Genomic DNA, 57,534 nt, shown 5'->3' with positions numbered 1-57,534 from the left:
CAGTAGCGCGGCGGCCTGAGCCGGGTGTCGGGGTCCACATCCTGCGCGGTCTCGGAGAAGCGCCGGTAGAAGTTGCGCCGATGCGCGTCTCGCTGGGCACTCCAGATGTCCGTCGTTTCGATCCGCGTTTCCCACGCCGCCACGGCGGCCTCGTCGAGCTGGAGGTAGATGCCCTCGCCGCGATCCTCCGTTGCCACCGTCCACGCCGGGTACGGCGTTCTGGTCAGCGGGGCCAGGCGTTGGGGTAGGTCACCGACCCGGTCCATGTCGTCGATGCGGGTGAAGCCGACGAGCGCGTTGACCTTGCGCAGCCGTTCGACGGCCAGCACCCTGGTGATCTCCGGTCGCAGCTCGGGACCACGATCCCGCCGGGACAGCGTCAGCCCGCTTACCTCGTCCTCGTGCCGGAGCCCGAGCGGGTCCTTGAGCAGGTACTGCCATTCCGGGACGAGCAGGTCCACGGGATCCCAGTGCTTGGCCCAAGCGTCCAGTTCCTCGGCCGACTCCGGCGGCAGGAGAGCAGTCGCGACAGCCTGGGCAAGTTTGTCCGATCTGATCGAGGGGGCTGCGGCGTGAGCGTGGGCACCCCGGAGCCGTCGCGGGGGCGCAAGCGCGCCAATGGTGAGGGGCATATCCGACAGCGCAGGGATGGGCGCTACGAGGCCCAGGTGTTCGTGTCCACGGCGGACGGCGGGCGGAAGCGGGTCAGCGTCTACGGCAAGTCCTGGGACGACTGCCACGATGAGCTGATCAAGCTGCAAGACCAGGAGCGGCGGGGCATCCCTGCGGTGACCACCACGATGACCGTCGGTGAGTACATGACGTACTGGCTGCGCGAGATCGCCGAACCCGGCATCCGCCGCACCACGTACACCACGTACGAGGGCGCGGTGCGCCTGCACATCGTGCCCGGCATCGGCAGGCGCAAGCTGAAGGCGCTTCAGGCCGCCCACATCCGCACCTGGCTGAACGGCCTCGGGAAGGTGTGCCAGTGCTGCGCCCAGGGCAAGGACGAGGCGCGGAAGGTGCCCCGCTGCTGCGCCAAGCCTCGCCCCGCGTGCTGCCGGGACCACCTATCCTCCCCCTCGATCCGGCACCTGCTGCGCGTCCTGAGGGCCGCGCTCCAGGCCGCCGTGGATGAGGACCTGCTGACCCGCAACGCCGCCCGGCAGGTACGCCTGCGCGGCTCGGACAAGCGCAAGGAACGGGCCTTCACCGCTGCGGAGGCTCGCCAGCTCCTGGGCGCCGCACGGGAACACCGGCTCTACGCGCTGTGGGCGGTGGCGCTCGCGGTGGGCCTGCGGCGGGGTGAAGCTCTCGGGCTGCGGTGGGCGGACGTGGACCTGGCGGGGCGACGGCTGACGGTCCGGCAGGCCCTGCACCGGGTGGACGGCGCGCTGCGCCTGGAGGACGTGAAGACCGACGCCTCGGCTGCGACCATTCCGCTGCCTCGGCCGCTGGTGGCCGTGCTGACCGAGCACCGGACCCGCCAACTCGAAGAGCGCTCCGAGGCGGGCAAGGACTGGCAGGACACTGGCCTGGTCTTCACGACCAAGCTCGGCGGGCCGATCGAACCGCGCAACGTCAACCGCATGTTCGCCACGCTGTGCGAGCGGGCCAAGGTGCGGCCGGTCCGAGTGCACGACTTGCGGCACTCGTGCGCCACTCTGCTGTTCACGATGGGAGTGGACGCGGCGACCGTTCAGCGCGTCTTGCGGCACAGCTCGTTGGCGGTCACGACGGGGACCTACCTTGAGGTGATCGAGCGGGTGCAGCGCGACGCGGTAGACAAGATGGACGCCTTCTTCCCCGCCGATGACGACAGCGAGGAGGCGTAGGCGTTGCGGTACCCGTTGCGGTCAAAAGGCCGCCTCCCATGATCGGGAGGCGGCCTTTTCGCTGGTGGAGCTGAGGGGAATCGAACCCCTGACCCTCACACTGCCAGTGTGATGCGCTACCAACTGCGCTACAGCCCCGTCACTCCGGAAGATCGCTCCCCGGCGTGCTGCGCATACGCTACACGACCCTCCCGCAGGGGTGAAATCCGGGGGTCGGGGACTTCCGGACCAGCCTGCCCAGGTGCTAGACCAAGTGACCGTGACCACTCAGTTCACCGATGTGCCAATGCTGTTCCCCGACATCGAGGGCATGGACCGGCAGGCCCGGCGGGAGCTTCAGGACCGGCGTCTGCGCGACCTCGTCGACCGCCTTCTCGCCGCGGGCGGCCTCCAGGCGGCCCGGCTGCGGGACTGCGGGGTGCGCTCGGGGTCGGACGTGGGCATCGATGAGCTGCACCGCCTGCCGATGGTCCGCAAGCGGGACCTGTGGGAGCACTACCCGCACGGCCTGCGGGCGGTCGATCCCGAGGACGTCGTCTGCGTCCACGGGTCCTCCGGCACCGGGGGCAGGCCGACGCTGGTGCCCTACACCGCCAACGACGTCGACGTGTGGGCCGAGGTGATGGCGCGGGCGCTCGGGGCGGCCGGGGTGACGCGGGCGAGTGTGGTGCACAACGCCTACGGGTACGGGCTTTTCACCGGCGGCATCGGGGTGCACCACGGCGCCATGCGGTTGGGCGCGACGGTGGTGCCGCTGTCCGGCGGGATGACCGAGCGCCAGGTGCGGCTGTTGGCGGATCTGCGGCCCGACGTGCTGACCTGCACCCCCTCTTACGCCGTGCACCTGGGCGAGGCGTGCGCCGCCGCCGGGGTGGAGCCGAGCAGCCTCAAGGTGGGGGTGCACGGGGCCGAGCCGTGGACGCCGGAGATGCGGGCGCAGGTGGAGCGGCTGCTGGGCATCAGGGCGTTCGACATCTACGGGCTCTCGGAGGTCATCGGGCCGGGTGTGGCGTGCGAGTCGGTCGATTCCGGGGGGATGCTGTCGGTCGCGGAGGACCACTTCCTTCCCGAGGTCGTCGACGCGGACGGCAATCCGGTGCCGGACGGCACGCCCGGGGAGCTGGTGTTCACCACGCTCACCAAGACCGGCATGCCGCTGCTGCGCTACCGCACCGGTGACGTGGCGACCCTGGCCGATCCGGTGCCCGGCTCGCCGAGGACGCTGCGGCGGATGTCGAAGCTGCTGGGCCGCACCGACGACATGCTGGTGGTCCGCGGGGTCAACGTCTACCCGACGGAGATCGAGGCGGTGGTCCTCGCCGACGCGCGGGTGAGCCCGCACTACCTGGTCGTGGAGGACCGGCGGACGGCGCGCACGGAGCTGCGCGTGGCCGTCGAGCCGCGCGCCGACGCCGCGGGGGAGCTGGCCGGGGAACTCGCCGGGGCGCTGCGGGAGCGGCTGGGGGTGTCGGTGGACGTGCTGGTGCTGCCCGCCGGGTCGGTGCCGCGCGCGGAGACCGGCAAGGCCAAGCGGCTCGTGCGCTGGTCGGAGGGGCCCGCCCCGCTACCGGGCCTCTAGGAGCTTGCTCAGCCAGTCGCTCGCGGCGGTGTCGACCAGCGCGCCGCCGCTGGTGACCGTCGGAGTGGCGAAGGCGCGCTGGCCGTCGCGCTCGCGCAGCAGGGAGTCGGAGGTGCGGGCGCGCTCGAACTCGGCGGAGACGACCTCGCCCAGCGAGCCGGAGCGGACACCGTCGGCGAAGCCGGGATCGGTGACGCCGAGCGCCGCGCCGAGGGCGATCAGCTGCTCGCGGTCCCAGCCGCGGGCGTCCTCGGAAGGCTGGGCGGCGAAGAGGCTCTTGTGGAACGACGGGAACGCCGGGCCCGAGAGCAGCGCGGCGGTGGCGGCGTCGGTGGAGTAGCCGGCCGGGTCGGAGGCCTCGGCGAGCATGTTGAGCAGGTGGTAGTTGACGCGCAGGTCGCCCGCGGCGACGGCGCGCTCGATGTCGTCGCCGTACTCCTCCTCGAAGGCGCGGCAGGCCGGGCAGAGGAAGTCCTCGTAGACGTCGATGGTCACGCGGGCGTCGGGACGCCCGACGGTCATCACCGCGCCGTCGCGGCTGACGGGCACGTCGAGCGCGACCTCGCGCACGGTGATCGAGCCGCCTTCGGTGGCGTTCTTCACGCTGTTGCCGTAGACGAATCCCGCGATGATCGCGCCGAGCGCCACCACGACGGCGACCGCGATGAGCACCCGCTTGCGGTCGATCACCGGCCTCGACCGCGTGGCCTGCTTGACCGGCGCGGCCGGGGCCGCCCGCTCCGCCTGCTTGCGCTTGCGCTGACTCCGCTCGGCTCCGCCCACGTCTTTCCCTTTCGTCCGCTTCGAGGCTACCGGCCCCCACCTGAGAGGCTTGGCGGCATGTCCGAGCTGCCCGTCGCCGCCGCGCTGCCGAGCATCGTCGCCGCGCTGGCCGAGCACGGCACCGCGGTGCTGGTGGCCCCGCCCGGCACCGGCAAGACGACGCTGGTGCCGCCCGCGCTGCCGGGGCGGGTCGTGGTCGCCGAGCCGCGGCGGGTGGCCGCGCGGGCCGCGGCGGCGCGGATGGCGGCGCTGGCCGGTGAGCCGGTCGGGCGGTCGGTGGGGTACGCGGTGCGCGGCGACCGGAAGGTCTCGGCCGAGACCCGCGTCGAGGTGGTCACCTCCGGCCTGCTGGTGCGCAGGCTCCAGTCCGACCCCGAGTTGTCCGGTGTGGACACAGTCCTGCTCGACGAGTGCCATGAGCGCCACCTCGACGCCGACCTGCTGCTGGCCCTGCTCATGGACGCCCGCGACGGCCTGCGCCCCGACCTGCGCGTGCTGGCCACGAGCGCCACCGTGGCCGCCGAGCGCCTCGCGGCCCTGCTGGGCGACGCCCCGGTGATCCGCGTCGCTGGCGTCGCCCACCCCGTCACGACGGGCTACGTCCCCCCTGTCCGCGGCGAACGCCTCACCGCGACGGTCGTCAGGGCGATCCGAAAAGCACAGTCCGACGGCGACGGAGATGTCCTGGTCTTCCTACCGGGCGCCAAGGAGATCCGTCAGGTCTCGGCCCAGCTCGACGGGGACGTCGCGATCCTGCACGGCAGGCTGGCCGCGGGCGAGCAGGACGCCGCGCTGCGCCCCGGCGCGCGGCGGCGGGTGGTGCTGGCGACGGCGGTGGCCGAGTCGAGCCTGACGGTGCCCGGGGTGCGCGCGGTGGTCGACGCTGGCCAGGCGCGCGTGCCGAGGGTCGACCACGGCCGCGGCCTGTCGGGCCTGGTCACCGTCCGCGTCTCGGCCGCCGTCGCCGACCAGCGCGCGGGCCGCGCAGGCCGCGAGGCCCCCGGCCGGGTCTACCGCTGCTGGCCAGAGCACGAGCAGGCGACCCTGCCCCGCTACCCCGACCCGGAGATCCGCACCGCCGACCTGACCCGCCTGGCCCTGGAACTGGCCTGCTGGGGCACCCCCGACGGCAGCGCGCTGCGCTGGTGGGACGCCCCGCCCCCCGGGCCCCTCGCCGCCGCCCGCGACACCCTGTCGGCCCTCGGCGCGCTGGCCGACGGCGAGGTGACCCCCCGCGGCCGGTCCATGGCCCGCCTCGGCCTGCACCCGCGCCTCGCCCGCGCCCTGGTCGACCACCCGGCGGGCGCCGAGGTCGTCGCCGTGCTGGACGACGACACCCTCGCCGCGGGCGTCGACCTGGAGGCCGCGCTCCGGGCGTTGCGCCGGGGGTCACCGGCGTCGGAGCGCTGGCGCCGCGAGGTCAAGCGCTTGCGCCGCGGCGGGCAGGAAACCGCCGGGTCGGCGGACGCCGCGCTGGTGACCGGGCTCGCGTTCCCCGAGCGGCTGGCCAGGCGCCGGGCGCCCGGGTCGCGCTCCTACCTGATGGCGGGCGGCACGGCGGTGGACCTGCCCGTCGACTCCGGCCTCGGCGACCCGGAGTGGCTGGCCGTCGCCGCCGCCGACTGGACCGGCGGCGCGGGCCGCGTGCGCCTGGCCGCCCGCACCGACGAGGCCACCGCCCTGCGCGCCGCCCCGGCCCTGCTGACCGAGTCCGACGAGGTCACCTGGTCCGGCGGCGACGTCCTCGCCCACCGCGTGCGCAGGCTCGGCGCGATCGTCCTGCGCTCCCGCCCGCTGGCCGACCCGCCCCCGGCCGCCGTGCGCGCGGCGGTCCTGGCGGGCCTGGCCCGCCACGGCCTGTCCCTCGTCCGCTTCGACCAGGCCGCCACCGCCCTGCGCACCCGCATCGCCTTCCTGCACCGCACCCTCGGCGACCCGTGGCCCGCCGTCGATGACGACGCCCTCATCGCCACCGCCGACACCTGGGCGGGCTCGGCCCGCAACGCCACCGACCTGCGCGCCCTGAGGATGTCCGACGCCCTGCGCGCCCTGCTCCCCTGGCAGGCCGCCGCCCGCCTGGACGAACTGGCCCCCGAGCGGATCACCGTCCCCTCCGGCTCCCGCCTGCGCGTGGACTACTCCGCCGACCCGCCCGCCCTCCCGGTCAAGATCCAGGAAGTGTTCGGCTGGACCACCACCCCGACCCTCGCCGACGGCCGAGTCCCCCTGGTCCTGCACCTGCTCTCCCCAGCGGGCCGCCCCACCGCCGTCACCGGCGACCTGGCGAGCTTCTGGTCCACCGGCTACCCCCAGGTCCGCTCCGAACTGCGCGGCCGCTACCCCAAACACCGCTGGCCCGAAGACCCCACCACCGCCACCCCATCACAGCGCACCACCCAGCCGAAGAAGTAGTCACCGCCTGGACACCGCACCCCCGCCCGCTGATCCGGGAGCCGACCGGAGCCTGGAGACGGCGCAACGCCCTCTGTCGGTGCAGCGAGATCAACGGGGCTCTTCAGGCCGAACCACCCAGTACGGCGGCATCAACCAGCTCAAACAACACCGAGCCGTCGCTACCCGCTTCGACAAACTCGCCGTCCGCCCAGGTCGTTTGCATCGCGAACCATCTGCGCGTTGGATCGGGGGCATGCGCATCAGGGAAGGCGGCGTCGCGGACGCGCCGATCGTGCTGGGGCTGCTGGACGAGGCCGTCGAGTGGATGGTCGCCCGGGGGCAGACCGAGCAGTGGGGGACGGAGCCGTGGTCGGCGCAGCCGAAGCGGGTCGCGCGGATCGAGGGGTTGGCGGCCGAGGGGCTGTGGGTCGGCGAGGTCGACGGGGAGGCCGTGGGGGCGCTGGTGCTCGGCGGGCCGCCGCCGACGTGGATTCCCCCGGTGGACGAGCCCGAGGTCTACCTCCAGCTGCTCGTCACCTCCCGCCGCCACCAGGGCACCCGGGTCGGCGCGCGGATGCTGGAGTTCGCGCGGGAGCAGGCCTGGGAGTCCGGGGTGTCGCTGCTGCGGGTGGACTGCTGGGCCGGGGGCGGCGGCAGGCTGGTCGACTACTACACCGGCCAGGGCTTCACCCCGACCGAGACGTTCTCGGTCAACGGATGGCCCGGCCAGGTCCTGGAAATGCGACGATAGGCCATGCGCCTGGTCCTGCTCCGCCACGCCAAGTCCGCCTGGCCGCCCGACGTCCCCGACACCGAGCGCCCGCTCAACGACCGGGGCAGGCGGGACGCGCCCGCGGTCGGGCGGTGGCTGGCCGGGCAGCCCGGCTTCGACCTCGCGCTGGTCTCCCCCGCCACCCGGGCCCGCCAGACGTGGGCGCTGGTCTCCGCCGAACTGGCCGAGCCGCCCGAGCACCGCATCGAGCCCGCGCTCTACTTCTCCGGCCCGCGCGAGATCATCGCCGCCGCCAGGGAAACCGGACTGGACGACGTGCTGGTGGTCGCGCACAACCCGGACCTCGAAGACGTCGTCGCCGAGCTGACCGGCGAGCGCGTGACGCTCAAGACGTCCGCGCTCGCCGTCGTCGACACCGACGCGGGCGCGCTGCGGGACGTGCGCACCCTGCGCGGCGCCGCTCAGTAACCGATCAACAACTGAAACGCGCCGGCCGCTCGGGGCGACGCGACCATCAAAGACCCGATCACGACAACGACCAACACCAACCGGGTGAGCAACATGGCCACCTCCGGGACAGATAAGTGGGCACACAGTAGTGACGCACCAGCCCCTTTTCAACCATTTGGGTGTACTTCGCTCAGCCGAACACCAGGACCCGCGACCTTTCGTACACCTGACCGCTTTTTCACAGACACCAAAGCCACCTAGGCTGCGGCGGTTCTCGTGAAGCCGTTGGAGGCATGACCCATGCGCATGAGCAGAAGCGCCCGGATGTCGGCGGGAGTGGCCACCATCGCCACCTTCGCCGCTTTCGGTGTCGTCCCGGCGTTAGCCGACCCGTCCGGACCGACACTCAGTGAGATCCACTACGACAACGCAGGCACCGACACCGGCGAGGCCGTCGAGATCGACGGCCCCGAGGGCTTCGACCTCACCGGCTGGCGCGTCGTCCTCTACAACGGCAGCGGCGGGGCCTCCTACGACACCCGCACCCTGAGCGGCGCGATCCCCGCCGCGGGCGTCGTGGTCGAGACCTACCCGGCCAACGGCATCCAGAACGGCAGCCCCGACGGCATCGCCCTGGTCCGCCCGGACGGCACGGTCGCGGAGTTCCTCTCCTACGAGGGCGCCATGACCGCCACCAACGGCCCGGCGTCCGGCCAGACCAGCGTGGACATCGGCGTCTCCCAGTCGGGCTCGGAGCCCGCGGGCCAGTCGCTGCAGAAGATCGACGGCACCTGGCGCGCCTCGGCCCCGCACACCTTCGGCGCCCGCAACGGCGGCGGCAGCCCCGACCCCGATCCCGACCCGGACCCGGTCGGCTGCGACTTCCCGGTCACCCACACCATTGCCCAGGTCCAAGGCACCGGCGCCGCCTCCCCGCTGGTCGGCCAGACCGCCACCGTCGAGGGCGTCGTCACCGCGAACCACCTCACGGGCGGCTACAACGGCTTCTACATCCAGACCGAGGGCTCCGGCGACCGCCCGCCCGCGGCCGGGACCGCCTCCGACGGCCTGTTCGTCTTCGCCACCAGCACCGCCGCCAACCACCCCGCGATCGCCCTCGGCGACAAGGTGCGGGTGCGCGGCGCGGTCAGCGAGTACTTCGGCCTCACCCAGATCACCAGCTCGGCCAAGGCCAACACGCAGGTCTGCGCGCACGACGCGCCGCTGCCCGCCGCGGTCCCGCTGACCCTGCCGCTGGACGCCGCGGGCCGCGAGTCCGCCGAGTCGATGCTGGTCGCCCCCCTCGGCGCCTACACCGTCTCCGAGGTCTACGACACCAACCGCTTCGGCGAGGTCGTGCTGGCCGCGGGCGACAAGGCCGCGCGCATCCCCACCGACCTGCACCGCCCCGGCTCGCCCGAGGCGCTGGCGCTCAAGGCGGAGAACGCCACCAAGCGCCTGCTGGTCGACGACGGCTCCAGCCAGAACCTGGCCAACGCGGGCAAGCTGCCCCCGTACGTCTACCCGGACGCGCCGCTGCGCGTCGGCGACGCCGTCGAGGCGTTCGGCCCGTCGGTGCTGTCCTACGGCTTCGACCAGTGGCGGCTTCAGCCGACCACCCCGGTCGACGCCACCACCCCCGCCATCGGGCGCACCACGTTCAAGTCGGCCAACCCCCGCACCCCGGGGCCGGAGGCCGTCGGCGGCGACATCCAGGTCGCGGCCTTCAACGTGCTGAACTACTTCGTCCACTTCGGCGGCGAGGCCCGCGGCGCGGCGGACGAGGCCGCGCTGCTCAAGCAGGAGGCGAAGATCGTCAAGGCGATCAACGCCCTCGGCGCCGAGGTCGTCGCGCTGCAGGAGATCGAGAACTCGGTGCGCTTCGACACCGCCGACCCGCAGAAGGCGCTCAAGCGGCTCGTCGCCGCCCTCAACGCCGACGCGGGCGCGGGCACCTGGGACTACGTCCGCAGCCCCGCTGAGCTGCCGGGCGCGGCGCAGCAGGACGTCATCAGCTCGGCGATCATCTTCAAGCCCGGCGCGGTCACCCCGGAAGGACCGTCCAAGTCGGTCAACGACGAGTCGGTGTGGTTCAACGCGCGTGAGCCGATCGCCCAGGCGTTCACCTCCGGCGCGCTGACCTTCACCGTGGTCGGCAACCACTTCAAGTCCAAGAGCGCCTCCGGCGCGACGGGCGACAACGTGGACACCGGCGACGGCCAGGGCGCCTACAACGGCGACCGCACCCGCCAGGCCACCGCCCTGGTCGAGTTCGTCTCGACGCTGGAGAACCCGCTGCTGCTGGGAGACTTCAACTCCTACGGCGCGGAAGACCCCATGCAGGTCTTCTACGAGGCCGGCTACGCCGACCTGAACGACTCCGGCAAGACCAGCTACGTCTTCGGCGGCGAGTCCGGCTCGCTGGACCACGCCCTGGCCCAGGGCCCGCTGCGCGAGCGGGTCACCGGCGTGGACGTGTGGCAGTCCAACTCCCACGAGTCCTACGCCTTCCAGTACGACGGCATCGCGAGCTTCTACGCGGGCGACCCGTTCCGGGCCAGCGACCACAACCCGATCGTCCTGGGCCTGGACACCGCGGGCACCGTGGAGATCCAGCTGCTGTCGATCAACGACTTCCACGGCAGGCTGGAGTCCCCGGCCACCGCGCCGGACGGCCGCAAGATCGGCGGCGCCGCCCAGCTCGCCGGCCTGATCGACCAGCTGCGCGGGCAGAACCCGAACACGCTGTTCCTCTCCGCGGGCGACAACATCGGCGCCTCGACGTTCGTCTCCGCGATCGACAACGACAACCCGACGATCGACGCCCTCAACCTGATGGGCCTCGACGCCTCCGCGGTCGGCAACCACGAGTTCGACAAGGGCATGGCCGACCTGACCGGCCGCGTCATCCCGCGCTCGGACTTCCCGACCCTGGGCGCGAACGTCTACCGCGGCGATGAGCGCGCGCTGCCCGCCTACCACGTGCAGAACGTCGGCGGCGTGGACGTGGGCGTCATCGGCGTCGTGACCGAGCAGACCGCGTCGCTGGTCGCCCCGGACGGCATCCAGGGCATCACCTTCCGCGACCCGGTCGCCGAGGCGGCCCTGGTCGCCGGGCAGCTCAAGGACGGCGACACCGCCAACGGCGAGGCCGACGTCGTGGTGCTGATGGCCCACGAGGGCGCGGCCACGGAGAACATCGGCTCGATCGATGAGCTGAAGTCCGACGAGGTGTTCGGCGACTTCATGCTGCTGGACGGCAACGTGGACGCGATCTTCTCCGGCCACACCCACCAGCCGTACGCGTTCGTCGACGGGCAGCGCCCCGTCGTGCAGGCGGGCGACTACGGCAAGCTCGTCGGCCGGGCCACCCTGACCGTCGACGTCGCGTCGAAGGAGATCGTCGGCGCGGGCTCGAACCTGGTCGACGTCGTGGGCGCCCCGGAGCACCCGGGCGTCGCGCAGCTGGTCGCCGACGCCAAGGTGCGCGCCGACGAGCTGGGCAGGCAGCCGCTGGGCTCGATCACCGCCGACATCCGCCGCGCCTACACGCCCACGGGCAACGAGGACCGCGGCAAGGAGTCGGTGCTGGGCAACTTCATCGCCGACGTCCAGCTGGCGGGCACCGCGGCCGCGGGCCGCGGCGGCGCGCAGATCGCGTTCATGAACCCGGGCGGCCTGCGCGCGGACATCGCGTTCGCGCCGGACGGGGTCGTCACCTATGCCGAGGCGTTCGCGGTGCAGCCCTTCGCCAACGACGTGGTGACCAAGACCTACACCGGCGCTGAGATCAAGCAGGTGCTGGAGCAGCAGTGGCAGCCCGCGGGCGCGTCGCGGCCGGTGCTGTGGCTGGGCGTGTCGGAGGGCTTCCGGTACATGTACGTGCCGGAGAACGCCCAGGGCTCGCGCATCACCGGCATCTGGCTCAACGACCAGCCCATCAACCCGACCGGCACCTACCGGGTCACCGTGAACTCGTTCCTCGCCTCCGGCGGCGACAACTTCACGACCCTGGCGGGCGGGACCGACCGGGCCACCACCGGCAACAACGACCTGACGATGCTGGTGGACTACTTCGCCGCCAACTCGCCGATCACCGCCGACACCGCGCCGCGCTCGTCGGTGGGCACCCCCGGCCCGGTCTGCGACAAGACGATCACCGGCCGCCACGTCGGCCCGATCGTGGTCGCCTCCGGCCTGACCTGCCTGGAGAACGCCACCGTCACCGGCCCGATCGTGGTCAAGGCGGGCGCATCGCTACAGGCCGAGGGCGGCAAGATCACCGGCCCGATCGCCGCGGACCGGCCGAAGTCGGTCAGCCTGACCGGCGTGAACCTGACCGGCACCCTGTCGGTGGCGAAGGCGACCGGCGAGGTCGTCGTCGACGGCGGCACGATCACCGGCCTGGTCTCGCTGGTGGGCAACACGGGCGGCGTGACCGTCGCGGGCAACCGCGTGCTGGGCATCCTGTCCTGCACCGGCAACACGCCCGCGCCGACCAACGACAACCGTCCCAACCGGCTCCTCGGCCTAGCCTCCGGGCAGTGCCGCGGGCTCTGATGAACCAGTTGTAGGCCGCCAGTAGGCGGTAGTGAGGCCCGCTCGGTTATAACAACCGAGCGGGCCTCACCCGTTTGGTGGATAACACGACCGGGCGTCACCCGATTGACCGGACGTGCTTGAGAACTCAACGGCCGGTCTGTACATGCTGGACCCCGCCCGCGACGTCACCGTGACCCGCGAGGAGGACCACCAGCACGTCCTCGCCCGCTATCCCGTCACCCAGCGCACCCCACGCCGCGTCGCGGTCGAGCTGACCTGGTGCACCGTCGCCTCCGGCAAGCACAAGGGCACCCGGGCGATCGAGGTCCGCCTGGACGGCCACCGCACCGGCGAACTGACCCGCGCCATGAGCGACCGCTACACCCCCTTCGTGGAAGCGGTCACCACCGCGGGCCTGCGCCCCGGCTGCGAGGCCACCATCTCCTCCGGCGACCGCGGCCTCCAGATCCAGCTCCACCTGCCTCCCGGCGACGCCCCTCTCCCCAACCCCCGCCCCCTGCGCCCGACCCCCGCGCAGTCCGCATCGGCCTGGACCTCGCCCCCGCCCCGCCCCACGCCCTCCCCCGCGGGCACAGCCCGCTTCCCCACCCCCGCCCCGTACGCCGCGCCGACCCCCGGCTACCGCCCGCACATCCCGGGCTACCCGGTCACCGCGCCCACCACGCTGCCCACGGCCCCGGCACCCCGCAAGAAGTCCAAGAAGGTCCCCGTGGCCTTCGCGGGCACCGTCATCGGCATGGTCGGCCTCATCACCGGAATCACCACCAGCGGCGACGACACCCCCGAGATGAACCCCGTCGCCCTGGCCACCTCCACCACCGCCGCCCCCACGACCACCCTCCCGCCCCGCCCCACCACAACACCCCCCAGACCCACCACCCCCAAGCCCACCCCCCGACCCACCACCACGACCGAGCCGAAGCCGACCACCACCCCCCCCCCCCCCCCCCCCCCCCCCCCCAAACCCCGGCCCACCCCCGAACAGGACTGCAACCCCAACTACACCCCGTGCGTCCCCAACGACCCGGTGGACGTCGACTGCGCGGGCGGCAGCGGCAACGGCCCGTCCTATGTGGAAGGCCCGGTCGAGGTCATCGGCCAGGACGTCTACGACCTGGACCGCGACAACGACGGCGAGGGCTGCGAGTAGCTGAGCACCACCACCAGCAAGGCGGCCAGCGCGCCGCCCGCCGCGACGATCGGGATGCCGCCGGTGCCGACCAGCACCCCGCCCACGGCGCCACCGACCGCGGCGCCGAGGTAGACCGTGCTGCTGGTGACCGCCATCGCCGTGGCCGCGTGCGCCGGGCCGACCCGCGCGAGCATCAGCGACTGGATGACCGGCGGCACCGCCCACGCCGCCGCCGACCAGCACGCGAGCAGGCACACCACCACCCACACCGGCACCGGCCGAGCCGCCCAGCCCACGGCGAAGGCCGCCATGGCAGCGGCGAACACCGCCACGACGACGGCGAAGGCGCTCCGCGCCCCGAGCCGGTCGACGCACCAGCCCGCGCCCTGCGCGCCCGCGATCCCCGTCAGGCCCGCGATCACCAGCAGCACGCCGAGCAGGCCCGGGGTGACGCCCGCGAGGTCGGTGAGGAACGGCGCGAGGTAGGTCTGGAAGGCAAGGTTGCCCGCCACGGCCAGCACGGTCGCGGCGAGGACGCCGAACACCGGCCGGGACGCGAGCGCGCGCACCACCTCAGCGAGCGCGGGCCGCTCCGGCGCGCCCGTCCCGGACGGCACGGTCATCACGACGGCCACGAGCGCGGCCGCGCCGAGCAGCCCGCCGAGGACGAAGGTGGCCTGCCAGCCGAACAACGCCCCCACCCAGGTGCCCGCGGGCACGCCGACGACCACCGCGCCGGTGAGCCCAACCATCACCGTGGCCAGGTAGCGCCCGCGGAACTCCGGCGGCGCGAGGCTGGTCGCCAGGCCCAGCGCGGCGGGCAGCACGGTCGCCCCGCACAGCGCCGCGACCACGCGCAGCGCCATGAGCACCGCGTAGTCGTCCACGAGGGGCACGACACCGTTCGCGGCACAGAACAGCAGGAGGGCCCCGACCAGCAGCGGCCGCCGTCCGACGCGGGCGAACACGTGCGCCGACACAGGCGCGGCGAGGGCGTAGACGAGGGTGAACACCGTGACGAGCTGACCGGCGGCGCCATCGGACACGCCCAGTCCGCCTGCCACGGCGGGCAGCACCCCGATGATCACGAAATCGTCGGTTTGCACGGCGAAGGCGGCGAGCGCGACGGCGAACAGCCACCATGGTCGAGTCGTCATGCAATTACGGTAACAGTCGTTACCCTTATCCGACGAGGGGTGCCCACGATGGCGCGCACGGCCGACCCCGCACGCCGCGTCGAGCTGATCGACGCGATCATCGACGAGCTGGCGCGCACGGGGATCGCGAGTTTCTCCCTGCGCACTCTCGCCGCCGCCCTGGGCCGTTCGACCCGGGTGCTGACCCACCACTTCGCCGACAAGGACGCGCTGCTGGCGGCGGTGCTGGCTCGCTTGGACGAGCAACAGCACGCCGCCCTCGCCGCGACCCCCGGCTGGTCCGACCCGGCCGTCGGCATCGGCGCGATCGTCGCCGACGCCTGGCGCAGGCACCTGTCCGAGGCCGAACTCCCGCGCACCCGGCTGGTCCAGGAGATCGAGGGCCTCGCCGCCGCGGGCAGGCTGACCGGCCACGTCCCCGCCTTCGTCAGCGGCCGAGCCGAGTTCGTCGCCCACGCCCTACAACTGCGCGGCCTCTCCCCGTTCGACGCCTTGGCCAAGGCCACCCTGCTCAACAACGCCTACGCGGGCCTGCAGTCCGACTACCTCACCACCGCCGACACAACCCGCACCGAAGCCGCCCTGACCCACCTCTGCACCCTCGCCGACTCCTGGACCCGCTAACACCCCCACACGCCCCCAACCAACACTCGGCCCCTCGGCAAACTGCCGCACCGTCGGCGACACCACCGACGCCTACACCCCCGACCCTCACACCAGGTCAAGACATCCCGCACCGCCGGCGAACCACCCGATACCTACACCCCCGACCCTCACACCAGGTCAAGACATCCCGCACCGCCGGCGAACCACCCGACGCCTGCACCCCCGACCCTCACGCCGGGTCGAGAGATGCCGCACCGTGGGGGTCCGGGGGGTCGCCCCCCGGAAATGATGACGGGCGACGTGGTCCGCGCTTTCCGCGGACACACGTCGCCCGAGACCGTGGAGGTGCCGGGAATCGAACCCGGGTCCTCTGCCGCGTCATCAAGACTTCTCCGTGCGCAGTTCGCGTTGTCTCTGCTTGGCCCTACCGATCACGCGAACAAGTCGGTATGACGGGCCCAGTCACTGTGAGTTTCCCTGACCAGACCCCGTGACCGGGTCTGGCGGTAAGCCCTCTAGCTGATGCCGGCGAGCCAGGTCGAGGGCGAACCTGGGCCGACAGACACGAACCGCTACTTAGGCAGCGAGTTCGTAGTCAGCGCGACTGTTAGTCTTGGCGCTTATTGGTTTGCGTTCGACGCTTGAGGTGGTCGTACGCCTTCACCTGCACGCTTCCCTTGACTCAACGTCCAGAGTCGAAACCGTTCACCCCCTTGTTGGGTACCTGTCGCCGAGTCTAACGCCTCCGGGCCCGCGGATCATCCCGGTTACCCGAAGCGGGGTAGGGGCAGCCCCACCACGGGCCCGGTGGCTTCCCTGATGTCCCCTCGCCCCGCTCGGGGGGATGCTGGTCCCATCACGTCGGAGGGGACTGCGATGACGACCGCTATCCAGCCTGAGCAGGGCTTCAGCCACGACGGCACCGTGCCGAGGCCACCGGTGGCCGGGGCGCTGGTGTACCTGGTGATGAACCTCGGGGTGGGGATCGCCGGGTTCGTGGCGCTGGTGACGCTGTTCGCCGTGGGGGCGGGGACGGCTCTGGTGTGGGTGGGGCTGCCGGTGCTGGCGCTGGCGGTGCTGCTGTGCCGGGGCGGGGCCCAGGTGGAGCGGGCGCGGGTGTACGCGCTGCTGGACACCTACATCGCGGTGCCGCACGCGCCGCTGCCGGAGAAGGGGCGGTGGAAGGCCCGGGTGCGGGACGGGGCGACGTGGCGTTCGTGTGCCTACTTCATCCTGCTGCTGCCGATCGGGATCGTGGAGTTCACGGCGATGGTGGTGCTGTGGGCGTCGGCGCTGGGGCTGCTGTTCCTGCCGGTCTACTTCCGCTGGCTGCCCGATGGCAGCTACCGGCTGTGGGACTGGGACCGCCCGACCTACGTGGTCGACTCCACGCTGGAGGCGCTGCCGTTCGCGGCGGCGGGAGTGCTGGTCCTCGCGGTGGCGCTGGTGGTGACCCGGTGGATGGGGCGCGCGCACGCCCGCTTCGCCCGCGGACTGCTCGGGCCGGTCGGGGCGCTGCGGTGAACCGGCAGTACCCGAACCCGGCGAAGGCGATCCTGTACCTGATCGGCGGCTTCCCGCTTGCCTTGGTGACCTTCGTGCTGGTGGTCGTCGGCACCGTGGTGGGCATCAGCACGGTGGTCGTGTGGGTGGGCGTGCTGATCCTGGTGGGGGCGCTGGTGGCGACCAGGGCGTTCGGCAACGCGCACCTGGCGTGGACGCGGCTGGTGTGCCCGGAGGCGCCGCGCAGGCCGGTGCTCGCCGCGCCGCAGGACAGCGCGCTGAAGCAGTGGCGGGCGCTGTTCACCGACCGCCGGTCGTGGCGGGACCTGGCGTTCATCGTGCTGAACTTCCCGCTGTCGATCCTCGGGTTCGCGCTCGGGATCGTGAGCATCCCGCTGGTGCCGCTGGCGCTGTGGGTGGCCCCGCGCTACGCCTGGCTGCAGGCGCAGCTGGCGATGGCGATGCTGGGCCACGACCGCGCCGCCGAGCTGACCGAGCGCGCCGAGCGGCTGCAGGCCTCGCGGGCCAGGGGCGTCGACGCCGCCGAGGCCGAGCGCCGCCGCATCGAGCGCGACCTGCACGACGGCGCCCAGCAGCGCCTGGTCGCGGTGGCGATGGGGCTGGGCCGGGCCAAGTCGAAGCTGGACGCCGACCCGGTCGCGGCGAAAGCGCTGCTGGACGAGGCGCACGCCGACGCCAAGCTGGCCGTCGCCGAGCTGCGCGACCTGGCCCGCGGCATCTACCCGGCGGTGCTGGGCGACCGCGGCCTGGACGCGGCGCTGTCGTCGCTGGCGGCGCGCTGCCCGGTGCAGGTCGAGGTGCACGTCGACGTGGAGCCGCGTCCGCCCGCCGCGGTGGAGAGCACCGCGTACTTCCTGGTCAGCGAGACCCTGACGAACGTCGCCAAGCACTCGCAGGCGAACAACGTCCTCATCAGGGTGTGGCGCGACGACGACCGCGTGGTCGTGGAGGTCACCGACGACGGCGTGGGCGGGGCGCGGGTGCACCCCGGGGGTGGGCTGTCGGGGCTGGCCGACCGGGCTGCGACGATCGACGGCGTGATGACCGTGGTGAGCCCGCTCGGCGGGCCAACCGTGATCAGGGCGGACCTGCCGTGCGAGTGGTGATCGCCGAGGACTCGGTGCTGCTGCGCATGGGGGTGCTGCGCCTGCTGGCCGACGAGGGGATCGAGACCGCGGCGGCGGTGGAGAACGGCGACGACCTGCTGGGCGCGGTCACCGAGCACCAGCCCGACCTGGCGATAGTCGATGTCCGCATGCCTCCGACCTTCACCGACGAGGGGCTGCGCGCCGCGCTGGCCGCCCGCGAGGCCATCCCCGGGCTGCCGGTGCTGGTGCTCTCCCAGTACGTCGAGGAGCAGTACGCCGTCGAGCTGCTGGCGGGCGGCGCGGGCGGGGTCGGCTACCTGCTGAAGGAGCGGGTCGCCGATGTCGCCGAGTTCGTCGACGCCGTGCACCGGGTGGCCGGCGGCGGCACGTGCATCGATCAGGAGGTGATCGCGCAGCTCATGGCCCGCAAGCGCAGGAACCCGGTGGACGCCCTCACCCCGCGCGAGCGTGAGGTGCTCGGCCTGATGGCCCAGGGCCTGTCCAACGTCGCCATCGCCCGCGGTCTCGTGGTCTCCGACGGCGCCGTGGAGAAGCACATCGGCAACATCTTCACCAAGCTCGGCTTGGAGCCGACCGGCGAGGAGCACCGCCGGGTGCGCGCCGTGCTGGCCTACCTGGAGCGCTGAGGCCCCGCCGACCAGGACGGGACCTCAGCGCTCCACAGTGGACTCACGCAGCGGCGGCGACCTCCTCGGGCGCCAGCGCGAGGTCGAGCACGTCGCGGACGTCGCCGACCAGGTGCACGGTCAGTGCCGAGCGCACCGACTCGGGCACGTCGTCGAGGTCGGGCCCGTTGCGGCTGGGCAGCAGCACCGTGGTGATGCCCGCGCGGTGCGCGGCCAGCAGCTTCTGCTTGACCCCGCCGATGGGCAACACCCGCCCGGTCAGCGACACCTCGCCGGTCATCGCCACGTCCGGGCGCACCGGCCTGCCGGTCAGCAGCGAGGCCAGCGCCGTCGTCATGGTGATACCCGCGCTCGGCCCGTCCTTGGGCACCGCGCCCGCCGGAACGTGCACGTGCACGCCGCGCTCGCCGAGCGAGCCGACCGGGAAGCCCAGCGCCGGGCCGTGCGCGCGCAGGTAGGACAGCGCGATCCGCGCCGACTCCTTCATCACCTCGCCCAGCTGCCCGGTCAGCGTGACCCCGGTGGAGCCGGTCTCCTTGTCGGCCAGCGAGGCCTCCACGAACAGCACGTCGCCGCCCGCGCCGGTGACCGCGAGGCCGGTGGCCACCCCCGGCGCGGAGGTGCGCTCGGCCGACTCCGGGGTGTGCCGGGGCCTGCCGAGGTAGCCGCGCAGCTCGGCCGCGCCCACCCGGACCGGCAGCTCGGCCTCGCCCAGCGCCGCCTTGGCCGTCACCTTGCGCAGCACGCGCGCGATCGAGCGCTCCAGCTCGCGCACGCCCGCCTCGCGGGTGTACTCCCCGGCCAGCGCCCGCAGCGCGTCCTCGCCGAAGGCGGCCTCATCGCCCGCCAGTCCCGCGCGGTCGAGCTGGCGGGGCAGCAGGTGGTCGCGGGCGATGACGACCTTCTCGTCCTCGGTGTAGCCGTCCAGGCGCACCAGCTCCATGCGGTCCAGCAGCGGGCCGGGGATCGCCTCGACCACGTTGGCGGTGGCCAGGAACACCACGTCGGAGAGGTCCAGCTCGACCTCGAGGTAGTGGTCGCGGAAGGTGTGGTTCTGCGCCGGGTCGAGCACTTCCAGCAGCGCCGCGGTCGGGTCGCCGCGGTGGTCGGCGCCGACCTTGTCGATCTCGTCCAGCAGCACGACCGGGTTCATCGTCCCGGCGTCCTTGATCGCGCGCACGATCCGGCCGGGCAGCGCGCCGACGTAGGTGCGGCGGTGGCCGCGGATCTCGGCCTCGTCGCGCACGCCGCCCAGGGCGACCCGCACGAACTTGCGGCCCATCGCCCGCGCGACCGACTCCCCCAGCGACGTCTTGCCGACGCCGGGCGGACCCGTCAGGGCCAGGACCGCGCCGCTGCGCCTGCCCTCCACGACGCCGAGGCCGCGCTCGGCGCGGCGCTTGCGCACCGCCAGGTACTCCACGATGCGGTCCTTGACCTCGTCGAGCCCCGCGTGGTCGGCGTCGAGGACGGCGCGGGCGCCGGCGATGTCGTAGGCGTCCTCGGTGCGCTCGGACCAGGGCATCTCCAGGACGGTGTCCAGCCAGGTCCTGATCCAGCCGCCCTCGGGCGAGGCGTCGCTGGAGCGCTCCAGCTTGTCCACTTCGGCCAGTGCGGCCGCGCGTACCTTCTCCGGCAGGTCGGCGGTGGAGACGCGCTCGCGGTAGTCCTGCTCCTCGGATGCGGGTTTGCCGTCGATCTCGGCCAGCTCCTTGCGGATCGCGGCGAGCTGCTTGCGCAGCAGGAACTCCCGCTGCTGCTTCTCCACACCCTCCTGGACGTCCTTGCGGATGGTCTCGGCGACGTCCAGTTCGGCCAGGTGCTCGCGAGCCCACTCGACCAGCTTGGCCAGACGCGCGGCGACGTCGGTGGTCTCCAGCAGCCAGACCTTGCGCTCGTCGGAGAGGTACGGCGCGTAGCCGGCGAGGTCGGCCAGCGCCGACGGGTCCTCAAGTGCGCTCACCGCGTCGACGGTCTGCCACGCCCCGCGCTGCTGCAGGATGCTGATGACCAGCTGCCGGTACTCCCGCGCCAGCTCGGCGGCGGGCTCGGGCGCGGTCTCGTCCAGGACCTCGACGCGCACCCACAGCGCCGCGCCCGGCCCGGTCGTCCCGGCGCCGAGGCGCACGCGCCCGGTGCCGCGCACCACCGCGGCCAGCTCGCCGCCGGGCAGCCGCCCGACCTGCTCGACCACGGCGACGACGCCGACCGCGGCGTACTTGCCGTCCAGGCGCGGCACGATCGCCACGCGCTGCTCGCCGCCCGCGGCCTTCGCCGCGTCCACGGCGGCCCTGGCCTCCGCGGTCAGCGCGACCGGGACGACCATGCCGGGCAGCAGGACCGTGTCGTCCAGCGGCAGCACCGGCAGTGTTCGCACCGGCGGCGTCAGAGCCTCCGACATGGGATCACCCCTCGTAAAGTTGAGTCTGACTAGCTCAACCTCCCTGAGCCGCCCGGTGTTCCCCTCGGGCGTTCACTCAGAGCGAAGGCAGCCGCAGCAGCCGCGCGGGGGTGTCGTGGAGCACCGCGCGCAGGAAATCCGGGCCCAGGCGGGGGTCCTCGGCCCAGGCGGCGATCGCCGACAGCTGCTCGGCGTACGGGTACGGGATGGACGGGAAGTCCGTGCCGAGGGCGACCCGGTCGGGGTGGGCGGCGAGCCGGTCGAGCCAGTCCGCGGGCAGCGGGGCCATCCGCAGCGAGAAGCCCACCCCGACCATCGTGGTGTCGATGTGCACGTTCGGGTAGGCCGCGACCAGGTCCAGCGCGGCGGAGATCTCCGGCATGCCCGCGTGCGCCAGCACCGCCGTCAGCCTGGGATGACGCGCCAGCACCTCGGCGAACACGTCGAGACCGGTGTGGTCGCCGCGCAGCGGGCCGTGGCCACAATGGACCACCACCGGCACGCCCGCGTCGGCCAGCATCCCCCACGCGGGCTCCAGCAGCGGCGAGCGCGGGTCGTAGGCGCCCACCTGCACGTGCGCCTTCACGCAGCGCACGCCCGCGCGCAGCCCGGCGTCCAGGTACGACACCACCGACGGCTCGGGGTAGACGGTCGCCGTCGGCACCGCGCCCGGGGTCCGCTCGGCGAAGTCGCGGACCCAGTCGCCCAGCCACTCGGCCATGCCCGGCTTGTGCGGGTACACCAGCGGCGCGAAGGCGACCACGCCCAGCGACCGCAGGACCTCGACGCGCTCGGCCTCGGGCAGCCGGTACTGGATGGGCCACTCGGTGCCGTAGTTCAGCGCCGCCTTGTCGAAGTACGCCCAGACCTTGCGCTGGACCTCATCGGGCAGGAAGTGCACGTGCAGGTCCACCAGGCCGGGCAGCCCCAGCCCGCGGACCCAGGCGGCGACGTCAGCGTCGCGCACCCGTGCCCCGCTTGGCGGCGCGGCCCATGACCTTCTGGATCTCCCGGTCGGCGTCGCGCTTGGCGATGGCCTGGCGCTTGTCGTGGGCCTTGCGGCCGCGCGCCAGGGCCAGCTCGACCTTGACCTTGCCGTCCTTGAAGTACATCGACAACGGGACCAGCGAGGTGCCGGACTCCTTGGTCTTGCCGATCAGCCGCAGGATCTCCTTCTTGTGGAGCAGCAGCTTGCGGGTCCGGCGCGGCTCGTGGTTGGTCCAGGTGCCGTGGGTGTACTCCGGGATGTGCAGCCCGCGCAGCCAGATCTCGCCGTCGTCGACGGTGGCGAAGGAGTCCACCAGGGACGCCCGACCGGCCCGCAGGCTCTTCACCTCGGTGCCCACCAGCACGACTCCGGCCTCATAGGTGTCCAGGATCGTGTAGTCGTGCCGCGCCTTGCGGTTCGACGCGATGACCTTCTGGCCGCTTTCCTTCGCCATGAGAACCAACTCTACGTAGGCCGACAAGCAGGTTACGTGCGCACGTAGAGCCGCAGGGTGACGTAGCCGGTGATGCCGGAGATGACGAGCGCGGTGAGCAGCAGGATCGGGGCCACGACCAGGATGTCCACCCCGTCGACGGAGCTGACCACCCCCGTCTGGATCGACCCGCCGAGCACGTCGTCGATGAAGGTCACCTTGAGCAGCACCAGCAGTCCGATGGCGACGAGCGCACCGACAATGCCGGTGACCACCGCCTCCAGGAGGAACGGCAGCTGGGTATACCAGCGCGTCGCGCCGACCAGGCGCATGATGCCGACTTCCACGCGCCGGGTGAACGCCGAGAGCTGCACGGTGTTCGAGATCAGCAGCAGGGCCGCGATGGCCATGATCAGCGCGATGAGGAACGTGCCGTTGCGCAGGCTGTTGAGCACGCCGAAGAAGCGGTCGAGGAACTCGCCCTGGTCGGCGATGGAGTCGATGCCCGGCCGCCCGCCGTAGGTCTGCTCGATCACCTCGGGGCGCTCGGGGTCGACCAGCTTGACCCGGAACGAGGAGGGCAGCGCCTCCGGCCTGGCCAGCTTCACCAGCTCCGGCTGGGCCTCGAAGATCCGCTTGAACCGCTCGTAGGCCTCGGCGCGGCTTTCGTGGTCGACCTGCTCGACGGCCGGGTCGGACTCCAGCGCGGTGCGCAGGCCGACGCACGGCTCTGCGGCGCAGTCCGGGTCGACCTCGGAGACGTCGTTGGTCAGGTAGACGCTGACCTCGACCTTGTCCTGGTAGAGCGCCTGCGTCTTGTCGATCATCCGCACGACCAGCAGACCGCCGCCGAGCAGGGCCAGCGAGATGGCGGTAGTGATGATCATGGCGATGGTCATCGTGATGTTCCGGCGCAGGCCGGTGACGACCTCGCTGAACACGAAACTGGCGCGCATCGTTCCTCTGGCTCTTTCCGGGGTGGGCGGCGGACCGGTCGGCTAGCGTCCGACGCCGTAGACGCCGCGGGCGTCGTCGCGGACCACGCGGCCGAGGTCGAGTTCGACGACCCTGCGGCGCATGGAGTCCACGATGGAATGGTCGTGGGTGGCCATCAGCACCGTCGTGCCGGTGCGGTTGATCCGCTCCAGCAGCAGCATGATGTCCTGGCTGGTGTCCGGGTCCAGGTTTCCGGTCGGCTCGTCGGCCAGCAGCATCAGCGGCCGGTTGACGAACGCGCGCGCGATCGCCACGCGCTGCTGCTCGCCGCCGGAGAGCTCGTTGGGCATGCGCTCGGCCTTGCCCTCCAGGCCGACCAGCTCCAGCACCTCGGGCACCACCTTGCGGATGGTGTGGCGGGGCTTGCCGATCACCTCGAGGGCGAACGCGACGTTCTCGGCCACCGTCTTGTTGTTCAGCAGGCGGAAGTCCTGGAACACGCAGCCGATCGACTGGCGCAGCCGGGGCACCCGGCGCCGGGCCATCCTGGCCACGTCGAAGTTGGCCACGTAGACGCGGCCCTTCGTGGGCACTTCCTCGCGCAGCAGCAGCCGCAGGAAGGTCGACTTCCCGGAGCCGGACGCCCCGATCAGGAAGACGAACTCGCCCTTGTCCACCTCGACGGAGACGTTCTCCAGCGCGGGTCGCGTGGAGGTCTTGTAGACCTTGGAAACCTGCTCTAGCCGGATCACGGTGCGCGAGTCTACCCCCGGGCGTTATCGACCCGTTGCCAAGCCCGGCCATCCGGTTTTCCCAGCTCACCGACGGTGCGCCCCCGACTACCGTCGGGGCCCGGATCGAGGCGCGTGATCGGCCAGGGGATCAGCCCGGGGATCAGCCCGGGGATCAGGACGTGCGCCGCCAGCGGATGCCCGCCTCGAGGAACCCGTCGATGTCGCCGTCGAGCACGGCGCTGGGCGTGCCCACCTCGTGCTCGGTGCGCAGGTCCTTGACCATCTGGTAGGGGTGCAGCACGTAGGAGCGCATCTGGTTGCCCCAGGAGCCCGACGAGGAGTCCTTGAGCGCGTCCATCAGCGCCTGCTCCTCCTGCCTGCGCCGCTCCAGCAGCTTGGACTGCAGCACGGCCATCGCGGTGGCCTTGTTCTGCAGCTGCGAGCGCTCGTTCTGACAGGAGGTGACGATGCCGGTCGGCAGGTGGGTGATGCGGACCGCGGAGTCGGTGGTGTTGACTCCCTGGCCGCCGGGGCCCGAGGAGCGGTACACGTCGACGCGCAGGTCCTTCTCATCGATGTCGACGTGGTCGGTCTGCTCGGTCACCGGCACGACCTCGACCGCGGCGAAGGAGGTCTGCCTGCGGCCCTGGTTGTCGAAGGGCGAGATGCGCACCAGGCGGTGCGTGCCCTGCTCGACCGAGAGGGTGCCGTAGGCGTAGGGGGCCTCCACCTTGAAGGTCGCGGACTTGATGCCCGCCTCCTCGGCGTAGGAGGTGTCGTAGACCTGCGTGGGGTAGCCGTGGCGCTCGGCCCAGCGCAGGTACATGCGCATCAGCATCTCGGCGAAGTCGGCGGCGTCGACGCCGCCGGCCTCGGCGCGGATGGTGACCAGCGCCTCGCGGGCGTCGTACTCGCCGGAGAGCAGGGTGCGGACCTCCATCGCGGCGATGTCGGCGCCCAGCTTCTCCCGCTCGGCGTCGGCCTCGGCGCGGGCGTCGTCGTCCTCGCCCTCCTCGGCGAGCTCGTAGAGCACGCCCAGGTCGTCCACCCGGGACCGCAGCGACTCGACCCTGCGCAGCTCGCCCTGGCGATAGGCCAGCTGGCTGGTGACCTTCTGCGCCTGCTCCGGGTCGTCCCACAGGTCCGGCCGGGCGGCCTGCTCCTCCAGGGCCGCGACCTGGTTGCGCAGGGTGTCGAGGTCCATCACCGCCTCGACGCTGGCCAGCGTGGCGGACAGGTCCTTGAGGTCGGTGACGACGTCCGGGTTCACGTCTAGCAAGGTTACGCGCCTGCCGGACACCGCGGCTTGCGGGTCCGCGGGCCGGGTCAGCGCACGGAGGCGGCCCGGTTCACGGGTGCGGTGTGAACCGGGCCGGCGGACGGGTGCGGTGTCAGGCCTTCGGGATGGCGTCCAGGAGCTTGAGGACGGCCTTGGCGCGGGCGACGCCGAACTCGGCGATCGCCTTCGCGTAGGGGTCCTCGGCGGACTTGACCGCGGCGCGCATGGCGTCGTGCTCGCCGGAGTAGGCCGCCTTGGCCTGGTCGATCAGGGTGGTGCGCTGCTTGGCGGTCAGGGTGTCCGCGTGCACCAGGCGCAGGATGAGCGGGCTGCGCAGGTGGTCGGGACCTGGCTCACCCGCCAGCCACGCCTTGAAGGCCTTCTTGCCCGCCGCGGTCAGGACGTACTGCTGGCTGGAGCGGGGCCCCTGCTTGCCGAGGCGGACGAGCCCGCCGTCGGCCAGCGCGGGCAGCTCCCGGTACACCTGGCTGCGCGTGACACTGAAGAACGAGCCGAAGCGCTCGCGGGCCGCCGCCACGAGCTGCCCGCCGGTCTGCGGACCGTCGTGCAGCAAGCCGAGCAGTGCCGCTGCGGTTGCATTCAAATCAGACACGTCCACCACGGTGCCATCTTTTCCACAAGCTGTCCACAATGGCCGGCCTAACCTGTCCACAGTGGCTGATCACAGCCCGGCGCGTCCGCCCCGTTCGGACGCGACCGAACAGACCAAGGCGTCGCGCCCGTCCGGCGCAAACCGGGACGGTCCCCTTGGGACCGGATCGCCCCAGCTCACCCAATGGAGTGGATCACTGGGATGCCCGCTACCCGTTCGGCCCAGTGCCGCACCCCGGCGCGTTGTCACCCGAATGGCGCTTCGACCTGCACGGATATGTGGCCTGGGTCACCCGCTTCGGGCACCCGTCCGGCGCGGACCGCCGCCGACGCCGAGCTGTAACCGGATTCCCTACTAAAGTAGGTTCCTCGCCAGGTCCCCACAGCTTGAGTATCCCTTCCTCGTGACAGTCGCGTGCAGGCCCCGACCGGGCCGTACCGGAAGGCCGTTTCTGACGTGATCGGATTCCTCGTCCGACGCCTGGCGAACTACATCGTGTTGTGCCTGGTGGCGACGTTCCTCGCCTTCGCCCTGGCCTCGCTGACGTTCGACCCCATCGGCATCCTCATGCAGCGCAACCCGCCGCCGCCGGAGGCCGTCATCCAGGCCAAGCGGGTCGACCTGATGCTCGACCAGCCCATCCCCCAGCGCTTCCTCAGCTGGCTCGGCGGCGTGGTCACCGGCGACTTCGGCCAGACCGTCGCCGGGCGCCCGATCACCGAGGAGCTGGGCAGACGCGTCGGCGTCAGCCTCCGGCTGTTCCTGCTCGGCGTGACCATCGGCGTGATCTGCGGCGTCGTGCTCGGCGTCGTCAGCGCCATCCGCCAGTACAAGCTGACCGACCACGTGGCGACCTTCTTCTCGTTCATCGTGCTGTCCACTCCGGTCTTCGTGCTCGGCACGCTGCTCAAGCAGCCCGCGCAGGCGTTCAACGACCTCATCGGGACGAACTACCTGCAAACCCTCGGCGAGGCCACACCCGGATTCCAGGGCACCTGGCTGGAGTCCCTCGGGGACAGGCTGCGCTACCTGATCGTGCCGACGCTGGCGATCGCCCTCGGCCAGATCGCCTTCTACAGCCGCTACCAGCGCAGCGCGATGCTCGACGTCCTCGGCAGCGACTTCCTGCGCACCGCCCAGGCCAAGGGACTGACCCGCCGTCGCGCGCTGTTCAAGCACGGCCTGCGCACCGCGCTCATCCCGATGGCGACCCTGTTCGCCTTCGGGTTCGGCCTGCTCATCACCGGTGGCACGTTCACCGAGCGGATCTTCGGCTGGTACGGCATGGGCGACTGGCTCATCGGCGGCGTGACCGCCCAGGACACCAACATCGTCGCCACGGTGACCCTGTTCGTCGCCGTGCTGGTGCTGGTGTCCGGCTGGCTGTCCGATGTGCTCTACGCCGCGCTCGACCCGCGAGTCCGGGTCTAGGAGGGGGATCGATGGTCACCGTCACCGACGACAAGTCGACCCCGGGCGCGAGCCCGGTCGAGCCGCCGCCGATCGCCGACAAGGCCCCCACCCGCGGGCGGATGGTGCTGCGCCGGTTCCTGCGCCGCAAGGCCGCGGTGTTCGGCCTCGCCGTGGTCGTGCTGCTCTACCTGATGGCCTTCCTCGGCCCGCTGATCTCCCCGTGGGGCTACGCCGAGCCGGACTACACCGCGTTCCTGCAGCCGCCGAGCGCCGAGCACTGGTTCGGCACCACCAAGATCGGCGAGGACGTGTTCGCGCAGGTCATGCGCGGTCTGCAGAAATCACTCACCATCGGCCTGCTGGTCGGTGTGGTCTCCACCGGCGTCGCCGCCCTCGTCGGCGCGCTGGCGGGCTACTTCGGCGGCTGGATCGACCGGTCGCTGATGTGGGTCGTGGACCTGCTGCTCGTGCTGCCGTCGTTCCTGATCATCGCGGTGCTCAGCCCGGCGTTCAAGGGCGAGAGCTGGCTGCTGTTCGTGGTCCTGCTGGCCGGGTTCAGCTGGATGATCACCGCGCGCATCGTGCGCGGCATGACGCTGACGCTGCGCGAGCGCGAGTACGTCAAGGCGGCCCGCTTCATGGGCCAGTCGCCGCTGCGCATCATCTTCAAGCACATCGTGCCCAACATGGCCTCGCTGCTGATCATCGACGCCACCATCACCATCGGCGCGGCCGTGCTGTCGGAGACCGGCCTGAGCTTCTTCGGCTTCGGCGTGCAGCCCCCGGACGTCTCGCTCGGCACGCTCATCGCCAGCGGCACCGAGTCGGCGCTGACCTACCCCTGGCTGTTCTACATCCCCGCGGGCTTCCTGGTGCTCTTCGTCCTCGCGGTGAACCTGTTCGGCGACGGCCTGCGCGACGCCCTGGACCCCAGCTCCACCCGCGCCCGCAAGCGCGACAAGGACGACTCCGAGGAGGACGAGCGGTGACGGCCGCCGACACGCTGTTCGACGGGCCCACCCCGGCCACCGATGGACCCGTGCTCAAGGTCGACGGTCTGAAGGTGTCCTTCCCCAGTGAGAGCGGTCGCGTGCGCGCCGTGCGCGGCCTGAGCTACGAGGTCGCCCCCGGCGAGGTGCTGGGCATCGTGGGCGAGTCCGGCTCGGGCAAGTCGGTGTCCTCGCTGGCGGTGATGGGCCTGCTGCCCGCCCAGGCGCGGGTGTCCGGGTCCATCCGGTTCCGCGGCAAGGAGCTGCTGGGCCTCGGCGACGACGAGCTCTCCCGCATCCGCGGCAAGAAGATCTCGATGGTCTTCCAGGACCCGCTCTCGGCGCTCACCCCCGTCTACACCGTGGGCGACCAGATCGCCGAGGCGCTGCTGACCCACGGCAAGGGCAGGGTCTCCAAGCAGCAGGCCGCCAACCGGGCCGTCGAGCTGCTGGACCTGGTCGGCATCCCGAACGCCGCCCAGCGGGCCAAGGCGTTCCCGCACGAGTTCTCCGGCGGCATGCGCCAGCGCGCGGTCATCGCCATCGCCATCGCCAACGATCCCGACCTGATCATCGCCGACGAGCCCACCACCGCCCTGGACGTCACCGTGCAGGCGCAGGTGCTGGAGGTCCTCAAGACCGCCCAGGAGGTGACCGGCGCGGGCATCGTGATCATCACCCACGACCTCGGCGTGGTCGCCGGGTTCGCCGACCGGCTGATGGTCATGTACGCCGGGCGCGCGGTGGAGACCGGCTCGGTCGACGAGGTCTACCCGCACCCGCGCATGCCCTACACCCTCGGCCTGCTCGGCTCGATCCCGCGGCTGGACTCCGCCGAGAAGCAGCCGCTGGTGCCCATCGACGGCCAGCCGCCGTCGCTGGTGGAGCTGCCGCCGGGCTGCCCGTTCGCCCCGCGCTGCCCGATGGCCGTCGAGGCCTGCACCGACGCCGAGCCGCCCCTGGCCGAGGTGGCGCCCGGCCACCACGCCGCCTGCATCCGCAGCGCCGACATCGCAGGCACCGACGCCGACGCCGCCGAGGTCTACGGCGTCGACGCGGTGGCCGACGGCGAGCTGGCCGAGGTCCCGCGCGAGCAGCGCGAGACCGTCCTGGAGATCGATGGCCTGGTCAAGGCGTTCCCGCTGACCAAGGGCTCGGTGTTCAAGCGCTCCATCGGCAGCGTCCGCGCCGTCGACGGGATCAGCTTCGACATCCGGGCGGGCGAGACGCTCGGCCTGGTCGGCGAGTCCGGCTGCGGCAAGACGACCACACTGATGGAGATCCTCGGCCTGGAGAAGCTCCAGTCGGGCCGCATCGCCGTGCTCGGCAAGGAGACCACCGCGCTGGACCGCGTCGCGCGCAAGGCGATCCGGCGGGACATGCAGGTCGTCTTCCAGGACCCGATGGCCGCGCTGGACCCGAGGATGCCGATCCACGACATCCTCGCCGAGCCCATGCAGGTGCACGGCTACTCCAAGGAGCAGATCGGCAAGCGCGTGCCGGAGCTGCTCGACCTGGTCGGCCTGCGCCGCGAGCATGGCAACCGCTACCCGGCGGAGTTCTCCGGCGGGCAGCGCCAGCGCATCGGCATCGCCCGCGCGCTGGCCCTGGAGCCCCGGCTGATCGTCCTGGACGAGCCGGTGTCCGCATTGGACGTCTCGATCCAGGCCGGTGTGATCAACCTGCTGGACGAGCTGAAGGCCAAGCTGGGCCTGTCCTACCTGTTCGTCGCGCACGACCTGTCGGTGGTGCGCCACATCGCCGACCGGGTCGCCGTCATGTACCTGGGCAAGATCATCGAGATCGGCGCGGTGGACAAGGTGTTCAGCGCGCCCGAGCACCCATACACCCAGGCGCTGCTCTCGGCGATCCCCATCCCGGACCCCGTCACCGAACGGCGCCGGGAGCGGATCATCCTCACCGGGGACCTGCCCAGCCCGGCGAACCCGCCGCGCGGGTGCCGGTTCCACACCCGCTGCTTCAAGTACGCCGCGCTGCCGGAGTCCCGGCGGGCGCTGTGCGTCGATGAGGAGCCGGTGCTCGACGGCGCGGGGGACCACCGCGCCGCCTGCCATTACGCCGAGTCCCGCGCAGTCGTGTAGCGGGGCCGTGAAGGAGGGTTACCAGTGAATCGCAGAAGGTGGACCGGCATCGCCGCGTCCGTCACGGCGGGCGCGTTGCTGCTGTCCGCGTGCGGTGGCGACACCGACGGTCCGGGCGACGGCGGTCTGCAAGGGACCGACCAGGCGTCCCAGGGCTCGTGGGCCATCAACGAGAAGCCCTACGCCGAGGTCAAGCAGGGCGGCGAGCTCAAGTGGCCGCTGGACGCGCTGCCGGACAACTGGAACTACAACCAGCTCAACGGCCCGCTCGTCGACCACGACTACATCCTCTCGTCGATCATCCCCAAGCTGCACAAGGCCGACAAGGCCGGGAAGATCGTCATCAACAAGGACTACCTGGAGTCCGCCGAGCTGACCTCGCCGGACCCGCAGGTCGTCACCTACAAGCTGAACCCGGCCGCCAAGTGGAGCGACGGCACCGCGTTCAGCTGGGAGGACTTCGACGCCCAGTTCAAGGCGCTGAACGGGACCAACAAGGAGTACTCGGTCTCCGGCACCACCGGCTACGAGGACATCGAGAAGGTCGAGAAGGGCGCGGCCGACAACGAGGTCGTCGTCACCTTCAAGAACAAGTTCGCCGAGTGGACCTCGCTGTTCAGCCCGCTCTACCCGAAGTCGCTGAACTCCGACGTCAAGAACTTCAACGAGGGCTGGGCCACCGAGCCCAAGGTCACCGCCGGTCCGTTCAAGATCGAGACCATCGACCAGACCGCCAAGCTCGTCAGCGTCGTGCCCGACGCCAACTGGTGGGGCCAGAAGCCCAAGCTGGACAAGATCACCTTCCGGGTGGTCGAGCGCGCGGCGCTGGCCGACTCGCTGGCCTCCGGCGCGATCGACTGGTACACCATCGGCTCCAGCGTGGACAACTTCCAGCGCGCCAAGGGGATGCCGGGCATCGAGGTCCGCGAGGCCCCCGGCAAGTCCTACAACCACCTGACCTTCAACGGCGCGCCGTCGTCCATCCTGGCCGACCAGAAGCTGCGCGTCGCGGTCACCAAGGCCCTGGACCCGGCGGTCTACGCCAAGGGCATCCTCGGCCCGATCGTGGCTGACGCCAAGCCGCTGGGCAACCACTTCTTCCTGCAGGGCACCGCCGCCTACGTCGACAACTCCGCGCCGGTCAAGGCCGACAAGGAGGCCGCGAAGACCGAGCTGGACGGCCTCGGCTGGAAGCTGGAGGGCGAGTTCCGCAAGAAGGACGGCAAGCAGCTGGACATCCGCCTGGTCTCCACCGCGGGCAACCCGATCTCCGAGCAGATCGGCAAGCTCACCCAGGCGCAGCTCAAGGAGGTCGGCGTCAACGTCGTCATCGACGCGCAGCCCTCGGCGACCTTCTTCAGCGACTTCGTCAACACCGGCAACTTCGACATGGTCGGCTTCGGCTGGTCGCAGACGCCTTGGCCGATCAGCTCGTCCAAGGGCATCTACTACCTGAACCCCGACAGCGTGAACCAGAACTTCGGCCGCATCGGCTCCGACGAGATCAACAAGCTTCTCGACGAGGCCAACGCCGAGCTGGACGACGCCAAGCGCACCGAGCTGACCAACCAGGCCGACAAGCTGATCTGGGAGGCGGGCCACCACCTGCCGCTGTACCAGGTCCCGGGTGCCCGCGCGACGCGCGCCACCCTGGTCAACTTCGGCGCCTTCGGCGTCGCTGACCCGGACTACACCGCGATGGGCTTCGCCGGCTGACCGTGGCTGACTCCCAGGGCCGCGCGCACCCCCTGCGGGTGCGCGCGGCTCGTCACATCGCGGCCACGTCCGCGCTGGTCCTGGCCGTCTGCGCGGCGATCGGCGCGGTGTCGCTGTCGTCCTACCGCGACACCGACGCCTCGCTGGCCGGCCTGACCGAGGTCGTGCAGGGCACCGTCACCCCGCTGGGCGGGGCTCTGGTCCGCGCGGACTGGACGGACCCGGCAGGCGCTCGGCTGTCGGCGGAGATCGCCCTCGCGGTGTCCCCGCCCGAGACCGAGGTCCCCGCCGCGATCGCCTACGACCCCAGCGACCCGCGCCGCGCGGTCGTCCCGGGCGCGCAGGTCTTCGCCGACGCCGACCGAGCCTTCGGCGGGATGGTCTTCACCGGCCTGATCGCCGCCCTGGTCCTGCTGACCGCCCTCTGGCTCGCTGTCACCCGCTCGTTGCCGCTGCGCCGTCCCACGGCCTCGCTGGCCGTGCGCCGCGTCCGCTTCCAGCGCGGCCTGCTGACCCGCTCGTACCTGGAGACGGAGTCGACCCCGCGCCGCTGGATACCCGTCCACTTCGACCCGGCGCTGCACACCCTCCCCAGCCCCACCACGGTCCAGGTCCACGGCGACCCCCGCCGCTCCCGCCTGGTCGCCGTCACCCTGCCGGGCACGGTCCTGTACCCGTCGGGCCCGGTCCGCATGAGCGAACCCCCGGGCCGCCGCACCGACAACGCCGCCGAACCGGACGCCCCCGAGTCGACCCCCGGCCTGGCCCGCCAGGTCCGCGTGGACGCCCCCGCGACCCTCACGGCCCCCTTGGTGGGGCTGTTCTGGTCCTTCATCGACAACAGCGGCTTCACCGGCTGGCTGGCCGCGACGGGCGTCACGGCGTCACTGGCCCTGTGGCTGTGGTCGATCCGCGGCTCCGACCCGTCCTGAGTCCCGGGCGTCCCGGTCAGCCGGCCTCGGTGTACCCGCCGGAGCGCCAGTACTCCCCGCCCTCACGGCTGAGCAGGTCGGCGTCCACGAGGTAGCGCCGCACCGTGACGAAGTCCACTCCCCCACCCTCACACCATGCCCGCAGCACCACGTCGACCTCCTTCTCCGGGTAGCGCACCCCCGGCTCGAAGGACTGCACCACGTGCTCCAGCACCAGCCGCCGCTTCGCGTCCTGCGCGGGCATCCCCACCAACACCCCACCCTTGACGAAGGTCCGCACGACGCTCTCCACCCGCTGGTCGGCGTACCCGAACTCCTCCACGGCTTCGCTCTCCCCCCGAGCCGCGGCCTTGATGACCTCCCCGCGCACTTCCAGCCCGTCGACAAGCCCGGCTTCCCGAAGCTTCAACAACGCCTTGCCGACCTCCCGCGCCGACAGCCCGGTCGCCCGCCCCACCGCCTCCACGTCCCCGACGCCCAGCACCAGCGCCGCGAACACCCGCAGCCGCTCCTCCTCGGCCAACAGCCCAACCACCGCCCGAGCCGACACCGCACCCATCCTCAGAACTCCTCAAGAAAGCGAATGGCCCGATCCAGTTCGGATCGGGCCATTCACGTTGTAGCGGGGACAGGATTTGAACCTGCGACCTCTGGGTTATGAGCCCAGCGAGCTACCGAGCTGCTCCACCCCGCGTCGGTAATGTGAACTATACACACCCCTGTCGAACGGGTTTACCCACCCCCCCTCTGTCAGATCCGCCTTGGTTACTTCAGCCGATCTGACCTGGCAGGAACACACGTTGGACGGTCATGATCCGATGGCACCCTGCGTCGAGTGGGCGGCAGAGAGCCGAAGTCGTGCGGTCAGGCAGGCCGGGTCAGAAGATCCCGCACCGTGGCGACACCACCGATACCTACGCCTGTGGACCCCCACGCCGGTTCGAGAGATCCCGCACCACGGGCGACACCACCGATACCTACGCCCGTAGGCCCCCACACTGGTTCGAGAGATCCCGCACCACGGGCGACACCACCGATACCTACGCCCGTAGTCCCCCACGCCGGTTCGAGAGATCCCGCACCACGGGCGACACCACCGATACCTACGCCCGTAGTCCCCCACACTGATTCGAGAGGTCCCGCACCGTGGGGGTCCGGGGGCTCGGCCCCCGGGGTGCAACACGAAAGAGCCCTATCCGCGCTTTCCGCGGATAGGGCTCTTTCAACTCTGTAGCGGGGACAGGATTTGAACCTGCGACCTCTGGGTTATGAGCCCAGCGAGCTACCGAGCTGCTCCACCCCGCGTCGGTAAACAGAACTATACGGGAATGGTTGTGGGGCTGCAAATCGGGGGGTGGGCCGCCTCTTTGATCAGGGGCGGCCCACCCCCAGTGATCAGCCGCCGCCGTTGGGGGCGGGGGTGGGGGACGGCGACGGGGTGGTGGGCTGGCCGCCTTCCTCCTGCTTGGCCTTGGCGGCGTTGTAGCGGTCGGCGGCTGCTTCGAGTTCGGCCAGGGCTTGGCCCTGGGCGGCGAAGTCGCCGGACTGCTGGGCGGTCTTCAGCTTGGCCAGGGCGCCGTCGAGGGCCTTGACGGCGGCGTCGAGTTCGGCGGCGGCGTCGCCCGCGGGTGGGGGTGTGGTGGGCGGGGTGGTACCCGGCGGGGTGGTGGTGGGCGGCGGGTCCTCACCCTCGGGTGGGGTCGCCGGGCCGCCGGTGCCGGCGCCGATGGCTTCTTCCAGCGCCTCGGAGACGGTGGGGGCGAAGCCGACGCGGTTGTTGAAGGAGACCAGGACGCGGGCCAGCTGGGGGAACGCGTCGGTGTCCTTGCGCTGGATGTAGATCGGTTCGACGAACAGCAGGCCCTCGGCCAGGGGCAGGGTCAGCAGATTGCCGAACTTCACGTCGACGGTCGGGTTCTGGATGAGTGTTCGGTTCTCGGTGACTTCCGGTGTCGTCAGGAACCGGTTCTGCACCTGCCCGGGGCCTTCGATCTGCGAGGTGCCCGCGTCGGGCAGTCTCAGCACCGTGATCTTGCCGTAGTCGGCCGGGTCGGAGGAGACCGAGACCCAGGACGCCAGGAACGCTCGACTCAGGAAGGTCAGCGCGCTGGTGATCTGGAAGGTCTCCCGGTCTTGGCCGGGCGCTTGGGCGAGCACGTAGTACGGCGGCTGCTTGGCTCCGGTGTCACCGGTGTTGGTGCCGCCGCCTTCCGTCGGGTCGACCGGGACGTTCCAGAAGCTCTTCTGGGAGAAGAACTCGATGGCGTCCTGGACGTGGTACTTCGACAGGAGTTCGCGCTGGACCTTGAACAGGTCCTCCGGGTAGCGGAAGTGCGAGCGCAGCTCGTCGGAGATGGCGCTGGCGGGCTCCACGGTGCCGGGGAAGACACCCTGCCACGCCTTGAGGACCGGGTCCTGCTCGTCAATGGCGTAGAGCTTCACCGTGCCGTCGAAGGCGTCGACGGTGGCCTTCACCGAGTTGCGGATGTAGCTGATGGTGCGGTTGTCCTGCCGGACGACGCCGGTGAGCGAGTCGCTGGTGGCCTCGCCGAGCGGGGTGCGCTGGGAGTACGGGTAGTTCTCCAGGGTGGTGTAGCCGTCGACGATCCACTGGATGCGGCCGTCGATCACCGCGGGGTACGGGTCGCCGTCGAGGGTCAGCCACGGGGCGACCTTGGCCACCCGCTCACGCGGGTTGCGGTTGTACATGATCTTCGTGCCGTCCACGATCTGGCTGGAGAACAGGATGTTGCGCTCGCCGTAGTGCAGCGTGAACGCCAGCTTGTTCAGCAGTCCGTCGATCGGGACGCCGCCGCGGCCCTCGTAGGAGTAGGTCTGCGAGGCGGTGTCGTACTCCATCGGCTGGCCGTTGTTGCGGCCGCCGACGATGGCGTAGGTGTCGGTGGACAGCTCGCCGTAGTAGATCCGCGGCTGCTTGAGGCCGAACGGGCCCTCGCGGGTGAGGTCGCTGATCTGGAAGACGGGGAAGCCGCCCTCGCCGCCCGCGTCCTGCAGCGCCGAGTTGATCGTGTTGGCGGGCGCGGCGACGAAGCCGTTGCCGTGGGTGTAGATCATCGTGCGGTTGATCCAGGTGGCCTGGGTCTCGGTGAGACCGGCGGTGCGGATCTCGCGCGCGGCGACGATGTAGTCCTGCTGCTTGCCGTCGACGGTGTAGCGGTCGACGTCGAGCTTGGTCGGGAAGCCGTAGAAGTTCTCCGCGCCCGCGCGCTGGGTGAACGTCGGGGCCAGGATGTTCGGGTCGAGCAGCCGGATGTTGGAGATGGTCTTGGTCGCGGCCTCCTCGCCGCGGATCTCCGCCGGGGTCGCGGTGCTGATGCCCGGGTAGTTGGTGGTGGTCACCTTGTCGTCGGTGATGCCGAAGCCCTGCTTGGTCGCGGCGATGTTGCGCTGGATCGACTCGGCTTCCTTGGCGTTCTCGTTCGGGCGCACCGAGAACTGCTGGACCAGCTGCGGGTAGGCGACGCCGATCAGGATGCCGGAGAGCACCAGCAGCGCCGTCGCGATCGCGGGCAGCTGCAGGTTGCGCAGGAACGCGCCCGCGAAGAACGCCACGGCGCAGAACGCCGCGATGAACATCAGGATGAGCTTGGCGGGCAGCACCGCGTTGAGGTCGGTGTAGGTCGCGCCGCTGAAGAGCGGGTTGCGGGTGGAGAACAGCAGCTCGTAGCGCTCGAAGAAGTAGTCGACCGCGTACACCAGCACGAACGCGCCCGCGGTGACCGACAGCTGCACGCGCGCGGCGACGGCGAGTTGGCCGCCCTTGCCCGCGAGCCGGATGCCGCCGAAGATGTAGTGCATGATCAGCGCGCCGAAGAAGGCGATCGCGATGGCCACGAACAGCCAGCTGATGATCCAGGTGATGAACGGCAGCTCGAAGGCGTAGAACCCGATGTCGATGTTGTACTCGGGGTCGGTGATGCCGAACGGGGTCGAGTTGAACGCCAGCTGCACGCGCTGCCAGTCGCCCTGGGCGGCCGAGCCCGCGATCAGCCCGACGACCACCGGGACGCCGATGCCGAACAGGCGCACCCGCTGCACGATCGTGGAGCGGTAGCGGGCCAGCGGGTCGTCGGCGCTGCCGACCGGCACGAACACCGGCCTGTTGCGGTAGGCGATCCACAGGCTCAGGGCCAGCAGGCCGCCGACGAGCGCCCCTACGGAGAAGAACAGCACGATCCGGGTCACCACCATGGTGGTGAACACGGTGCGGAAGTCCACTTCGCCGTACCACAGCCAATCGACGTACGTGCCCAGCAGCCGGGACCCCAGTAGCAGGATCAGCAGGAGGGCCGCGCCGAGGATGAGCAGTATGCGGCTTCGCCGGGACAGCTTCGGCAGGCCGATCGGGGGCCGTGTGGCCACTGGACACGCTCCAGGGTCGCTTGCTTTTGTCGTCTGGCGGGCCCGGTCGTGCCCGGCCCTGACCTTTCAACTCTACGAGGGCGCGTTCAGGTTCCCACGCCGGTGTCCGTTTGATGTGGATATCCCGCTGACCGGGGGCGGGTGCGAGGATGCACCCGTGATCGAGTCGTCCGCCGCCCTGCCCGCGACCGCCCGCGAGATCGAGGAGTTCACCTCCTCCGGCGGGTGGGACCAGCCGCCGCGGCTGTTCGCCATCGTCGCCACCGAGCACCTGCTGCGCGAGCAGCCGGACCTGGCCGCCCAGGTCGACCCGGCCGCCCCGCTGACGCCGATCGCCCAGGACGAGCTGCCCGCGGGCGACCTGGGCGCGGCGCTGGCCGGGATCATGTGGCCCGATGCCGTGCTCGGCTGCGCGCTGGTCCAGGAGATCGTCACGCTGCCCCCGGAGGCCGAGGCCGACCTGCCGGAGGAGTCCGACGACGCGATGGCCAGGGTGGCCGCCTCGCACCCCAGCGCGCGCGAGGCCCGGCTGGTGGCCGCGGTGCTGCGCGACGGGACGGCGGCCTGCGTCATCCGGGTCCGCGACCTCGACGAGCTGGTCGAGCACCCGAAGCTCGCGCCGAACCTGACCGACGCGCTGCTGAGCACGTTCGAGTAGATCCGAGCAGGTCCGAGCAGGTCCGAGCAGGTCTCAGCCCGCCGGGGTCAGCCCGCCGTGCAGAGCGGGGCCTCGCGCCCGGCCTTGAGGTCTTCCAGCGCCGCGACCGCGCCGTCGAGGGTCTCCACCCGGATCAGCCGCAGGCCCTCGGGCGCGTTCTCGACGGCCTCCCGGCAGTTCTCGGCCGGGACGAGGAAGGACGTCGCGCCCGCCTCGGCGGCGGCGGTCATCTTGAACGAGATGCCGCCGATGCGCCCCACCACGCCCTGTGTGGTGATCTCCCCGGTCCCGGCGACGACCTGCCCGCCCACGAGGTCGCCCTCGGTGAGCCGGTCGACGATGGCCAGGGCGAACATCAGCCCGGCCGACGGCCCGCCGACGTCCTCCAGGGTGATGGTGGTGGTGAAGTCCACCTCGGGCTGGTCGATCGGGCCGAGCCCGATGAAGCCCTCGTCGCGGGAGTCCACGCCGAACGCGGCGGCGTCGCCGAGGGTGAGCTCGGCGGTCTTGGCCGCGCCGTCGCGCACGTAGGACAGCGAGATCACCGCACCCGGCTTGGTGCCCGCGAGCGCGGCGCGCACGTCGTCGGCCTGCTTGATCGGCTTGCCGTTGACCTCGGTGATCTCGTCGCCGGGGGCGAGCACCTTGTCGGCGGGGGCGCCGGTGGTGATCTGCTGGGCGATCACCTTCGTCGGGTACTTGAGGTGGCGCAGCGCGGCGGTCTCGGCGTTGCCCTGGGAGTCCTGGAACAGCTTGGTGTTCTGCTCCTGGATCTGCTCCTCGGTCTCCCCCGGCCGGAAGTACTCCTCGCGCGGGGCCAGCGCGTAGCGGCCGCTGACCCAGAGGGCGAGCGCGCCGAAGAGGGTGATGTCGTCGTTGACCGACACGGTGGTCATGCGCAGCTGGCCGGTGGTCGGGAAGGTGGGCTCGCCGTCGACCTGCACGATGGCGACGCCCTTGACGTCGCCGAGGGTGTCGTAGGTCGGACCGGGGCCGAGGGAGACGTAGGGCACCGGGACGGTCGCGCCGAGCACGCCGAGCACCAGCACGACGGCGAAGCCGACCAGCACTGTCCAGGCGCGACGGGTCAGCCGTCGCGGCGGCGCTGGCGGGGCCGGTACCGGTTCCTGCGCTGTGGTGCTCACGGAGGAACAGCGTACGTGCGTTCGCGCTCGGCGGATCACCGGACGTACCGGGCACGCCCGACCCGCGTACCGTGGGCATATGAGCGAGTTCAAGTTCGGCTTCAGCGCGCCGGACCCCGACGACGGCCGCGGCAAGGACGACAAGAGCGGTGCGGGCGACCCGAACCAGCAGCCGAACCCGTTCGACGCCTTCGGCCAGCTCGGGCAGATGCTCAGCCAGCTCGGCCAGATGATGAGCCAGGCTGGCTCCTCGACCGGGCCGGTCAACTACGACCTCGCCAAGCAGATCGCCGTGCAGAAGCTGGGCGGCGTCGGCTTCGCCGCCGACCAGGGCAAGGCTGTCGCCGACGCGGTGCACCTGGCCGAGATGTGGCTGGACCCGGCGACGACGCTGCCCGCGGGCGCCACGACGACCACGGCCTGGACGGCGCGGGACTGGGTGGACGCCACGCTGCCGACCTGGCGGCGGCTGTGCGACCCGGTCGCCCAGCGGATGTCCGGGGCCTGGGTGGAGGCGCTGCCCGCCGAGGCCAAGCAGCAGGCCGGTCCGCTGCTGGCGATGGTCGGCCAGATGGGCGGCATGGCGTTCGGCTCGCAGCTGGGCCAGGCGCTGGCGCAGCTGGCGGGCGAGGTGCAGACCTCCTCCGACATCGGGCTGCCGCTGGGCCCGGAGGGGGTGGCCGCGCTGCTGCCCGCCAACGTCGAGGAGTTCACCAAGGGCCTGGAGCGGCCCTCCAGCGAGGTGCTGGTCTACCTGGCCGCGCGCGAGGCCGCCCACCAGCGGCTGTACGCGCACGTGCCGTGGCTGCGCCAGCGGATGCTGGGCTCGGTGGAGGAGTTCGCGGGCGGCATCAAGATCGACACCGCGGCACTGGAGCAGCTGGCGGGCCAGTTCGACCCGACCAACCCCGAGTCGCTTGAGCAGGCGATGCAGTCGGGCATGCTCGAACCGCAGACCACCCCCGAGCAGCAGGCCGCGCTGACCCGCCTGGAGACGCTGCTGGCGCTGGTGGAGGGCTGGGTGGACGTCGTCGTGGCCGACGCCGTCGGCGACCGCCTGCCAGGCGCCGAAGCGCTGCGGGAGACGCTGCGCAGGCGGCGCGCCTCCGGCGGCCCCGCCGAGCAGACCTTCGCCACCCTGGTGGGCCTGGAGCTGCGCCCGCGCAGGCTGCGCGCGGCCGCGGCGCTGTGGCGGCTGGTCACCGACCAGCACGGCATGGACGTCCGCGACGGCCTGTGGGCCCACCCGGACCTGCTGCCGACCACCGAGGACCTCGACGACCCGATGGAGTTCGCCGAGCGCCTCGGCGCCGCCGACGTCGACCCGATCGCCGAGCTGCGCAAGACCGAGCCCCAGGCGGAGCCCAAGCCCGAGGGCGGCGACGAGGGCACCTCGGGGTGAGGCCCCGGCTGGACCAGGTCGTCGTGGACTGCCTGGAGCCCGCCCGGCTCGTCCGGTTCTGGGCCGCGCTGCTGGGCGGCGACGCGGTCGAGCGGGCCGGGGGCTGGGCGCACGTCGAGCCGCCGGGCTTCCCGAGGCTGTCCTTCCAGCCGGTGCCGGAGCCGAAGGCGGGCAAGAACCGGCTGCACCTGGACATCGCCGTGGACGACGTCCCCGCCGCGGCCGAGACCGCGGCTCGCCTCGGCGCGCGGCGGGTCGGCGAGGTCGTCGTGGACGCCCAGGGCGCCTTCCAGGTCATGCGCGACCCGGAAGGCAACGAGTTCTGCTTCACCCGGCCCGCGTGAGGCGGGCCGTCAGTCCTCGGTGAGGCCCCATCCGGCGGCCGCGGACAGGCCCTCCAGGAAGCCGACCGCCCTGTCCGTCTTCGGGTACTGGCGCACCAGCGCCCAGAACGCCGGGCCGTGGCCGGGTTCGAGCAGGTGCGCCAGCTCGTGCACCAGCACGTAGTCCAACACCCAGGTCGGCACGTCCCGCAGCCGCTCGCTGATGCGGATCGTGCGGTCGACGGGCGTGCACGACGCCCACCGGGTGCGCATGGGCGGGACCCAGCGCACGGAGGCGGGCTCGCAGCGCCCGCCGAAGTACTTGTCGGACAGCTCGACGCACCGGGCCAGCAGCGCCGTGTCGGAGCGGCGCGCCGGCGGGCGCGGCGGCGCCTCCGCGCGCAGCAGCCTGCGCTGCATCTCGGCGACCCAGTGGGCCTCCTCTTTCTTCGAGAGCCTTGCGGGGATCTGGACTATCAAGGTGTCACCGTCTCGATACGCCGTGACGGTGCGGGTGCGTCGCTTGCTCCTGCGCACCTCGACGCGGGGTTCGGCCACGGGACAACGGTAAGGCTCGCCACCGACATCCCGGGAGCGGCAATTTCCGCGCGTCCCGGTGGTACTCGACTGTTCGGCGCAACTGTGACCGAGGACACTGGCCGGCATGTTCCTGCCGTCACGTGCGACCTCACGCCGACGACGTGCAGGTAGTGGTCGGTGTCCGGGGTATCACGTGCCAAAACGCTGCGTGCGGGCACCCGAACGGGGGAGAATCGGACTGTGACCGAGATGCCACGCAAGACCGTCGCGCGCACGGCTCGGCTCGCCAGCATCCCGCTGGGAGTCGCGGGCCGCGCCGTCGGCGGCTGGGGTAAGCGGCTCGCGGGCCAGAGCGCCGACAAGGTCAGCGCCGAGCTGTCGGCCAAGACGGCCGAGCAGCTGTTCGCGGTGCTCGGTCAGCTCAAGGGCGGCGCGATGAAGTTCGGGCAGGCGCTGTCGGTCTTCGAGGCCGCTGTGCCCGACGAGCTGGCCGAGCCCTACCGCGACGCGCTGACCCGGCTGCAGTCGGCGGCCCCGCCGATGACGGCGCCGACCATGCACCGCGTGCTCGCCCAGCAGCTGGGCAGCGGCTGGCGCAAGCGCTTCGCCGAGTTCGACGACCAGCCCGCGGCGGCCGCCAGCATCGGCCAGGTGCACCGTGCGATCTGGCACGACGGCCGCGAGGTCGCGGTCAAGGTCCAGTACCCGGGCGCGGACGAGGCCCTGATGTCGGACCTGCGCCAGCTGCAGCGCTTCGCCAAGCTGTTCCAGCCGCTGGCCCCCGGTCTGGAGATCAAGCCGCTGCTCAAGGAGCTCGCCGACCGCATGGTCGAGGAGCTCGACTACCGCGCCGAGGCCGAGAACCAGCGCACGTTCGCCCGCGCGTTCGCAGGCGACGAGCGCGTCTTGGTCCCCAAGGTGGTGGCCAGCGCCCCCAAGGTCACCATCACCGAGTGGGTGACCGGCAAGCCGCTGTCGGCGATCATCCGCGAGGGCGACCGCCCCGAGCGCGACCACGCGGGCGAGCTGCTGTGCGAGTTCCACTTCTCCTCGCCCGCCAGGGCGGGCCTGCTGCACTCCGACCCGCACCCCGGCAACTTCATGGTCACCGCCGACGGCAGGCTCTGCGTGATCGACTTCGGCGCCGTCGCGCGGCTGCCCGAGGGCCTGCCCCGGCCGCTCGGGGTGATGACCAGGCTCTCCATCGAGGGCGGCTCGGCCGACCTGCTCAGGCTGATGCGCGCCGAGGGCTTCGTCCGCGAGGACATGGAGCTCGACGCCTGTGACGTGCTCGCCTACCTGGCGCCGTTCGCCGAGCCCACCGCGGTCGAGACGTTTCACTTCAGCCGCCGGTGGATGCAGGGCCAGGCCGAGCGGGTCGGCGCGGGCCAGGACTTCAAGACCGGCCGCTCGCTCAACCTGCCGCCGCAGTACCTGCTGATCCAGCGGGTGACGGCGGGCGCGGTGGGCATCCTCTGCCAGCTCGACGCCCACGTCGCGATGCGCGCGATCATCTCGCACTGGCAGCCGGGGTTCGCCGACGAAGCTGCTTAGCCGAGGTCCGGGCTCACCACCACTCGTCCTTGAGCTTGGCCTCGATCCCGCGGATGTTCTCCCGGGCGCAGCGGGGGCAGTACTGGCGGCTGCCGCGCTCGTCCACGTCGGTGACCCAGCTCATCGCGGTGAGCGCGTCGTCGTCGGCCCGCGAGCGCCCGCACCGAGCGCAGGCCACCTCGGTCACCGGGTGCCCAGGTGCGCCGTCGACGCGGCGAGGACGAAGACGTCGTCGCGGTGGCCAACCCAGTGGTCGCCGTCCTCGTCCAGCAGGGCGGCGACGGTCTCGCGGTCATCGGCCGACAGGAACTCCCCGGTCACACCCGCGAACCAGGCCAGCCAGTCCGCCACGAACCGCCGCACCGGCTCGGCGCCGGGGGCGGGCAGGTCGACCAGGTAGCTGAACGCCCGGACATCGGTGAGCCCGGCGTCGGCGAGCAGCCGGTTCCAGCCGACGCCCGCGCGCACCACACCCGCCATGCCCTGGCGCATCCGGGTGAACCACTCCGCGCGCGCCGCGTGCAGCCGGTCCTCCAGGCCCGGCCTGCCGATGCCGAGGTCCCACGGCAGGCACCGCTTGCTCAGCCCGCCCTCGACCAGCGCGAGCGTGCCGCCCGGGCGGACCAGCCCGGCCAGCCGCGCCACCCCGGCCCGCTCGTCGGGCAGGTGGTGCACCACCCGCGAGGCCCACACCAGGTCGGCGGCGGGCACCGCGTCGGCCAGCCCGTCGTCGGCGGCGTCGAACTCGACCAGCTCGACCTCGACGCCGCCGGTCCGCGCCGCCTCCGCCGCCGCGTGCAGCAGCTCCCGCGTGGCGTCCACCAGCACCAGCCGTCCGCCGCCGCGCGCGGCGAGCGCCGAGGCGAAGGCCGCGGCCATGCCACCGGAGCCGGACCCGACGTCGACCACCACGGCGCCGTCCGGGAGCCCGGCCACCAGCTTCTCCGCGACCCACCCGTTGACCTCGGCCTCCAGGGCGTCGGTGCGCCGCATCTCCGCGATCCGCTCGGTCCAGTCGAGGCCGTCATGCGTGTGCGCCATGCCAGCAACCTAATGTCTCAGAGCCTGCGCAATCCGATCAGCACGCGGTTCATCACCGCCAGATCGGGCGCGCCGCCCGCGACCCCGTGCACCCGCACCGCGCCCTCGGCGGCCAGGTCGGCGATCAGCACCCTGGCCACGCCGAGCGGCACCGCCATGAGCGCGGCGACCTCGGCGACCGACTTCGGCCGCACGCACAGCTCGGTGATCGCGCGCAGCTCCCACGACGGCCGCGCGCAGCCGCGCTCGGTGTGCACCAGCGCCTCGACCGCCAGGTCGCCGTCCGCCCTCGTGCGCCCCCCTGTCCAGGCGTAGGGACGGACCAGCGCGTGCGACTCGGGACGGGTGAGCCAGTCGGAGTACTCCTCGGACCAGTGGTCGTCGTCCGGGTCGACGGGGGTGTCGGCGTCCCACCACTGGGCGGCGGACTCCGTCCTGGCGACGGGCACCGCGACGGGTGCGGGGGCGGATTCGGTGGTGGGCTCGGCGGATTCGGTGGGCCGGGGAGCCTTGGCGCGCCTGCGCTTGCGGGCCGCCCCGCCGAAGCGGGCGCCGGTCAGCCCGATCGGGGAGTCGTCGGCGGGCGCGTCCGGTTCCGGCTCGTCCCCGGCGGGCTCGATGCGCCAGCGCCCCGGCGGCCCGAACCGGGCTCCGGTCCGTCCGACTTCGGGGGTCTCCCGCGCCCGGCGGGTGTTGCGGGCGCCCACGGTCTTCTGCACCAACGCCAGCCCCAAGGCTTCCGTCTGACAGGAGTCCTCACCGTATTGCTTCGCCACCGTGGCCCGGTTTCCAGCATGTTTCCATCACCGATGACCACCCGTTCGGTGGACACACGGCGAGGGCCCCGCCGTCAGCGACGGCGGGGCCCTCGTGGTCGTGTCCCTTGGCCGGGCTTACGCCGGGAGCTGGGCGACTCGCGCGCGCTGGGCGGCCCAGGTCGAGACCCGCTCCCAGCGCCTGGTTCGGAGGAGGCCGCGGACCAGGCGGTGCTTGCGCGCCGCCTGTTCCGCCTCCCGCATTCGGGATCTGGCGAGATGTTCGTACATCAGCATTTGCGTGCTTCCCTGTGGGGTGAAGTCGTCGGATTTCGGGGCGAGAACGGTGTGCGTGGTCATGCCGCGACCTCCCGAGCAGCGCGCTCGGCGGCGTCGCGGGCGGCGTCCTCCTTGCGCGGGCGGCCGCGGGGCCGCTTGCGGGGGATCACCACACCGCGCTCGAAGATCTCGCCGCCCCAGACGCCCCACGGCTCGTGCCGGGACATCGCCGCGGCCAGGCAGGCCGCGCGGACCGGGCAGTCCTCGCAGAGGGTCTTGGCGCGCTCGAGCTCGGCGGGCGCGTCGGCGAACCACAGGTCGGGGTTGTCGGAAGACCGGCAGGGCAGGTCGAGACCGGCGTGCGGAGCCGCGTCGAGCAGCTCGCTCACCCCGGTGCTGGACAGTTCCAGCAGGTCGGGAAGTGCTCCGTCGTGTCGAGGAGCTGTGGCGGTAGACATCTGGTGTCGCTCCAGGAAGAAAGTGGGCAAAGAAAAAGGCCGCGGATTCCGGTTATCGGAGTCCGCGGCCTCGGGTGGCTCGGGTGAGTTGACTCAGCGTCAAGTCACCCGTCCCGAGGTTGCGGACGGGATGGCGGTCGAATCAATGCGCGCTTCGCGCTGCCAAACAGCGCCGAAGACGGCGACGTGCGCGTAGCCGCGCTCGCGAACACCGGCCTTCGGGCACACCCCAGCCCCAGACATGGCTCCGCCCTTGGGCAGCGCGAGGTAGCCTGGGGTCATGGTGATCGTGTTGCTCACCATTGCGGCCACCTCCTCACTGACTCGTCGGTCGAAGTCCCCGGGCAGTTCGATCCCGGTGACTGCAGGTTATTGGTGCCCGCGAGGGGCGTGCAACCTATTTTCCACTTCTGGACGTGACGCGCGTCACACCCGTTCGGCCGAGTCGTTCCCGGCGACCAAGGTGAGCACCTCGGCCCCGAACTTCTCCAGCTTCTGCGCCCCGATGCCGGAGATCGCCACGAGTCCGGCGCGGTCGACCGGACGTTGTTCGGCGATCGCCACCAGCGTGGCGTCGGTGAGGATGACGTAGGCGGGCACCTTCAGCGCCCGGGAGCGCTCGTGCCGCCACTCCCTGAGCCGCTCCAGCAGCGACTGGTCGACCTCGGCCGGGCAGTCCTCGCAGCGGCCGAGCTTGATCGCCAGCGCGCCCGTCAGCCGCGACTCGCACACCCGGCAGTACCGCTCGGTGAACCGCGACCGGACCGGACCGGCGTCCCGTTTCGCGGGTGGGCGCGCCGCCGGATGGCTGTCCGGGATCAGCCCGTACAGGAAGCGGCTGCGCCTGCGGTAGCGCCCGCCGCCCGCGGTGCGCGCCAGCGACCACGACAGGGACAGGTGCTCGCGCGCCCTGGTCACCCCGACGTAGAGCAGCCGCCGCTCCTCCTCGATGGCGGCGTTGTCCCCGTCGGCGTGCTGGATCGGCAGCGTCCCCTCGACCAAGCCCACCAGGAAGACCGCGTCCCACTCCAGGCCCTTGGCCGCGTGCAGCGAAGCCAGCGTCACCCCGTCGACCGCGGGCGCGTGCTGGGCCTGCGCGCGCTGCTCCAGCTCATGGCAGAACCGGCGCAGGTCCGCCTCCGGCACCGCGGCGACCAGCTCCTCGGCCACCTCGACCAGCGCCAGCAGCGACTCCCACCGCTCGCGCGCCGACCCGCCCGGCGGCGGCTCCTCGGTCAGCCCCACCGGCTCCAGCACCGAGCGCACCAGCAGCGGCAGCTCCCCCGCCGGGTCGCCGACCGCGGCGGTGCGCAGCGCGGCCACGGCCTGGCGCACCTCCTGGCGCTGGAAGAACCGCTCGCCGCCGCGCACCAGGTACGGCAGGCCCGCGTCGGCCAGCGCCTGCTCGTAGACCTCCGACTGGGCGTTGATGCGGAAGAGCACCGCGATCTCGCGCAGCGGTGTGCCGCCGTCGGCCAGCTCCTTGATCTTGGCGACCGCGGCGGCGGCCTCGGCGGGCTCGTCGTCGAACTCGGCGAACACCGGCTCGGGCCCGGACGGGCGCTGCCCCACCAGCCGCAGCCGCGACCCGGCAGGCCGGTCCCGCGCGGCCGAGATGACCCGGTTGGCCAGCGTGACCACCTCCGGCGTCGAGCGGTAGTCGCGCTCCAACCGGACCACGGTCGCCTCGGGGAAGCGCCTGCTGAAGTCCAGCAGCGGCCGGGGTGAGGCCCCGGCGAAGGAGTAGATCGTCTGGTTGGCGTCGCCGACGACGGTGATGTCGTCGCGCCTGCCCAGCCAGGCGTCGAGCACGCGCTGCTGAAGCGGTGTGACGTCCTGGTACTCGTCCACGACGAAGCAGCGGTAGCGGTCGCGGAACTCCTCGGCGACCGCGGCGTTGTCCTCCAACGCGGCGGCGGTGTGCAGCAGCAGGTCGTCGAAGTCGAGCTGGCGGGCCCGGTTCTTCAGCGCCTCGTAGCCGGTGTAGACCGCCGCCACCAGCTCCGCCGACACCGGCGTCGACCGGTGCGCCCTGGCCACCGCCGCCGGGTAGTCCTCGGGCGCGATCAGCGACGCCTTGGACCACTCGATCTCCGCGGCCAGGTCCCGCAGCGACTCGCGCTCGGTGGCCACGCCCGCCCGGTGCGCCGCCTGCCCGACCAGGCGCAGCTTGCCGTCGATCAGCTCCCACGGCTCGTCGCCGACCACGCGCGGCCAGAAGTAGCGCAGCTGGCGCAGCGCGGCGGCGTGGAAGGTGCGGGCCTGCGCGCCGTGGATGTCCACCGACCGCAGCCGGGTGCGCAGCTCCCCCGCCGCCCGCGTCGTGAACGTGACCGCCAGGACCTGCCCCTCGGCGACGTGGCCGTCGTGCACCAGTGCCGCGATCCGGCTGACGATCGTCCTGGTCTTGCCGGTCCCGGCCCCGGCGAGCACGCACACCGGCCCGCGCGGCGCCTTCACCGCGGCCAGCTGGTCGGGGTCGAGCCCGTCGCTTGAGAATCCCCGCTCGGCCATGCGGAGCATCTTCGCAGAGCGCACCGGCTGCCCGCGCCTGCCCGCGCCTGCCTGCGTCGACTGGCACCGTATCCTGGGGGCATGGCGGACAAGCAGGACAAGGCGGCCGCGAAAGCGGCGGCCAAGGAGCGCAAGGTCGCGCGCAAGGCCGAGTCCAAGGCGAAGCGCGGGCAGATCTTCCAGGCGTTCAAGATGCAGCGCAAGGAGGACAAGGGCCTCATCCCGTGGATGCTGGGCTCGTTCCTGCTGGTCGTCGCCGTGGTCTTCGGCATCGGGTGGCTGCTGGACATCCACTGGTTCGTGCTGCCGGTCGGCATCGCGTTCGGCCTGCTCGCCGCCGTCATCATCTTCGGCCGCCGCGTGCAGAAGAGCGTCTACGGCAAGGCCGACGGCCAGCCCGGCGCCGCGGCGTGGGCGCTGGAGAACATGCGCGGCCGCTGGCGCGTCACCCCGACCGTCGCGGGCACCACCCAGCTCGACGCCGTGCACCGGGTCATCGGCCGCCCCGGCGTCATCCTGGTCGCCGAGGGCTCCCCGCACCGGGTCAAGGGCCTGCTCGGCCAGGAGAAGAAGCGCATCTCCCGGCTCGTCGGCGACACCCCGATCTACGACGTCATCGTCGGCAACGAGGACGGCCAGGTCCCCCTCAAGGGCCTGCAGAAGCACCTGATGAAGCTGCCGAACAACCTGCGCCCCGCCGACATCGAGTCCGTCGAGAAGCGCTTGGCCGCCCTGGCCAACCGCGGCGCGGCCATGCCCAAGGGCCCCATGCCCCAGGGCGTGAAGATGCGCAGCGTGCAGCGCACCATCCGCAGGCGCTGACTAGCGGACCTTCAGTTCCAGGGTGCCGGTGAGGCGGTCGTGGTAGCCGCGGCCGTCCCGGTCCCAGATCGCCGCCGGGATGATCAGCGCCGCCAGCACCGCCCTCGGCAGCGCGCGCAGCGGGCCCACCAGCGGGTTCCCGTCCATGCGCACGACCCGCAGCCCCAGCAGCACCTTGCCGGGGGTGAAGCCCGCCAGCGCCACCCCGATGGTCGTGATCGCCAGCCACACGCCGACCGCCGCGAGGTTGAACGCCCACAGCGACGCCGGGTCGTTGAAGTCGCGGTCGACGAACAGCGACGTCACCAGGGACGCGAGCACCAGGTCGATCAGGAACGCCACCAGCCGCGCGCCGGTCCCCGCCACCGAGCCCGGCCCCCGCTCCGGCAGCCCGAGACCGTCACCGCGCCACCGCGGCTCGCCCTCGCGCGGCTGGAACGCCGCGCCGGTCCCGGACAGCCACGTCTCGCTCCATCTGCTCACCCCACCAGCGTAAGACGACGTGCCGCGCGTGCCCGCCACTGGCATGCTTCGGACGAAACCGGCTGTCGTTAACACCGCTGAAACACCGGGGTGACTGCCGGGCAACACCGCCCTCATAGCGTCATCACGCAGAGCGGGGAAGCCAGCCTGCCGTCATGCGGAGCAAGGAGTAAGGAGCCAACCAGCGTGTTCAACTCTTCCGACGAGGTCTTGCGCTTCATCGCCGACGAGGACGTGAAGTTCGTCGATGTCCGCTTCTGCGACCTTCCCGGCGTGATGCAGCACTTCACCGTCCCGGCTGCGGCCTTCGACGAGGACGCCTTCACCGAGGGCCTGGCCTTCGACGGCTCCTCCGTGCGCGGCTTCCAGTCGATCCACGAGTCGGACATGCTGCTGCTGCCCGACCCCTACACCGCGCGCCTGGACCCGTTCCGGATCGAGAAGACCCTGATCCTGAACTTCTTCGTGCACGACCCGTTCACCCGCGAGGCCTACAGCCGCGACCCCCGCAACATCGCGCGCAAGGCCGAGCAGTACATCGCCGAGTCCGGCATCGCCGACACCGCGTACTTCGGCCCCGAGGCCGAGTTCTACATCTTCGACTCGATCCGCTTCGACTACACCGAGAACGGCTCGTTCCACGAGATCGACTCCGTCGAGGGCTGGTGGAACACCGGCGCCGAGGAGAACGGCAACAACAAGGGCTACAAGACCCGCTTCAAGGGCGGCTACTTCCCGGTCTCGCCGGTCGACCACTATGCCGACCTGCGCGACAAGATGGTCCTCAACCTCCAGGGCGCGGGCTTCACCCTGGAGCGCGCCCACCACGAGGTCGGCACCGCGGGTCAGGCCGAGATCAACTACCGGTTCAACACCCTGCTGCACGCCGCCGACGACCTGCAGCTGTTCAAGTACATCGTGAAGAACACCGGCTGGGAGGCGAACAAGTCGATCACGTTCATGCCCAAGCCGCTCTTCGGCGACAACGGCTCCGGCATGCACGTGCACTCCTCGCTGTGGAAGGACGGCGTGCCGCTGTTCCACGACGAGTCCGGCTACGCGGGCCTGTCCGACACCGCCCGCCACTACATCGGCGGCCTGCTCGCCCACGCCCCGTCGCTGCTGGCCTTCACCAACCCGACGGTGAACTCCTACCACCGCCTGGTCCCCGGCTACGAGGCCCCGGTCTCGCTGGTCTACTCCCAGCGCAACCGCTCCGCCTGCGTCCGCATCCCGATCACCGGGAACAACGCCAAGGCCAAGCGCGTCGAGTTCCGCTGCCCGGACTCCTCCGGCAACCCGTACCTGGCCTTCGCGGCCCTGGTCATGGCCGGCCTGGACGGCGTCAAGAACAAGATCGAGCCCCCGGCCCCGATCGACAAGGACCTCTACGAGCTGCCCCCCGAGGAGGCCAAGGAGGTCGCGCAGGTGCCCGCGTCGCTGGGCGCGGTGCTCGACGCGCTGGAGGCCGACCACGACTACCTGCTCGAAGGCGGCGTGTTCACCCCCGACGTCATCGACACCTGGGTGTCCTACAAGCGCGAGCACGAGATCGACCCGCTGCGCCTGCGCCCGCACCCCTACGAGTTCGGCCTGTACTACGACGTCTGATCGGTAGCTGAACGCACCTGATCCACAGGGCGGTAGCCGGGAGAGCACTCCGGCTACCGCCCTGTTTCATTACCCGAAAGAGTGGGTTTCCCGAACCGATACCCGCTGTGGGATTCCCTTGGCAGGGCAGGAAGTCGTACGCTCCCGCGCACACCAGTCCGTCCGGCTCTCCGGCGGGCGAACCCTCCCAGCGACGTCGAGGACCCGCCATGTTCGCACCCCTAGATCCAGCGCGCCTGAACCGGCTCAAGACGGCCTACTCGGTGCGCAATCTCGATCGGGAGTCCGCGCTCACCCTCGTCCACCAGGCTGATCGCCAACCGACCCACGGCGACGTCGTCCTCGCGGAAATCACCAAGGTGGGCTACCACCAGCTGCTGGAGCTGACCGACGGCCGCAAGGCGCGGCTGTACGTGGGCGACGAGATCCTCGTGGCCTACGGCGCCCGCTACGCCCCCGACCACTTCGAGGCCGAGCTGCCCGACGACCTCGGCGCCTGCGACCTGGTGGCCGCGGGCGGCGTGCTCGGCAAGGTCCGCAGCCGCAACGCGGCGGTGTCCGCGCCGACGACGGTGCGCCCGCTCGGCCTGCTCGGCGACGCGTCCGGCCGCGTCGTCAACGTCTCCGACCTGGCGCTGGGCGTCCCGGTGCCCGCGCTGCGCGTGCCGCCGACGGTCGTCGTGGTGGGCACGTCGATGAACTCGGGCAAGACGACCACCGTCGCCTCGCTCGTGCACGGCCTCACCCGCGCGGGCCTGCGCGTCGGCGCGGCCAAGATCACCGGCACCGCCGCGGGCGGCGACCCGTGGCTGTTCCGCGACTCCGGCGCCGTCATCGCCCTGGACTTCACCGACGCGGGCATGGCCACCACGTTCCGCATCCCGCTCGACCGCCTGGTCGAGGGCGCCCTGCTGCTGCACGGGCACCTGATGTCGCGCGGCGTCGACGCCGTCGTCCTGGAGATCGCCGACGGCCTGCTCCAGCCCGAGACCGCGCAACTGCTGGACCGCCCCGAGATGCGCCGCATCACCGACGGTGTCCTGTTCGCCGCCGCGGACTCCTCCGGCGCGCTCTACGGCGTGCAGCGCCTGCGCGCGGGAAACCACCCGGTGCTGGCCGTCAGCGGCCTGCTCACCACATCGCCCCTGGCCGTCCGCGAAGCCCAGGCCGGCCTGGACGTGCCCGTCTACGGCGCGCTCGACCTGCAGTCCCCCGCCCTGGCGGGCGAACTGCTGCGCCGCGCGAGCGCCGACGCCTTGGCCGACGAGGTGGGCGAGGTGCTGGCCTAGTCCAGCTTCGCCAGGTCGAACCCGTGCGCCTCCAACACGGCGCGCGGGTCTTCCACCAGCTTGCGCCTGCGCAGGTCCATGATCCCGGTGACGCAGCTCAGCTCAGCGGAGACGGTCCCGTCGAGCTTGGTGATGGTGGAGTCGGTCTGGAACGTCTTCCCGGTCCCGAACTTGACCTCGCAGGTCACGTCGACGGACTCCCCGCTGCGGATCTCCCTGCGGTAGTGGCAGGTGGAGGACAGCAGCACCGGCGCGGTCCCCGCCGCGATCAGCCCCTCCCACCCGCATCCCGCCACCTGGAAGCCCTCGACCCGGGCGATCTCGGCGTACTGGTGGTAGACGGCTTGGTTCACATGCCCCAGCGCGTCCAACTCGTAGCTGCGGACGGGGATGCGGATGCTCCAGGCCATACCCGCACCCTATGCCGCGGCGCTGACGCCGCGCCCCGTCCGTGACCAGCCCCTCAGTCCTCGTAGAACAGCCGCTCCACAACCCCCCGCGCGCGGCGCGTGGTGCGCAGGTACGCGTCCACGAAAGCACCCGGGTCGCTGCCCTTGTGGCCGACCGCCGCCGCCGTCGCGGTCAGCTCGCGGCCGGGTGGCGGAAGCTGGTCGGTCTGCTTGCCGCGCACCAGGGTCGCCGCGTTGCGCACGTGGGTGGCCAGCAGCCAGGACTCGCGCAGCGCGGCCGCGTCGGCCGGGTCGACGAGGTCGGCCTCGGCGGCCGCGCGCAGCCCGTCGAGGGTCGAGGCGGTCCTCAGCTCGGGGTGGGCGTGCGCGTGGCGCAGCTGGAGCAGCTGGAGTGTCCACTCGACGTCGGCGAGGCCGCCCCGGCCGAGCTTGGTGTGGGTGTTGGGGTTGGCCCCGCGCGGCAGCCGCTCGGTGTCCACGCGGGCCTTGATGCGCCGGATCTCCCGGATCTGCGCGGCGTCCAGACCGCCTGCCGGGTAGCGGATCGGGTCGATCATCGCGATGAACCGCGCCCCCAGGTCCTCGTCGCCGGCGATCGGCGTGGCACGCAGCAGCGCCTGCTGCTCCCACACCTCGGCCCATTGCGCGTAGTAGGCGCGATAGGACTCCAGCGTGCGCACGATCGGGCCGTTCTTGCCCTCCGGCCGCAGGTCGACGTCCACGTGCAGCGGCGGGTCCTGGCTGGGTGAGCCGAGCAGCTTGCGCAGCGACTGCGCGACCCGGCCCGCGTAGCGCACCGCGTCCTGGTCGGAGACGCCCTCGGCGGGCTCGCAGACGAACATCACGTCGGCGTCGGAGCCGTAGCCCAGCTCGTGGCCGCCCAGCCTGCCCATGCCGATCACCGTGACCCTGGCCAGGTGCCCGCCGTCGGCGGCCGCCTCGGCCCGGTCCACCGCGGCCAGCGCCGCCTGCAGCACCGCGGCCCACACGCTCGAGAGCGCCGCGCACACCTGCTCGACCTCCAGGAAGCCGAGCAGGTCCGCGCACGCCACGCGCAGCACCTCGTGGCGGCGCAGCGAGCGCGCCGCGGTGACCGCGTTGCCCAGGTACCCGTGCCGCTTCACCGCGCTGCGCAGCGACGCGGCCACCTCGGCCGGGTCGCGGTGGGTCAGCTCACGCGGGTCGCCGAGCAGCCGCAGCACCTCCGGCGCCCGCACGATCAGGTCCGGCACCAGCTTCGAGGTGCCGAGCAGGGTGGCCAGCCGCTCGGCGACCGCGCCCTCGTCGCGCAGCACCCGCAGGTACCACGGCGTGGAGGCCAGCGCCTCGGACACCTTGCGGTAGGCGAGCAGCCCGCCGTCGGGGTCGGGGGTGTCGCCGAGCAGGTCCAGCAGCACCGGCAGCAGCGCGGTCTGGATGGCCGCGCGCCGCGACACCCCGGAGGTGAGCGCCTTGATGTGCTGCAGCGCGCCGTCCGGGGAGAGGTAGCCCAGCGCCGCCAGCCGCTCCTGCGCCTGGCCCGCCGTCAGCCGCAGCGACTCGGTCGGCACGCGGGAGACCGCGGCCAGCAGCGGGCGGTAGAACAGCTTCTGGTGCATGCGCCGGATGGCCTTGGACTGCTTGCGGTACTCGGCCAGCAGCGCCTGCGCCGCCGACTTGCCCGCCAGCGGACCGATGCCGACCGCACGGGCCAGCCTGCGCAGCTCGGCGGTGTCGTCGTCGGCCGGGAACAGGTGCGTGCGGCGCAGCCGCTGCAACTGCAACCGGTGCTCCAGGGTGCGCATGAACCGGTAGGACTCGCCCAGCTCAGCCGCGTCGACCCTGCCGACGTAGCCGCCCGCCCCCAGCGCGGCCAGCGCGTCCACAGTAGAGGGCAGGCGCAGCGACTCGTCGGCGCGGCCGTGCACCAGCTGCAGCAGCTGCACGGCGAACTCGACGTCGCGCAGCCCGCCCTTGCCAAGCTTCAGGTCGCGGTCGATCAGCTCCGAGGGCACGTGCTCCTCGACGCGCTTGCGCATCTCCTGCACGTCGGAGACGAAGTTCTCCCGGTTGGCCGCCGACCACACCATCGGCCGCACCGCGCCGATGTACTCGGCGCCGAGTTCGGCGTCCCCGGCGATCGGCCGGGCCTTGAGCAGCGCCTGGAACTCCCAGGTGCGCGCCCAGCGCTTGTAGTACGCGGCATGGCCCTCCACGGTGCGCACCAGCGCGCCCGCCTTGCCTTCCGGCCGCAGCGCCGCGTCGACCTCGAAGCACGCCTCGCCCGCCACCCGCATCGCGGCGCTGGCGACCCGGGTGGCCAGCGCGCTGTCGCCCTCGGCGACGAAGACGATGTCGACGTCGCTGACGTAGTTGAGCTCGTATCCGCCGCACTTGCCCATCGCGATGACGCTGAGCCTGGCGCCGTCCTGCTCGGACGCATGCTCGGCCCACGCCACGGCCAGAGCCGCCCGCAGCGCCGCCTCGGCGAGGTCGGTCAGCTGCGCGGTGATCGCCGAATAGTCCGCTGAGGGGACGGACGCGTCCACGACGTGCCCGAGGTCGTCGCCCGCCACCTCCATGAGCAGCCCCCGGTAGGCGAAGCGCAGCGCCCGCACCGCGTCGCGCCCGGTCACCTCCGCGACCGGCCCCTGCGGGCCGTCCCCGCTCGCCCCGACGGCCGCCAGCAGCGCGTCGGTGTAGCCGTCGACGGGGGTGCGCCCGCCCGCGAAGCGCCGCCACTCGTGCGGACCCACCACCAGGTGGTCGGCCAGCGTGGTCGAGGTGCCGAGCACGGCGATCATCCTGCCGCGCAGGCCGCGGTCCTCGGCGAGGGCGTCGCGCAGCTGCGGCCACCCGTCGGGGTCGGCCTCGCGGACCCGGTCGAAGCCGCGCAGCGCGAGGTCGGGATCGGGGGCGCGCGACAGCGCGGCCAGCACGGGCTCGTAGGCGGCCAGCGGACCGGAATCGCCCCAGAGGCCCGCGGCGCGCAGCTCGCGCTCGGCGCGCTCGCCGGTGAGGCCGAACCGGGCGGTCGACGGGACTGAGCGGGCGGGGTCGGCCATCGGTCAGATCATCGGCAGGGTCGGGCGGGCCGGTTCCGCGGGCGCGATGTCGCCACGGGCCAGCGCCACGAATCGCTCGGTGAACGGCCGCCAGCACTCCTCGATGTCGGCGTGCAGCTCGGCGAGCCGTTCGGGCTCCAGCTCGCCCGCCTTCGCGCGCGCGGCCACGGCCGGGTTCGCCTCGGCCCAGCGCAGCACCGTCTCCGGTGTCGTCTCGATGTGGAACTGCACCCCGTAGGCCGCGCGCCCGACCCGGAACGCCTGGTTCGGGTAGCGGGCCGCGGCGGCCAGGAGCACGGCCGAGTCGGGCAGCCGGGTGATGGCGTCGCTGTGGAACTGCAGGACGTCGGGCATCAGCGGCATGTCGGCGAACAGCGGGTCGGTCCACCCGAGATCCCGCTTCGCCACCAGGCCCGCCCCGGCCTCGGGCCCGGAGTCCCCGACCTCCACCCGGCCGCCGGTCGCGACGGCGAGCAGCTGCGCGCCGAGGCAGATCGCCAGGACCGGGGTGCCTGCGGTGGCACACCGCGACAGGAACGTCCGGACCTCGGTCAGGTCGGGGTCGTTGGCGCTCTGCGGGCCGCCGAGGCAGACGACGGCGGTGTGGTCGCCGAGCTGCAGCTGGTCCCGTCCGGGGCGCACGACGTGCGGCAGCGCGCCCGCGTCGATGAGCCAGTCGGCGAGCCTGCCGGGCGGGTCCGAGTCGTCCAGCTGCACGACCAGAGTGCGTACGGTCACCCTCGGAGGGTATTCGCGTCCGGCACCCGGTGTTCGACGGCCTCCAGCACGGGTCGGTAACCGATGCGGTGGTAGATCGCGTTCGACACCGGATTGGTGACGTCGGTGTACAGCAGTACGTCCCGGGCGCCCTCGTCCAGCGCCCACTGGGTCAGTGCCGCGGTGACCGCGCTGCCGTACCCGCGGCCACGGTGCTCCTTGGGCGTGTACACCGGTCCGAGCCGGGACATCCCGCTCAGCGGCGCGCTGCCTCCCGCCATGGACACCGGGGTTCCGTCCTCGTCCAGCCAGAGCCCGAACCGCCGCATGGGGTTCTCCATCGCCCTGCGCGCTTCGGCCTGCCCGTCGATCTGGCGCAGTCCGCCGCTCTCCTCGTCCTCGAAGGCGGCCCACCACTCGCCGATGAGGTCGATGTCCCGCGGTTCAACCGGACGGAAGCGGCCAGGCGCAGTCTGCGGCGTGAACTCGCCGAGGCGGTGCAGGCGCAGACCGAGCGTGTAGTCCGGGGCCTGCCCGGTCATCTCCGTCCACAAGGTGATGAACGGGTCCGCCACCTCGCGCGGCGCGAGGACCCCGCCGAGCGGGATTCCGTTGCCCACGAGGAAGTCCTGCACCACTCGATGGGTTCCGACGGGCAGCGCGGAGGCGATCAGCGGCCAAGGCGGTGTCCGGAAGGCACAACCCGCCACTGCCCCCTCTCGGAGCACAGTGATCATCAGCACGTCGTCGCGGCCACGGCCCAGGATCGAGTCCAGGACCGTCAGCGCGGTGGTGTGGCGCACGGGGTCGGCTTCGTAGACCGGGAAAGCCAGCTCGGCGAACGCTTCCGGGTCGGAGTGCCTGATCACATCCATGGCACAGACAAAAACAGGCGGGGTGTTCTCGCAGCAACCCAATTACTTGGATTCCTGCGAGAACACCCCGCCTGTAAAGAAGTCCGGCGGTGTCCTACTCTCCCACACCCTCACGAGTGCAGTACCATCGGCGCTGGCAGGCTTAGCTTCCGGGTTCGGAATGGGACCGGGCGTTTCCCTGCCGCTATAACCACCGAAACA

Annotated in this window: 49 protein-coding genes, 3 tRNA genes, 1 rRNA gene and 1 other RNA gene (1 of these 54 only partly in view); 23 read left to right on the top strand and 31 right to left on the bottom strand. The window is 71.9% G+C overall.

Annotated features, from left to right (window positions below):
* A protein-coding gene (gene drmB, locus ACFPM7_RS17750) for a DrmB family protein (protein WP_378248749.1) crosses the window boundary here: on the bottom strand, window positions 1-632 show its 5' portion. 433 nt of this gene lie to the left of the window's left edge; the window shows 632 of its 1,065 coding nt (coding positions 1-632); its start codon is at window positions 630-632; its stop codon lies off the left edge, out of view.
* On the opposite strand from drmB, the gene ACFPM7_RS17745 reads away from it, so the two are divergent.
* Window positions 573-1,838, top strand: a complete 1,266-nt coding sequence (locus tag ACFPM7_RS17745) for a tyrosine-type recombinase/integrase (RefSeq protein WP_378248748.1) — start codon at window positions 573-575, stop codon at window positions 1,836-1,838. The genes drmB and ACFPM7_RS17745 overlap by 60 nt on opposite strands.
* A gap of 62 nt (window positions 1,839-1,900) precedes the next feature.
* Here ACFPM7_RS17745 and ACFPM7_RS17740 read toward each other — a convergent pair.
* Window positions 1,901-1,976 (bottom strand) — tRNA-Ala (locus ACFPM7_RS17740).
* A 121-nt stretch (window positions 1,977-2,097) separates the two neighbouring features.
* On the opposite strand from ACFPM7_RS17740, the gene ACFPM7_RS17735 reads away from it, so the two are divergent.
* Entirely contained in the window at window positions 2,098-3,417 is a 1,320-nt protein-coding gene (locus ACFPM7_RS17735) for a phenylacetate--CoA ligase family protein (protein WP_378248747.1), read from the top strand.
* On the opposite strand, the gene ACFPM7_RS17730 is transcribed toward ACFPM7_RS17735, so the two are convergent.
* Window positions 3,403-4,200: a DsbA family protein gene (locus tag ACFPM7_RS17730; protein WP_378248746.1), complete on the bottom strand. Its 798-nt coding sequence runs from the start codon at window positions 4,198-4,200 to the stop codon at window positions 3,403-3,405. The two genes, ACFPM7_RS17735 and ACFPM7_RS17730, sit on opposite strands and share 15 nt — an antisense overlap.
* A gap of 57 nt (window positions 4,201-4,257) precedes the next feature.
* On the opposite strand from ACFPM7_RS17730, the gene hrpB reads away from it, so the two are divergent.
* The 5 genes from hrpB (at window position 4,258) to ACFPM7_RS17705 (ending at window position 13,490) form a co-directional block, all read left to right on the top strand.
* Window positions 4,258-6,612, top strand: a complete 2,355-nt coding sequence (hrpB, locus tag ACFPM7_RS17725) for an ATP-dependent helicase HrpB (protein WP_378248745.1) — start codon at window positions 4,258-4,260, stop codon at window positions 6,610-6,612.
* 235 nt (window positions 6,613-6,847) lie between these two features.
* The gene (locus ACFPM7_RS17720) at window positions 6,848-7,345 is read left to right on the top strand and encodes a GNAT family N-acetyltransferase (RefSeq protein WP_378248744.1); all 498 of its coding nucleotides are present in this window, start codon (window positions 6,848-6,850) and stop codon (window positions 7,343-7,345) included.
* 3 nt (window positions 7,346-7,348) lie between these two features.
* On the top strand, window positions 7,349-7,795 hold the full coding sequence (locus ACFPM7_RS17715) for a SixA phosphatase family protein (protein ID WP_378248743.1): 447 nt from the start codon (window positions 7,349-7,351) through the stop codon (window positions 7,793-7,795).
* A gap of 288 nt (window positions 7,796-8,083) precedes the next feature.
* Entirely contained in the window at window positions 8,084-12,337 is a 4,254-nt protein-coding gene (locus ACFPM7_RS17710; RefSeq protein ID WP_378248742.1) for an ExeM/NucH family extracellular endonuclease, read from the top strand.
* A 115-nt stretch (window positions 12,338-12,452) separates the two neighbouring features.
* The gene (locus tag ACFPM7_RS17705) at window positions 12,453-13,490 is read left to right on the top strand and encodes a hypothetical protein (protein WP_378248741.1); all 1,038 of its coding nucleotides are present in this window, start codon (window positions 12,453-12,455) and stop codon (window positions 13,488-13,490) included.
* Here the strand turns inward: ACFPM7_RS17705 and ACFPM7_RS17700 are convergent.
* A complete protein-coding gene (locus ACFPM7_RS17700; RefSeq protein ID WP_378248740.1) occupies window positions 13,448-14,629 on the bottom strand; it encodes an MFS transporter in 1,182 nt (393 codons plus the stop codon). The genes ACFPM7_RS17705 and ACFPM7_RS17700 overlap by 43 nt on opposite strands.
* A 48-nt stretch (window positions 14,630-14,677) precedes the next feature.
* On the opposite strand from ACFPM7_RS17700, the gene ACFPM7_RS17695 reads away from it, so the two are divergent.
* Complete coding sequence (locus tag ACFPM7_RS17695) at window positions 14,678-15,253, top strand: TetR/AcrR family transcriptional regulator (protein WP_378248739.1); 576 nt, start codon at window positions 14,678-14,680, stop codon at window positions 15,251-15,253.
* A gap of 319 nt (window positions 15,254-15,572) precedes the next feature.
* On the opposite strand, the gene ssrA is transcribed toward ACFPM7_RS17695, so the two are convergent.
* Window positions 15,573-15,948, bottom strand: a transfer-messenger RNA (tmRNA) gene (gene ssrA, locus ACFPM7_RS17690).
* Window positions 15,949-16,111: 163 nt separating this feature from the next.
* Here ssrA and ACFPM7_RS17685 point away from each other — a divergent pair.
* The 3 genes from ACFPM7_RS17685 to ACFPM7_RS17675 are packed head-to-tail and all read left to right on the top strand — an operon-like array spanning window position 16,112 to window position 18,494.
* Entirely contained in the window at window positions 16,112-16,759 is a 648-nt protein-coding gene (locus ACFPM7_RS17685; protein ID WP_378248738.1) for a sensor domain-containing protein, read from the top strand.
* Window positions 16,756-17,865, top strand: coding sequence for a sensor histidine kinase (locus tag ACFPM7_RS17680; RefSeq protein ID WP_378248737.1), 1,110 nt, complete (start codon window positions 16,756-16,758; stop codon window positions 17,863-17,865). Before ACFPM7_RS17685 ends, ACFPM7_RS17680 begins: the two co-directional genes overlap by 4 nt.
* Entirely contained in the window at window positions 17,853-18,494 is a 642-nt protein-coding gene (locus ACFPM7_RS17675) for a response regulator transcription factor (protein WP_378248736.1), read from the top strand. The genes ACFPM7_RS17680 and ACFPM7_RS17675 overlap by 13 nt, the downstream gene beginning before the upstream one ends.
* Window positions 18,495-18,537: 43 nt before the next feature.
* On the opposite strand, the gene lon is transcribed toward ACFPM7_RS17675, so the two are convergent.
* The 7 genes from lon to ACFPM7_RS17640 form a co-directional block, all read right to left on the bottom strand.
* On the bottom strand, window positions 18,538-20,895 hold the full coding sequence (gene lon / locus ACFPM7_RS17670) for an endopeptidase La (protein ID WP_378248735.1): 2,358 nt from the start codon (window positions 20,893-20,895) through the stop codon (window positions 18,538-18,540).
* 76 nt (window positions 20,896-20,971) lie between these two features.
* Window positions 20,972-21,862: an amidohydrolase family protein gene (locus ACFPM7_RS17665; RefSeq protein ID WP_378248734.1), complete on the bottom strand. Its 891-nt coding sequence runs from the start codon at window positions 21,860-21,862 to the stop codon at window positions 20,972-20,974.
* Window positions 21,849-22,337, bottom strand: a complete 489-nt coding sequence (smpB, locus tag ACFPM7_RS17660; protein ID WP_378248733.1) for an SsrA-binding protein SmpB — start codon at window positions 22,335-22,337, stop codon at window positions 21,849-21,851. Before smpB ends, ACFPM7_RS17665 begins: the two co-directional genes overlap by 14 nt.
* A 32-nt stretch (window positions 22,338-22,369) precedes the next feature.
* Window positions 22,370-23,272, bottom strand: a complete 903-nt coding sequence (gene ftsX, locus ACFPM7_RS17655; RefSeq protein WP_378248732.1) for a permease-like cell division protein FtsX — start codon at window positions 23,270-23,272, stop codon at window positions 22,370-22,372.
* Between the two features lie 42 nt (window positions 23,273-23,314).
* Window positions 23,315-24,004 carry a cell division ATP-binding protein FtsE gene (gene ftsE / locus ACFPM7_RS17650; protein WP_378248731.1) on the bottom strand — a complete coding sequence of 230 codons (690 nt, stop codon included), beginning with the start codon at window positions 24,002-24,004 and terminating at the stop codon, window positions 23,315-23,317.
* Window positions 24,005-24,158: 154 nt separating this feature from the next.
* Window positions 24,159-25,256 (bottom strand): peptide chain release factor 2, encoded by a 1,098-nt coding sequence (gene prfB / locus ACFPM7_RS17645; RefSeq protein WP_378248730.1) that lies wholly within the window; start codon window positions 25,254-25,256, stop codon window positions 24,159-24,161.
* 121 nt (window positions 25,257-25,377) lie between these two features.
* Window positions 25,378-25,878 carry a PadR family transcriptional regulator gene (locus tag ACFPM7_RS17640; protein ID WP_378248729.1) on the bottom strand — a complete coding sequence of 167 codons (501 nt, stop codon included), beginning with the start codon at window positions 25,876-25,878 and terminating at the stop codon, window positions 25,378-25,380.
* A gap of 456 nt (window positions 25,879-26,334) precedes the next feature.
* On the opposite strand from ACFPM7_RS17640, the gene ACFPM7_RS17635 reads away from it, so the two are divergent.
* The 5 genes from ACFPM7_RS17635 to ACFPM7_RS17615 are packed head-to-tail and all read left to right on the top strand — an operon-like array spanning window position 26,335 to window position 33,030.
* Window positions 26,335-27,309 carry an ABC transporter permease gene (locus ACFPM7_RS17635; protein WP_378248728.1) on the top strand — a complete coding sequence of 325 codons (975 nt, stop codon included), beginning with the start codon at window positions 26,335-26,337 and terminating at the stop codon, window positions 27,307-27,309.
* Window positions 27,310-27,320: 11 nt separating this feature from the next.
* Entirely contained in the window at window positions 27,321-28,280 is a 960-nt protein-coding gene (locus ACFPM7_RS17630; protein WP_378248727.1) for an ABC transporter permease, read from the top strand.
* Complete coding sequence (locus tag ACFPM7_RS17625; protein ID WP_378248726.1) at window positions 28,277-30,382, top strand: ABC transporter ATP-binding protein; 2,106 nt, start codon at window positions 28,277-28,279, stop codon at window positions 30,380-30,382. The genes ACFPM7_RS17630 and ACFPM7_RS17625 overlap by 4 nt, the downstream gene beginning before the upstream one ends.
* 24 nt (window positions 30,383-30,406) lie before the next feature.
* Complete coding sequence (locus ACFPM7_RS17620) at window positions 30,407-32,098, top strand: ABC transporter family substrate-binding protein (RefSeq protein ID WP_378248725.1); 1,692 nt, start codon at window positions 30,407-30,409, stop codon at window positions 32,096-32,098.
* 2 nt (window positions 32,099-32,100) lie between these two features.
* The gene (locus ACFPM7_RS17615; RefSeq protein WP_378248724.1) at window positions 32,101-33,030 is read left to right on the top strand and encodes a hypothetical protein; all 930 of its coding nucleotides are present in this window, start codon (window positions 32,101-32,103) and stop codon (window positions 33,028-33,030) included.
* Window positions 33,031-33,046: 16 nt separating this feature from the next.
* Here the strand turns inward: ACFPM7_RS17615 and ACFPM7_RS17610 are convergent, their stop codons facing one another.
* The 4 genes from ACFPM7_RS17610 to ACFPM7_RS17595 form a co-directional block, all read right to left on the bottom strand.
* Complete coding sequence (locus ACFPM7_RS17610) at window positions 33,047-33,565, bottom strand: DUF2087 domain-containing protein (protein ID WP_378248723.1); 519 nt, start codon at window positions 33,563-33,565, stop codon at window positions 33,047-33,049.
* 85 nt (window positions 33,566-33,650) lie between these two features.
* Window positions 33,651-33,724: transfer RNA gene (locus ACFPM7_RS17605), tRNA-Met, on the bottom strand.
* A gap of 537 nt (window positions 33,725-34,261) precedes the next feature.
* Window positions 34,262-34,335 (bottom strand) — tRNA-Met (locus tag ACFPM7_RS17600).
* 90 nt (window positions 34,336-34,425) lie between these two features.
* Window positions 34,426-37,413 carry a UPF0182 family protein gene (locus tag ACFPM7_RS17595; protein WP_378248722.1) on the bottom strand — a complete coding sequence of 996 codons (2,988 nt, stop codon included), beginning with the start codon at window positions 37,411-37,413 and terminating at the stop codon, window positions 34,426-34,428.
* 157 nt (window positions 37,414-37,570) lie between these two features.
* On the opposite strand from ACFPM7_RS17595, the gene ACFPM7_RS17590 reads away from it, so the two are divergent.
* The gene (locus tag ACFPM7_RS17590) at window positions 37,571-38,071 is read left to right on the top strand and encodes a PPA1309 family protein (protein WP_378248721.1); all 501 of its coding nucleotides are present in this window, start codon (window positions 37,571-37,573) and stop codon (window positions 38,069-38,071) included.
* 47 nt (window positions 38,072-38,118) lie between these two features.
* Here the strand turns inward: ACFPM7_RS17590 and ACFPM7_RS17585 are convergent, their stop codons facing one another.
* The gene (locus ACFPM7_RS17585; RefSeq protein WP_378248720.1) at window positions 38,119-39,216 is read right to left on the bottom strand and encodes a YlbL family protein; all 1,098 of its coding nucleotides are present in this window, start codon (window positions 39,214-39,216) and stop codon (window positions 38,119-38,121) included.
* A 79-nt stretch (window positions 39,217-39,295) separates the two neighbouring features.
* On the opposite strand from ACFPM7_RS17585, the gene ACFPM7_RS17580 reads away from it, so the two are divergent.
* Both ACFPM7_RS17580 and ACFPM7_RS17575 read left to right on the top strand, forming a co-directional pair.
* On the top strand, window positions 39,296-40,618 hold the full coding sequence (locus tag ACFPM7_RS17580) for a zinc-dependent metalloprotease (protein WP_378248719.1): 1,323 nt from the start codon (window positions 39,296-39,298) through the stop codon (window positions 40,616-40,618).
* Window positions 40,615-40,962 (top strand): VOC family protein, encoded by a 348-nt coding sequence (locus tag ACFPM7_RS17575; RefSeq protein ID WP_378248718.1) that lies wholly within the window; start codon window positions 40,615-40,617, stop codon window positions 40,960-40,962. The genes ACFPM7_RS17580 and ACFPM7_RS17575 overlap by 4 nt, the downstream gene beginning before the upstream one ends.
* Window positions 40,963-40,971: 9 nt before the next feature.
* Here the strand turns inward: ACFPM7_RS17575 and ACFPM7_RS17570 are convergent, their stop codons facing one another.
* The gene (locus ACFPM7_RS17570; protein WP_378248717.1) at window positions 40,972-41,499 is read right to left on the bottom strand and encodes a M48 family metallopeptidase; all 528 of its coding nucleotides are present in this window, start codon (window positions 41,497-41,499) and stop codon (window positions 40,972-40,974) included.
* A gap of 231 nt (window positions 41,500-41,730) precedes the next feature.
* On the opposite strand from ACFPM7_RS17570, the gene ACFPM7_RS17565 reads away from it, so the two are divergent.
* Window positions 41,731-43,035, top strand: coding sequence for an ABC1 kinase family protein (locus ACFPM7_RS17565; protein ID WP_378248957.1), 1,305 nt, complete (start codon window positions 41,731-41,733; stop codon window positions 43,033-43,035).
* A gap of 13 nt (window positions 43,036-43,048) precedes the next feature.
* Here the strand turns inward: ACFPM7_RS17565 and ACFPM7_RS17560 are convergent, their stop codons facing one another.
* The 7 genes from ACFPM7_RS17560 to ACFPM7_RS17530 all read right to left on the bottom strand — a co-directional run bounded on the left by ACFPM7_RS17560 (window position 43,049) and on the right by ACFPM7_RS17530 (window position 48,082).
* Window positions 43,049-43,222 (bottom strand): hypothetical protein, encoded by a 174-nt coding sequence (locus ACFPM7_RS17560; protein WP_378248716.1) that lies wholly within the window; start codon window positions 43,220-43,222, stop codon window positions 43,049-43,051.
* Window positions 43,219-44,076 (bottom strand): class I SAM-dependent methyltransferase, encoded by an 858-nt coding sequence (locus ACFPM7_RS17555; protein ID WP_378248715.1) that lies wholly within the window; start codon window positions 44,074-44,076, stop codon window positions 43,219-43,221. Before ACFPM7_RS17555 ends, ACFPM7_RS17560 begins: the two co-directional genes overlap by 4 nt.
* A gap of 17 nt (window positions 44,077-44,093) precedes the next feature.
* A complete protein-coding gene (locus ACFPM7_RS17550; RefSeq protein ID WP_378248714.1) occupies window positions 44,094-44,795 on the bottom strand; it encodes a DUF742 domain-containing protein in 702 nt (233 codons plus the stop codon).
* Between the two features lie 174 nt (window positions 44,796-44,969).
* Window positions 44,970-45,191: a hypothetical protein gene (locus tag ACFPM7_RS17545; protein ID WP_378248713.1), complete on the bottom strand. Its 222-nt coding sequence runs from the start codon at window positions 45,189-45,191 to the stop codon at window positions 44,970-44,972.
* The gene (locus tag ACFPM7_RS17540) at window positions 45,188-45,568 is read right to left on the bottom strand and encodes a WhiB family transcriptional regulator (RefSeq protein ID WP_378248712.1); all 381 of its coding nucleotides are present in this window, start codon (window positions 45,566-45,568) and stop codon (window positions 45,188-45,190) included. Before ACFPM7_RS17540 ends, ACFPM7_RS17545 begins: the two co-directional genes overlap by 4 nt.
* Window positions 45,569-45,667: 99 nt before the next feature.
* Complete coding sequence (locus ACFPM7_RS17535) at window positions 45,668-45,868, bottom strand: hypothetical protein (protein WP_378248711.1); 201 nt, start codon at window positions 45,866-45,868, stop codon at window positions 45,668-45,670.
* Between the two features lie 126 nt (window positions 45,869-45,994).
* A complete protein-coding gene (locus tag ACFPM7_RS17530; protein WP_378248710.1) occupies window positions 45,995-48,082 on the bottom strand; it encodes an ATP-dependent DNA helicase UvrD2 in 2,088 nt (695 codons plus the stop codon).
* An 81-nt stretch (window positions 48,083-48,163) separates the two neighbouring features.
* Here ACFPM7_RS17530 and ACFPM7_RS17525 point away from each other — a divergent pair, with 81 nt between their 5' ends.
* On the top strand, window positions 48,164-48,904 hold the full coding sequence (locus tag ACFPM7_RS17525; RefSeq protein ID WP_378248709.1) for a DUF4191 domain-containing protein: 741 nt from the start codon (window positions 48,164-48,166) through the stop codon (window positions 48,902-48,904).
* Here the strand turns inward: ACFPM7_RS17525 and ACFPM7_RS17520 are convergent, their stop codons facing one another.
* Window positions 48,905-49,387, bottom strand: a complete 483-nt coding sequence (locus ACFPM7_RS17520) for an RDD family protein (RefSeq protein ID WP_378248708.1) — start codon at window positions 49,385-49,387, stop codon at window positions 48,905-48,907.
* 186 nt (window positions 49,388-49,573) lie between these two features.
* On the opposite strand from ACFPM7_RS17520, the gene glnA reads away from it, so the two are divergent.
* Complete coding sequence (gene glnA / locus ACFPM7_RS17515; protein WP_378248707.1) at window positions 49,574-50,998, top strand: type I glutamate--ammonia ligase; 1,425 nt, start codon at window positions 49,574-49,576, stop codon at window positions 50,996-50,998.
* Between the two features lie 209 nt (window positions 50,999-51,207).
* The gene (locus ACFPM7_RS17510) at window positions 51,208-52,287 is read left to right on the top strand and encodes a DUF1611 domain-containing protein (RefSeq protein ID WP_378248706.1); all 1,080 of its coding nucleotides are present in this window, start codon (window positions 51,208-51,210) and stop codon (window positions 52,285-52,287) included.
* Here ACFPM7_RS17510 and ACFPM7_RS17505 read toward each other — a convergent pair.
* The 5 genes from ACFPM7_RS17505 to rrf all read right to left on the bottom strand — a co-directional run bounded on the left by ACFPM7_RS17505 (window position 52,284) and on the right by rrf (window position 57,531).
* Window positions 52,284-52,697, bottom strand: coding sequence for an acyl-CoA thioesterase (locus ACFPM7_RS17505; protein ID WP_378248705.1), 414 nt, complete (start codon window positions 52,695-52,697; stop codon window positions 52,284-52,286). The two genes, ACFPM7_RS17510 and ACFPM7_RS17505, sit on opposite strands and share 4 nt — an antisense overlap.
* 53 nt (window positions 52,698-52,750) lie before the next feature.
* Window positions 52,751-55,741: a bifunctional [glutamine synthetase] adenylyltransferase/[glutamine synthetase]-adenylyl-L-tyrosine phosphorylase gene (locus ACFPM7_RS17500; RefSeq protein ID WP_378248704.1), complete on the bottom strand. Its 2,991-nt coding sequence runs from the start codon at window positions 55,739-55,741 to the stop codon at window positions 52,751-52,753.
* Window positions 55,742-55,744: 3 nt separating this feature from the next.
* Window positions 55,745-56,479: a type 1 glutamine amidotransferase gene (locus ACFPM7_RS17495; RefSeq protein WP_378248703.1), complete on the bottom strand. Its 735-nt coding sequence runs from the start codon at window positions 56,477-56,479 to the stop codon at window positions 55,745-55,747.
* Window positions 56,476-57,375, bottom strand: coding sequence for a GNAT family N-acetyltransferase (locus ACFPM7_RS17490; protein ID WP_378248702.1), 900 nt, complete (start codon window positions 57,373-57,375; stop codon window positions 56,476-56,478). Before ACFPM7_RS17490 ends, ACFPM7_RS17495 begins: the two co-directional genes overlap by 4 nt.
* A gap of 39 nt (window positions 57,376-57,414) precedes the next feature.
* Window positions 57,415-57,531: ribosomal RNA gene (gene rrf / locus ACFPM7_RS17485) — 5S ribosomal RNA — on the bottom strand.
* Between the last annotated feature and the right edge of the window lie 3 nt (window positions 57,532-57,534).

This window comes from Actinokineospora guangxiensis, assembly GCF_042657845.1.
GTDB lineage: Bacteria > Actinomycetota > Actinomycetes > Mycobacteriales > Pseudonocardiaceae > Actinokineospora > Actinokineospora guangxiensis.
This window is presented reverse-complemented; position numbering and strand designations above follow the sequence as displayed.

Bases quoted from the DNA above. Each gene is read 5' to 3' on its own strand.
- hrpB (WP_378248745.1), top strand. From the start codon at position 4,258: ATGTCCGAGCTGCCCGTCGCCGCCGCGCTGCCGAGCATCGTCGCCGCG.
- ACFPM7_RS17720 (WP_378248744.1), top strand. From the start codon at position 6,848: ATGCGCATCAGGGAAGGCGGCGTCGCGGACGCGCCGATCGTGCTGGGG.
- ACFPM7_RS17715 (WP_378248743.1), top strand. From the start codon at position 7,349: ATGCGCCTGGTCCTGCTCCGCCACGCCAAGTCCGCCTGGCCGCCCGAC.
- ACFPM7_RS17710 (WP_378248742.1), top strand. From the start codon at position 8,084: ATGAGCAGAAGCGCCCGGATGTCGGCGGGAGTGGCCACCATCGCCACC.
- ACFPM7_RS17700 (WP_378248740.1), bottom strand. From the start codon at position 14,629: ATGACGACTCGACCATGGTGGCTGTTCGCCGTCGCGCTCGCCGCCTTC.
- ACFPM7_RS17695 (WP_378248739.1), top strand. From the start codon at position 14,678: ATGGCGCGCACGGCCGACCCCGCACGCCGCGTCGAGCTGATCGACGCG.
- ACFPM7_RS17685 (WP_378248738.1), top strand. From the start codon at position 16,112: ATGACGACCGCTATCCAGCCTGAGCAGGGCTTCAGCCACGACGGCACC.
- lon (WP_378248735.1), bottom strand. From the start codon at position 20,895: ATGTCGGAGGCTCTGACGCCGCCGGTGCGAACACTGCCGGTGCTGCCG.
- smpB (WP_378248733.1), bottom strand. From the start codon at position 22,337: ATGGCGAAGGAAAGCGGCCAGAAGGTCATCGCGTCGAACCGCAAGGCG.
- ftsX (WP_378248732.1), bottom strand. From the start codon at position 23,272: ATGCGCGCCAGTTTCGTGTTCAGCGAGGTCGTCACCGGCCTGCGCCGG.
- ACFPM7_RS17630 (WP_378248727.1), top strand. From the start codon at position 27,321: ATGGTCACCGTCACCGACGACAAGTCGACCCCGGGCGCGAGCCCGGTC.
- ACFPM7_RS17580 (WP_378248719.1), top strand. From the start codon at position 39,296: ATGAGCGAGTTCAAGTTCGGCTTCAGCGCGCCGGACCCCGACGACGGC.
- ACFPM7_RS17565 (WP_378248957.1), top strand. From the start codon at position 41,731: ATGCCACGCAAGACCGTCGCGCGCACGGCTCGGCTCGCCAGCATCCCG.
- ACFPM7_RS17555 (WP_378248715.1), bottom strand. From the start codon at position 44,076: ATGGCGCACACGCATGACGGCCTCGACTGGACCGAGCGGATCGCGGAG.
- ACFPM7_RS17545 (WP_378248713.1), bottom strand. From the start codon at position 45,191: ATGACCACGCACACCGTTCTCGCCCCGAAATCCGACGACTTCACCCCA.
- ACFPM7_RS17540 (WP_378248712.1), bottom strand. From the start codon at position 45,568: ATGTCTACCGCCACAGCTCCTCGACACGACGGAGCACTTCCCGACCTG.
- ACFPM7_RS17530 (WP_378248710.1), bottom strand. From the start codon at position 48,082: ATGGCCGAGCGGGGATTCTCAAGCGACGGGCTCGACCCCGACCAGCTG.
- ACFPM7_RS17525 (WP_378248709.1), top strand. From the start codon at position 48,164: ATGGCGGACAAGCAGGACAAGGCGGCCGCGAAAGCGGCGGCCAAGGAG.
- ACFPM7_RS17510 (WP_378248706.1), top strand. From the start codon at position 51,208: ATGTTCGCACCCCTAGATCCAGCGCGCCTGAACCGGCTCAAGACGGCC.
- ACFPM7_RS17505 (WP_378248705.1), bottom strand. From the start codon at position 52,697: ATGGCCTGGAGCATCCGCATCCCCGTCCGCAGCTACGAGTTGGACGCG.
- ACFPM7_RS17500 (WP_378248704.1), bottom strand. From the start codon at position 55,741: ATGGCCGACCCCGCCCGCTCAGTCCCGTCGACCGCCCGGTTCGGCCTC.